The sequence below is a fragment of the Flavobacterium sp. YO64 genome, from assembly GCF_004119505.1.
Lineage (GTDB): Bacteria > Bacteroidota > Bacteroidia > Flavobacteriales > Flavobacteriaceae > Flavobacterium > Flavobacterium oncorhynchi.
On the sequence record NZ_NRQV01000008.1, the window covers coordinates 115,343 to 173,013 of the forward strand.

Genomic DNA, 57,671 nt, shown 5'->3' on the forward strand with positions numbered 1-57,671 from the left:
TTATTCATTAAACGGTCTAACCTGTTTGATGTAAAGATCTCTGTTTTCTCCCACAATTTTAAATTCGATATCAACTGGATGATAGGTGTTTTTTCGCCAGTAACGATACATTTTTTCTTCAATTTTGCTGCTCACAAGAAAAAGTCGGCTCATTTCTTTTCGGTTCAGTAAAGGCTCGTTATTGTTTAAATTTGAAATTGAAGTATAATCAATATCAAAATCGTCATCATTAGTTCCAGAATTAAAATGATAAGCGACAAATTGCTCGCAGATTTCGCCTTTTTCGGGTTTTACAACAGAGTTTTCGCCTTTCTGGATATTAACTGTAATACCTGGAAAGTTCTCTCTGAAGATGTTTTTTGTAATGATAACGCCATTGGCTAACTCATCGGGAAAAGAACGATGTACTAAAACCCCCATTGCTATATTGTGCTGATCGATTCCAAAAAGTTCTCTTTCGTTATACGAAGCTTCGTTCCAAACACTTGCCCATACTTGTTTTATGGCTTTTTCGAAAGTTTTAATGCTGTCGCCTAAAATTCCTGTTTTAGAATCGTATAATCCTGCACCATTAAAATCATCAAGATCTTCGGCATTAGTTGAGGAGCGAAATCTAAAGTTTTTGAATTGAGCATTTTTAAATGTTTTATTTAGTTTTGCTAATAATACAGGATCAACAGGCTCTTTTTTAATGGCATCCCGAATTTTTTTCAATTGTTTGTTGATCCAAATCGTTGAATCTTTCTTTGTGGAAGTTAAAAGTTCATTTATTAATGGCGAAATTGATTCTTTTTGAATGTGTTTCGTATAAAAATAAAACGGAATTGCATGTGCATTTTCTGGTGTTTTAAATGGAATTTCTTTTGAAACAGCTATCAAATATGCCATATTTTGAGCTTTTGATCCAATATAATTCACTCCCTTTTTTGGGACTTTAGATAAATCAACGAGATCAGTTACCGTGTTGTCAATAGTAAGTTTCTTCTTTTTAGAATTTACCTTTTCGACTATTTTTTTATCGGTTTCTTTGATGAAAAAAGTATCAACTTCAATTTTTAATTCCACTTTTTTAGAAAGCAGTTTTTTGATGTTTGCATCTTTAAAAACCTTAGTATAAGCCATAATAGGAATCTTTCGGTTTTTGCCTAATAGAACTAAATGACTTAATGGCGTTTGCAGTTCATTTACAATAATTCCTCTTACATTAGGCAAAACATCTGGCGTACCGTCTAAAATTACAATTTCATTCGAATTGGGCTTGATCCGTTCTAAATCTTTGATTTTATATTGTTTTAGGATGCCAATATTACTTCCAGAAACCACTTCTTGGTAGGTAAGTTCATTAAAAATATAATCTGATTTTACGCAGGGAATTTTAAATTTATTCTGCTGAAACCATTCCATTTGCTCAGGATTATTCAAATAGAATTTTAGATTTTTTCCAATAAAAGTCGAATTTACCACAAGATTAAAGAAACGTTCTATAAGCGGGATCGGCATATGATCTGAAGCTGCGAGTTCAAAAATCCACTTATCCGTTCCTTTAATATGATTTAAATTTCCGAGTAAAAAGTCACGGTCTTTTTGAGTATTGCTGTAGTTCTCATTATTAAAAACTTCTAAATCTTGATTGTAATGCAGATAATTTAGTACGAAATCATAATGAAGCGGAATCAATGTACTGTTGAAATAATACATTTTCTGTTTTCGTAAATCATAAATTACTTTTACAGATTCTATATTCGAAAATTTATCAGACAAAGGTTTTCCTCTAAATGCCTTAAAAGCTTCATAATCTGATAGTGTTGACGAGTGCTTTTGAGCACTTAAAGACATCAAAACAAAATAGAATAACAGAGTGTAAATGTATTTTTGCATGACGATTTTATTGAATAATAAAAGTAATTAATTAAACAATAAGTTTTATCTACCGCAGGATTATATAAACCAATTAAAACTACTGTAATTATCTATAATTTGGCTTACCTTTGCACCCTTGTAAAATATAAACATTTTAAAATGAAACGTGTAGTTGTTGGTCTTTCAGGTGGAGTAGATTCTAGTGTTGCAGCTTATTTATTACAGCAGCAAGGATACGAAGTTATTGGGCTTTTTATGAAAAATTGGCACGATGATTCAGTTACTATTTCTAACGAATGTCCTTGGTTAGAAGATAGTAATGATGCTTTATTAGTTGCTGAAAAACTTGGCATACCGTTTCAAACTGTTGATTTAAGTGAACAATACAAAGAAAAAATCGTTGACTATATGTTCAATGAATATGAAAAAGGAAGAACTCCAAATCCTGATGTGCTTTGTAACCGCGAAATCAAATTTGATGTTTTTATGAAAATTGCATTAAGTCTGGGAGCAGATTATGTTGCAACTGGACATTATTGCCAAAAAAGTGAAATTGAAGTGGATGGAGAAACGGTATATCAATTAATTGCCGGAAATGATGTTAACAAAGATCAATCTTATTTTTTATGTCAATTGTCACAAGAACAATTATCAAAAGCTTTATTTCCAATTGGAGCTTTAACTAAGCCAGAAGTTCGTGAAATTGCTGCTGAAATGGAATTGGTTACAGCCGAAAAGAAAGATTCGCAAGGTTTATGTTTTATTGGAAAAGTGCGTCTGCCTGAGTTTTTACAACAAAAATTACAACCAAAAGAAGGTAAAATTGTTCAAATTGATAAAAATGATCCAATTTACAATATCGAGAAACCAGCTGGTTTATCACTTGAAGATGATTTGAAATTAGACGCACAAAAACCGCAATATCTTCCAACAATGGGAAAAATAATGGGCAATCATCAAGGGGCACATTATTTTACTAACGGACAACGAAAAGGCTTAAATGTTGGAGGTACCACAGATCCTTTGTTTGTTATTGCGACTGATGTTGATACCAATACTATTTATACAGGATTAACGAGCAATCATCCAGGTTTATTTAAAAAAGCCTTGTTTGTTGGGAAATCTGAAATACATTGGATTCGCACAGATTTGACTTTGAAAACTGGTGAAACAATGGAAGTAATGGCTAGAATTCGTTATCGTCAGCCTTTGCAAAAAGCCACTTTACATCAATTTGAAGATGGAATGTATGTTCGTTTTGAAGAGCCTCAATCTGCTATTACCGAAGGTCAATTTGTGGCTTGGTATTTAAAAAATGAATTAGTTGGTTCGGGAGTAATTTCTTAGCTTTATACTTTTTTACGGGGTTTTCCTTTTAAAAAAGTATTTATGCGACATTATTTTGTTTTTCTTTTAATATTCGTTTCCACTTTGGCATTTGCTCAGAGTGAAGATGCTTGGGTATATTTTACTGGAAAACCAAATGCTCAGGACTTTTTTAATAATCCATCACAAACATTATCACAACGATCTTTAGATCGTCGTACAAAGCAAAATATTGCCTTAAATATTTCAGATGCTCCCATTGAAATAACCTATGTAAATCAGGTTAAAGCAAGCATGGGGATTTCTATAATGGCTCAGTCAAAATGGCTCAATGCAATTCATATTAGAGGTACGCAAGCCAATATTACAACATTAAAATCCTTTGCTTTTATTGATAAAATAGTTTTTGCTAATAAAGCTTTAAACACAACAGCAAAACCAGCAGCTGTTCATGCTGCGGCAAAAACAAAAGAAAAGCTAAATACAACAATCGATTACTCTTACGGGAATTCTGCAAATCAAATTCAAATGTTGAATGGGCAAGTACTGCATCAACAAAACTATACAGGTTCAGGTAAAATAATTGCTGTTTTAGACGGAGGTTTTCCGGGAGTAAATACAACACAGCCTTTTAAGAGATTAAGAGATAATAATTTGATTTTAGGCGGTTACGACTATGTAAATCGAAGTGCTGATTTTTATTCTGGTAATAGTCACGGAACCTCAGTTTTATCTACAATGGGCGGCTATACGGAAAATTCTTTGGTGGGAACTGCACCAGATGCTTCTTATTATTTGTTTATTACAGAAGATAATAGTGGTGAAAATCCTGTTGAAGAATCGTATTGGGTTGAAGCGGCAGAACAGGCAGATGCTTTTGGAGTTGATATTATAACAACCTCATTAGGATATTTTGGATATGACGAGCCAAGTTATAGTCATACCTACAGCGATATGAATGGCACAACAAATTTTATTTCAAGAGGTGCTGAAATAGCTTTTAGTAAGGGAATGATTGTAGTGGCTGCAGCTGGAAATGAAGGAACAACTGCAGAACCACATATTGGCGGGCCCGCAGATGCGGTTTCGGTTATTACCGTTGGTTCTGTTAATGCTTCAAAAGTGAAAGCTGGTTCAAGTTCTATCGGACCAAGTTTTGATAATCGAATTAAGCCGGATGTTATGGCTCAAGGTGTTGCAGCAGTTGTTTCTAATGCAGCAGGAAATATTGGAACAACAAACGGAACTTCTTTTGCTTGTCCAATAATGGCAGGAATGGCAGCTTGTTTATGGCAGGCTTTTCCATCAAAAAATAACAAAGAAATTAGACAAATGATACTGCAGTCTGCAGATCGCTATACTAGTCCTGATAATAATTATGGGTACGGAATTCCAAATTTTGGTTCAACCTTAGGTGTAGAAACGTTTCAATCTGCTGCCGATTTTTTGGTTTATCCAAATCCAGTTCAAACTAATATTTCTTTTTCATTTACTAATCCTAAAGCATCAGTTTCAATTTACTCTATTTTAGGGCAGAAATTAATAGAAAAAGAAATCACAAATCAAAATCCATTACTTTCTGTTGAAATTCTAACCAGCGGACTTTACTTTTATACTTTTGATAGTGAAGGTCTGCATAAAACAGGAAAAATAATCAAACAATAACAGCCCAATCTGCATGAACAAAATTACCAAACTCTTCAATATAAAATATCCAATAATACAAGGCGGTATGATCTGGAACAGTGGTTACAAACTGGCTTCGGCTGTTAGTAACTCTGGCGGTTTAGGTCTAATAGGCGCTGGATCAATGTATCCTGAAGTTTTAAGAGAACATATTCAAAAATGTAAAAAGGCGACAGACAAACCTTTTGGCGTTAATATTCCGATGTTATATCCTAATATTGAAGATATAATGAATATTGTGGTCGAAGAAGGCGTTAAAATCGTTTTTACTTCTGCTGGAAATCCTAAAACATGGACTTCATTTTTAAAAGAAAAAGGAATTACGGTAGTTCATGTAGTGAGCAGCAGTGTTTTTGCTTTAAAAGCCCAAGAAGCCGGGGTTGATGCTATTGTTGCTGAGGGTTTTGAAGCTGGAGGTCATAATGGACGTGAAGAAACGACAACTTTGACTTTGATTCCGATGGTGAAAGAAAAAGTACAGATTCCAATTATTGCGGCCGGCGGAATTGCAACGGGAAGAGGAATGCTTGCAACAATGATTTTGGGTGCTGATGGCGTTCAGGTAGGAAGTCGTTTTGCTGCTTCAATAGAATCTTCTGCTCACAATAATTTTAAGCAAACAATAGTTAATATAAAAGAGGGAGGAACTCAATTGACATTGAAGGAATTAGCACCTGTTCGACTAGTGAAAAATAAATTCTATCAAGATGTTCAGGACTTGTATGAAAAATGTCCATCTAAAGAAGAATTAGTTCAGTTATTAGGAAGAGCCAGAGCAAAAAGAGGAATGTTTGAAGGAGATCTTGAAGAAGGCGAATTAGAGATTGGACAGGTTGCGGGATTAATTCACGAAATTTTGCCTGTAGAGCAAATTGTTCAAGAAATGATAGTCGATTTTGAATCTGCCTGCAAAGAAAAAGCTACATTTGAGTTTTAATTACCCGCAAGAAATTTATATGAATTCTATACGCACTTATTTAGTATTATTATTGTTTTTAGGTTTTGGAATGCATTATGCTCTAGGTCAATCTTATCATTTTAAAACCTCGGGTTTTAGTGTCTTAGAAAAAACAGAAAAAGGAAAATGGGGCGAGTGGTCCAATCTTGACTTAGTAAATCTTTCGGTTGTTTTAGATACAGATAAGCATAGAATTGTTGTGTACTCACAAGAAATACAGCTTTTTAAAATATTAGATTATATCGAACGCGAAGAAAATGATACTGACATTGTGTATTCCTTTATGTGCAAAGACAATGACGGAAAAGAATGTAAACTTTCAATTATAACTCGTAAAAAGCAAGATTATCGTAAACAGCTTTATATCAATTACGACGATCATATTATTGTTTATAATATTTTTAATGTCTAGGTTGATTGTAATTATATGATGAAGCTTGAAACTAATGTTGTAAATCAATTACTAGCAGCAATGGATGCTTTTAAAGCCATTGCTGAAGAATTGATTAATAAACTTATAAATGAGACCGATCAGCCGGAGAAAGACAAAATATTAGCAGGCCATTATTATGAAATTGAAAATGCTGATATATTAAACGGTAACGAAACCCTTAGTGATAACTGGTATTTTGATGTTCATGGCGAACATTGTATGTTTAGAAATTTGACAACAAAGCAAACTCTTGAGGTTTCGTTAGGGAATAGAGAAAGTGTTGGAAATATTGATCCTTATTTTTTTTACGAGTTTCTTAAAACAACAAAAGACTTTTACCACTTAACAAGATATTTTGAAAAACCATTTCAGGATGTTTTATTCTTTCTTGAAGAGCTTGAAAAACAAAAAGTAATGATTTCTGTTTACGGTGTGGAGTTCAGAAAAATCTTAGAACCTTAGCATCTCAAAACCTTAGTCCCTCTTTTAAGCATCAATATCCTTAATAAATTCATCATATTCTAGATAAAACATTTCCAGAGCATGCATGTTTTCGTTGAAGAAATCAAAAATAGCATCCCAATTATTACGATTACTGAAACCGACTCCGGTTTTCTCGACCCAGATTCTACTGATGGTTTTACCGCTTTCTAAAGTGTGATTTTTTTCAAAAACTAAATCTTTGATGAATTCTTCATCAAGAATATTTTTTAATGCTTCTAATTTTTCAAAATAAGCATTTCGTTTTTCGTCGCTTCGTTGTTCGATGTCAATTAAAACCTGAGCTTTTTTATTGTCTACATAAAACTTGAAAGAGAAATCTTTTATCTTGGTATCATAAAGAACCCATTTTCTCGGGTATTTTTCGGCAAAAGCCACCCAAAATTCTCTTTTTATTCTTTGTGATTCTTCTTTACTGTACATTTTATTTTTATGGCTTTGCTTTAGAAAACTTGTAGAACCGCATTTTCTAGAGTATATTTATATTTTAATTTGAGATTCTGTTTAGATTTTATATATCAGAATTTTTATGAGATTATTTCTTGATAGATGAGGCAAATTTAGAAAGAATAATGAATTTATTTTTTATTAATTTAACGAAATATAGCGAGAAATAATCAGTAAAAAAATGAGATATAAAATCTAAACAGAATCTAATAATACAAAAATAAACTTTGAATATGGATTTTCAAGACTTTTTGAAATTTGTTCCTAATTTAATTCCGATTGAACTGCCGGCAGAATTAGCACACATGAAAATGGCTCCAAAAGAACGTCTTGAAGCTTTAAAAAATATCAATCTAGAGACAAAGAATCCTAGAATAGCAGCCGTTATGATGCTGTTGTATCCAAAGAAGGATAAAACGCATTTGGTTTTGATCGTTAGAAATGCCTATAATGGTGTTCATTCATCGCAAATTGCTTTTCCCGGCGGGAAATATGAAAATACAGATTTAGATTTTAGAGAAACCGCATTAAGAGAAACGCATGAAGAAATTGGTGTTTCTCCTGATAAAATAGAAGTTATCAAGGATTTTACACCAATGTACATTCCGCCAAGTAATTTTTTGGTGCATCCGTTTTTAGGAATTTCACATGAAGAATTATCATTTTACCCAGATATTCGCGAAGTTGCTGCAATTATAGAATTGCCGTTATCCGTTTTTTTAAGCGACGAAATTATAATCGAAGCCACATTATCAACTTCTTATGCAAATGATGTTTTAGTTCCCGCATTTAATATTCAAAATCATATTGTCTGGGGAGCAACAGCAATGATTTTAAGTGAATTGAGAGATGTTTTAAAAACTGGTTTTGAAAATAAATTTTGAAATATTTAATTTAACAATTTGATATTCATATTTATAGTAGTTTATTTTTGAAATTGCCTAAAAGTACTGCTAAACGATTTATTTTTGTATGTTTGCGTCCTAACCTCAAAAACAGAAAATAAAGTTATGGGATTGTTTAAACGAAATCCTTTCGGACATATATTATTTATCAAGAAATGGTTAATCCGAATCTTGGGAGCTATGACGCACCGAAGATACAGAGGTTTTAATGAATTGCAGATTGAAGGATCTGAGATCATTAAAACATTGCCAGATAATAATGTATTGTTTATTTCCAATCACCAAACTTATTTTGCTGATGTTGTAGCAATGTTTCATGTGTTTAACGCAAGTTTAAGCGGACGTCAAGACACTATTAAGAACATTGGTTATTTATGGCAGCCTAAAATGAATTTGTATTATGTCGCTGCCAAAGAGACAATGCAGGCTGGTTTACTGCCAAGAATTTTAGCTTATGTTGGAGCAATTACTGTTGAAAGAACTTGGCGCTCAAAAGGTGTCGATGTTACTGAAAAACGTGATGTTAATCCAAATGATACCGAAAATATTCGTATTGCACTCGAGGATGGATGGGTTATTACATTTCCGCAAGGAACAACTAAGTCATTTAAGCCGGTTCGCAAAGGAACAGCGCATATTATAAAACAGCATAAACCTATTGTAGTTCCTATTGTTATCGATGGATTTCGCCGTTCATTTGATAAAAAAGGACTTCGTTTAAAAAAGAAAAATATTCTGCAGTCTTTTATAATAAAAGAACCACTTGAGATTGATTATGAAAACGATACAATCGAACAAATTGTAGAAAAAGTTGAATATGCAATCGAGCAGCATCCATCATTTTTAAAAGTAATTCCTGCTGAAGAGATCAAAGTTGAGGAAGAACTTAATGAAATGAGAAGATGGAGTTATAAGGCTCCAGAAAATGGATATTAGATTTTAGTTTTTTTTTTTTTTTCTAAGTTTCAGGTTTCAAGTTTAAAAAATAGCTTAATAACTTAATTCAGTTATTTAAATAAAAACCTTTGAGCCTTTGCTTCTCTGTTCCTTTGCCACTGAACTAAAGATCAATTTTCTTCAACTCCTTGTAGTTTGAGTACAATCTTCGTAAAAGAGTTCCGTACAGTAATCTGTAGAAACACCAGAATAACCCAAAGAAGCCAAGTATTACAAAAACTAAAATTCCAACCGTAAAAAGCATCGCTTTGCCATCTTGGGCAAGTTTTTGTTGGAAAAAAGCCATATCTGGATTGTAGACATATCCTATAAAAAAGCTGAAAATAGAAGAAACTACAATCATTCCTAAATTGTACCAAACGTAATATTGAACTGTTTTTCTGGTTCTTAAAATGGTACTCATTAAAGATTTGGTAGCGACTGTGGTCGAAATGGTTGTATAGTTTTTATAGAAAATGTATACAAAAATTAATCCCACTAAATAATTCATGTAAGTCAAGTATTCAAGTGCAACCACAATTTCTGGATGATTTATTTTTTGTAAAACATCATCGGTATTGATAAATAAATTGGAGAAAGTCCAAAAAGAAATTTCCAAAATACTTATAATTAAAATCCACTTCACAATAGAAGATGATTTTTTATGAATCATTTTGTAGATTTCTTTTTCAGAAATTTGCTCAAAAGAATCCGAGTTCTTTTTCCAGTCTTTTTTTAGTAAATCCAGTTCTTTCATAATAATTTTTAAGGATTTAATATTTTTTTAAGTTTCCCTTTAATTCTGTTCATTTTCACGCGCGCATTCACTTCGCTGATTCCTAGAGTTTCAGCTATTTCTTGATAGTCTTTATCTTCTAAATACATAAAGACCAATGCTTTTTCGATATCGTTTAGCTGATAAACAGCTTTGTACATTAATTTAATCTGCTCTTCTTCTTCATAGTTGTAGTCAACATCTTTTACAAAATGCTGATGACTTTCGTAATCTACGGTAGATATAGTCCTTTTGGTTTTGCGATAGAGAGTAATTGCTGTATTTAAAGCAACGCGATAAGTCCAAGTCGAAAATTTACTGTCGCCTCTAAATTTTGGATACGCTTTCCAGAGCTGAATGGTGATTTCCTGAAACAAATCTTTGTGTGCATCTTCGCCGGCAGTATATAATCGACAAATTTTGTGGATTATATTCTGATTTGCCTGCAATTGCGCAACAAATGATTGTTCTAGGTTTTCGGTCATATAAGTATTAGTAGTGTTGAAATCTATTTTGTTACAAGACTTGACTATTTTTTGCCACGAATTTCACAAATTTATCGAATTACATATCAAAATGATAAAGATAAAGTTGAGTTTTAGTTTTTAAAAATTCGTGCAATTCTTGGCAGCTTCCTACAGTTGTCGTGTTTTGTAATAATTAATTGTCAAATCTATAAACTTGCTGTAGCTTTCCATTCCGTCTTTCTGATTGTTTGATTTTAAAAAACTATCATAAATAAAATGGAAACCTTCATCAATAAATGTATCATATTGTTTCCAGAAATCCTGACTTTCCTGATAGTTTTTTAGAATTCCAGGATTTACTTGTTTCTTCAGAATATTAAAGATTTTTTCGTTTTTATACTTCCAAATACTTAAGCAGTAATGCAATGTAAAGCTGTAACCAGCATATTTGTAATAAGGATTGTTGTTTTTAACAGATGCTAAAACACCAATAAAATTACATTCATTTTCACTAGCAAAACCAATCTGGTGTGCCATTTCGTGAGCTGTGGTTTGCGGAAAATTATACATTGGCAGTAAATCATTAATTTGAGCTTCGTTAGTAAAAGGATTTAAATAACCGCCAAAACCCATATAAGTTAATGGTGTACTGAAAAGTGATTTTTTAACGCTTAGAATTTCGTATTTAAAGTAAGGATGTTCTTGTGCTAGATTGTTATAGCCGTTTAAAATCATTTTAAAGGATTCTTTTTGCGAATACGGAAAAACAATTTTTTCACTTTTGTTTTTAGTGATTTCATACTGAACTTCATTAGTTTTAGCTATTAGCCGTTTTGTAAAAGCTAAAAGATCGGCATCGGTATATTCTCTTTTGATTTCCATTTTTACGAAAAGAGGCTCGCGATAGTAATTGAAGGCCCATAAAAGATGAAAGAAAAAATAAAAAATAGAGATTTTACCCAAAATCGTTAAAATATGATCTTTCCAATCTGCTCTCCATGTTTTTCTTATTTTCCAAAACCAAACTATTGCAGAAAGTATAAGAACTGCATAAATGCAATCGCCTACAGAAAAGGGAATTTTTCCTAAAAGTGTTCTTGAGAAGTGCGAAATTCTAACAAATAAATTGTTGCTGTAAAAACCTTCGACATAATCTGAAAAATAGGGCAGAATTTTTAAAACAATAATTTGCAAGAGTAAAAATAACGGCAGAATGTATTTTGATTTCACAGTTTAAATTTTGAATACGTAAATATAAATACAATATTGATTGATAAAAAAAAGTAAAATACGAATTCCTATAATTTTCATTAATTAATGTTTTTCTAATTATGCAAGAATCTTAAGTGTTGTTGAAGTTGTATTTTAATTCACTATAATTAATGCTAATTCGTGAAATTCGTGGCGGAAAAAAGTATAAACTTTGTAACTTTGACAATCTTAATTGTTAAACATCAAACAAAATATAATGAGTCAGGAAATAAGAAATCTGGAACCAAAAGAACTTTGGAACAAATTTGCAGATTTAAATGCAGTTCCACGTCCATCAAAAAAAGAAGAGCGTGTAATCGAGTTCATGAAAAACTTTGGAAACAGCTTAGGTTTAGAAACTTTTGAAGACGAAATTAGAAACGTAATCATCAGAAAACCAGCAACTCCTGGAATGGAGAATCGAAAAGCAATCGTAATGCAGGGGCATCTTGATATGGTGCACCAAAAAAATGCAGATAAAGTTTTTGATTTCGACAAGCAGGGAATTGATATGTATGTAGATGGCGACTGGGTTCGTGCTCGCGGTACAACGCTTGGTGCAGATAATGGACTTGGAGTTGCTACAATTATGGCGGTTTTAGAGAGTAAAACAATTGCGCATCCTGCAATTGAAGCTTTGTTTACAATCGATGAAGAAACAGGTATGACCGGAGCATTAAACCTAAAAGGAGGAATTCTTCAAGGGCAGATTTTATTGAATCTGGATACTGAAGAAGACGACGAAATTGATATAGGATGTGCTGGAGGAATTGATGTTACGGCTATAAGAACTTACCATGATGAAGAAGTTCCAGAAGGTTCTGTTGGGTACTCAATAACTGTAAAAGGTTTAAACGGAGGTCATTCAGGAATGGATATTCATAAAGGATTAGGGAATGCTAATAAAATTATGAATCGTTTGTTATTTGATGCTTTTGAAAATTTTGGTTTACAGATTGCGGAAATTAACGGAGGAAGCCTTCGAAATGCAATTCCAAGAGAAAGTGTTGCAAAAGTGATTATTTCTGAAATGTTTGATGAAGCGTATCTTTTTGATATGCAGGAAATCATTAATGATATTAAAGCTGAATATAAAACTACTGAACCAAACTTATCGATAGAAATCGTTAAGACAGATCTGCCTGAAAAAGTAATGGATTTAGGTGTTCAGGAAGGAATTATTAGAGCAATTTATGCGGCTCATAACGGCGTTTATAGAATGAGCGCTGATATGGCTGATTTGGTTGAAACATCAAATAATATTGCTCGCGTTATTATAAAAGACGGCGAAATATTGGTAGGATGTTTAACGCGTTCTTCTGTTGAATCTTCTAAATTTGATTTGGCTAATTCTTTGCGTTCTGCTTTTGAGTTAGTAGGATGTGAGGTAGAACTTTCAGGATCTTATCCTGGATGGACGCCAAACGTTAATTCGGAAATTTTGGAAGTTTTAAAAGAAATTTACGAAAAACAAAATGGTGAAGAGCCTAAAGTTGTAGCTTGTCACGCTGGTCTAGAATGTGGAATTTTAGGGACAAATTACCCAGAAATGGATATGATTTCTTTTGGACCAACAATTCATGGGGCACACTCGCCAGATGAAAGAGCTAGTATTTCATCTGCTCAAAAATATTGGAAATTTGTATTAGAAATTCTTTCTAATATTCCAGTTAAATAAGAGTAATTTAGTGTTCAGTTTTTTAGTGTTCAGTTTTCTGATCTAAAAAGCTGAACACTTTTTAAATTCTATACATTATAAGAATTGCTCACTGAACACTTCTTTTTAATCTCTTTTAGGAGCATTTTTCTTTTCTCTTTTTTCCTCTTTCTTTTCTTTAGCCGTTTTTAGCGGTTCTTTTTTTGCTGTTTTTTTAGCATCTTGACCTTTTGCCATTAGATATTTATTTTAGTTGTTTTTAATTGATTAATAGGTAAATATAACTTTTTAAAATCCTAATGAGCATAAAAAAATCCCCAATTTAAAATTGAGGATTTCTGTATTTATGGTAAGAGTAAAATTTTAATTCCTTTTAAGTACTTTATATTGTTCATAACAGCCGCTGATGGCATCTAAAATTTGAAGGTCATTTGCTGTTTGTATAAAAGCATCCGAATAGTTACAACGGTGCATAATTTCAGGGATTTCATCCTTGCTTATTCCTAAAAGTACAGCAATAGTTTCGCGATCGTATTTTGTTTCTAACAAATTTCTAATAGTATCGTCTTTTTTCATATCCTTTAGCTTCTTAAGTTCTTTTCCGTTTTTTCCAAAGAAATTATAGAGCATATCAGCCGGATTGAAAATAGAGCCTAATACTTTTCCAAATGCATTAGGAGAATATTCGCCTGCTTCATAACCTTGCGTAAGACCAGAAATACTATAACGGTAGTTTTCTTTTGTAGGAATTAATTTTGAGTCGACTTCAAGATATCCTGTTAAAGTAAAAGGAGCAATAATAACTTCTTCAAGCGCAATCGCTTTTTCGGTAAGTTGAATGCGGGTAACTTTATTTTTTATCCAGTCATTTGTTACTCTAATTCTAAGAGATTGAAATCCTAGCAGCGAAAAGTGAATAGTGTCATTAGGCTGTACATCAATTTCAAAATACCCTTTTGCGTCAGATTTTGCGCCGCGTACTTTGTTGGTGTTGATGATGTTTACGTTTGGAAGAGGTTGTTTACTATCGTCGTTTATAATATAACCCGAAACTCTTTGCGGGGTTGTAGGCTCGATGTCCTGCGCAAAACTAACGGTAGAGAATAGCATAAAAAAGAAAACTGCGAAATATTTCATATCCTGATTTAAAGCACTAAAAGTAGTAAATAGAGATTAAATATTTCGCAGTCTTCGAATATAATTATAAGAAAATTAACAAAGACAGCAGCGTTGCTTTTAGTATTTAAATAAAAAAGGATAATAAGATTAAATTACATTGTTTTGGATTACAAATTCACTTGTAGAGAATAAGATTCTGAACATAAAAAAATCCCAAATTCCAATTATGTCTGGAATTTGGGATTTTATATTTTAAGATATTAAAGAATTAATCTCTTCTTGGTCTTCTTGGTCTTGGTGAATCACCAAAGCTTTCAGAACGTCTTGGAGCTCTATCAGAACCACCTTCGTTTCTTTTGAAACCACCTTCTCTACGAGGAGCAGATGAGTTTCTGTCGCTTCTAAAACCACCTTCTCTAGGAGCAGAGTTTCTGTCGCTTCTAAATCCTCCGCCAGAACCTTCACGTCTTGGAGCAAAGTTTCCTTCTCTTCTTGGTCCAGAACTTCTTCCACCGCCACGGTTATTGTGGTCGCGTCTTCCGCCTCCGTCATTTTTAGAGATTTCAACATTAATACGACGTCCTTCTAATTGAACGTTGTTTAATACTTCCATAACTTTATCGGTGTGCTCAGGATCAGTGTTAAAGAAAGAGAAACCTTCTTTTACATCTACCTTGAAAACGTCATCACGACCTAAATCTAATGTTTCTTTCAAGTAATCTTTAAGCGACATCCAATCGAAATTGTCTCTTGAGCCGATGTTTACAAAATAACGAACTGCTCCATTATTATTGAATTCTCTTGGCTCAGAATCGTTTCTTTCACGTCTTTCTCCTGAAGATTGAGATGAAATATCTCTGTTCTTTTTGTAGTAAGCAATAAAACGATTAAATTCTACTGAAACCATTTTCTTGATCAATTCTTCTTTAGATAAATCTTCAAGAACATTGTTGATTGCTGGTAAATAGTTGTCAATTTCGTGATCAACCTCAGTATCTTTAATTTTATTAGCTAAGTGTAATAATTGAATTTCGCAGATTTCAATTCCAGATGGAATTGTTTTTTCTTCGAATTTTTGTTTGATGATTCTTTCGATAGAAGAAATTTTACGTAACTCACTTTTTGTAACGATTACAATAGAAGTTCCTAATTTTCCAGCTCTACCAGTACGTCCTGAACGGTGGTTGTACGTTTCGATCTCATCAGGTAATTGGTAGTTTACTACGTGAGTTACGTTATCAACATCAATACCACGTGCAGCAACGTCAGTAGCAACAAGCATCTGAATTTGTCTTCCACGGAAAGATTTCATTACACCATCACGCTGTGCTTGAGATAAATCTCCGTGCAATGCAGCCGCGCTGTATCCATCTTCGATAAGTTTTTCGGCAATAGCCTGAGTATCTCTTTTTGTACGACAGAAAACCACAGAAAAAATATCTGGGTTAGCATCTGCTAAACGTTTTAGAGCTTCGTAACGATCACGAGCATTAACTAAGTAAAATTCGTGAGAAACTGTAGATGAACCAGAGTTTTTAGCTCCAACAGTAATTTCTACAGGTTCGCTCATGAATTGTTTTGCAATTCTAGCAACCTCTTGCGGCATTGTTGCAGAGAACAACCATGTGCTTTTTTCGTCTGGAGTATCTGATAAAATAGATACGATATCTTCGTAGAATCCCATGTTTAACATTTCGTCAGCCTCATCAAGAACACAGTAATCTATGTTTTTAATGTTAACTAAACCTCTGTTAATCATGTCTTGCATTCTTCCTGGAGTAGCCACAATAATTTGTGCTCCTCTTTTTATTTCTCTTGCCTGCTCTGTAATACTAGCTCCTCCGTAAACTGCTACCACATTAATACCTTTTTCGTATTTAGAGTAGTTTTTAAGTTCGTTAGTAATCTGTAAACAAAGCTCGCGTGTTGGCGATAAAACTAATGCTTGTGTATTTCTGTTGTCGGCATCAATTTTTTGAATTAGCGGAAAACCGAAAGCTGCCGTTTTCCCTGTCCCTGTTTGAGCCAACGCAACCATATCCGTGTCTTTTTCCAATAATAGGGGAATCGCCTTTTCCTGTACCTCTGACGGATTTTCAAATCCTAGATCTAAAATCGCCTTCAGTAACGATTCATTCAATCCTAATTGTTCAAATTTATTCATATGTGTTTTTAAAATAGGGTGCAAAATTACTGTTAATTATTCAGATAAACTAATGCAATTTTAAGAATTATGTATTTGTTATGATTTGATTATCAAAAAGTTATGTTTATTGTAAAATGATTTTTTGAAAGAAATCGAAAAAAAAACGTCTTGAAATATCAATTTTGTTCCTTAAAATGTTGTATTTTAAACAATTATTTTGTTCTATTCAGGTAATCAATAAGTTGCTCAGTTGCCTTTGCACGATGGCTGATTTTATTTTTAATTTCAGATGATAGTTCAGCAAAAGTTTCATTATAATTTTCGGGCTGAAAAATAGGATCGTATCCAAAACCATGATTTCCAGTTTTATTCAAAGTAATTGTTCCTTTAGCCAAGCCGGTAAAAAGATGTTGAGCGCCATTTAAATTTAATGCAATAACGGTCTTGAACTGTGCACTGCGATCTTCTTCGTTTTTCAGAGCATCTAAAAGTTTATTCATGTTATCATCAGCATTTTTCTGTTCACCAGCATATCTTGCCGAATAAACACCCGGTTCTCCGTTTAAAGCTTTTACTTCTAAGCCCGTATCATCTGCAAAACAGTCGTAACCGTATTTTTCAGTTACATAATCAGCCTTTAAAATGGCATTGCCTTCAATCGTATCTGCTGTTTCTGGAATTTCTTCATGGCAGCCAATATCTTCTAGACTTAAAAGCTGAATAGATCCGTTAAGAATACTTTGAATTTCTTTGATTTTATTTAAATTATTTGAAGCGAAAACGAGTTTCATGAGTGTTATATTTTAAAGTGAATTTTTCGATTAAAAAGACAAAAGCAATTCCAAATGTATAAGCAAGAATATCACTCCAAAGAAAACCTTGTCCTAAAACGTATCTTCCAAAAAGTGTTTTTCTGAGTGATATGATCCAGTCGCTTTGATAAAGCTGCAAGAACTCAATGCTGTAACATATTAGGAGAGAATAGATTATTATACAAATAGCTTTTTTATGGGTAAACAAGATTCGAACCAGAAAATAAATCATAATTGCATATAGAAAATCACCAATCCATAACGGAATAAATGAGATTTTCCTTGAAAGAATTCCTAAAAGAATAATGGTCAGAAGTAAAACGGAATATTGTATTCGGGTTTTGTTCAAGTTTACTTTTTTGTTTGAAACAAAATTACAATTAATCTTTATAAGTTATTTCTCTTTGTAAAATTTTAAATTATAATGAAAAGGAGTTAAAAATTAATAAAATAATAAGCAGGTCTGCTTTATCTTATGAATTTAGAAATTCAATAAATTATGCAGATTATTATTATCTTGAAGCACTTTTAAGACTTCAAAAAATTAAATAAATTGTTTATGTTAAAGAAAATCACTCAAATCTCGCTTGCAGTTATAATGGTATTAATGGTTGTAAGCTGTAAAAATGCGAAACAAAAACTTCAAGAGTTTGTAACTTCTTATAATGCTGCAGCTCCAGCTTTTAAAGCTGAAAATGTTACACTGACAACAGCTCGAGGATATATCAATGATGATAAAATTGAACTGCGATTTGAAACTAATTTAGAACAAAACGCTCCTAATAAATTAGCTGCAGGCATTGCGTTTGATAAATTATTGAAGGAAATGATAAAGAAAAATCAAATTCCTAAAGATCTGGTAGAAGAAGGAATTCAGTTTGATGCCTATTTTTTGGCAGATGATAATACCGTTTTTGTAAAACAGATTATAAATAAAGAAACGTTGCCAGAATTACTGAATTAAACAAAAATGCCTCTTTAATAATAAAGAGGCATTTTTGTTTAATTTATTTTGGTAACATTTGTCAGGTTATCTGGGAAATACAACTCTGATAAATTGGTAAATTCATCACCACGCATAAATATATTAATATCTACATCGGCAAAAGAGGTTTTTCCTGCTGCGGCCAGCAGTTCGTTTGCAGAATGAAGTGTGTTTTTATGAAAATGATAAACACGATCTGATTTATCTGTAACGACCAAACCTTTCATCAGCATTTTGTTTTGTGTAGCAACTCCAGTCGGGCATTCGTTATTATGACAACGTAAAGCTTGTATACAGCCTAATGAAAACATAAAACCACGTGCACTGTTACACATATCTGCGCCTAAAGCAATGGCGTGCAGAATAGAATATCCGGAAATAATTTTCCCGCTTCCTATAATGCGTATTTTGTCACGAATATTTAATCCAATCAAAGTTTTGTTTACGAATATTAAGGCTGGCTCAAATGGCATTCCAACGCCATCAGCAAATTCTAAAGGAGCCGCGCCGGTTCCTCCTTCGGCACCATCAATAGTTATAAAATCAGGATAAGTGTCTTCAGTAATCATTTCGTGGCAGATTGCTTCAAATTCAGCTGTATTACCAATACACAATTTAAAGCCGATTGGTTTTCCATTAGATAACTCTCGTAACTGTGCAATAAATCGAATCAAACCTTTAGAATCAGAAAAAGCATGATGACCCGGAGGTGAAAGAATCATTGTATGCGGTTGAACTCCTCTAATTTTTGCAATTTGTTCTGTATTTTTTTTTGCTGGAAGTACGCCTCCATGTCCAGGTTTTGCGCCTTGAGAAAGTTTAATTTCGATCATTTTTACATTTGGAAGATTTGCCTTTTCAGAGAAATTTTCCGGGCTGAAGTTTCCTTCGGCATCACGACAGCCAAAATAGCCTGTACCAATTTGCCAAGTAATATCGCCTCCACCGGCAAGATGAAATTCAGTTAATCCGCCTTCTCCAGTATTTTGATAAAAATTTCCTTTTTGAGCGCCAATATTTATAGCACGAACGGCGTTTTCGCTAAGCGAACCAAAACTCATTGCAGAAACATTAAATAAAGAAGCTGAGTATGGTTGTTTACAGTCTTTTCCACCTACTAAAACACGAGGTAATTCTTCGTTCACTTTAGCTGGAAAAATAGAATGTTTTATTCCTTCATAACTTTCAGTGTTTAAATTTTGCTGCGTTCCAAAAGGTGTACTCGAATCAATATTTTTGGCTCTTTGATAAACTAATGAGCGTTGGTTTCTGGAGAAAGGTTTTCCGTCTGTAGATCTTTCAATAAAATATTGCTGAATTTCGGGTGCGATCATTTCAAATAAATATCTGAAATATCCCAAAACAGGAAAGTTTCTTAAAATGGCATGTTTTTCTTGAGACGCATTGTAAGCACCAACAAGTAATAATATTGGAAGAACTATTACTAATAAAAAACCACGTCCAGTATAATAGTAAATTGCTGCAACAATTAGAAACAATAAGAATCCGTAGATAAAGAATTTTTTTCTCATGTTTTTAAAGTATTAAATAAGGTAAAATTTTAATTAATTGAATCGTAATCTAACATAGACATGTTTAATGCCTTTTTTGTCAGATTCTCTTTCGTCGATTTCTAGAATATCAGTAAGTGATTTCAGCATTGGCGTAAGCTTAGAAAATCCATAATTTCTAGGGTCGAATTCGGGTTTTTTCTTTACAATCAAATTTCCAACATCACCTAAAAATGCCCAGCCATCATCATCTTCAATGTCCTCGATAGTAGCTTCGATAAGTTCTATGGTTTGTTTATCAATTTTATGCAATGCTTTTTCCGCAGGTTTTTCGACCAGTTTTTTAGTATCTGCAGCAACAACGGTTTTAGGCTTCTTTTTCTGAATTGCACCGTCTAGAACTTCAATATAGATAAATCTGTCGCAGGCAGCAATAAAAGAACTGGGTGTTTTCTTTTCGCCTATACCGATTACTTTCATGCCTGATTCTCGAAGTCGCACCGCTAAACGGGTAAAGTCACTGTCGCTTGATACGATACAAAAACCATCAAGTTTCCCTGAATAAAGTAAGTCCATTGCATCAATAATCAAGGCTGAATCTGATGAGTTTTTTCCAACCGTATAACTATATTGTTGAATAGGAGTAATGGCGTGCTCCAATAATACGGATTTCCATCCGTTTGCATTTGGCTTTGTCCAATCAGCATAAATACGTTTTGTAGTTGGTGTGCCAAACTTTGCGATCTCTTCCATCATACCTTTTACATTGCTGTAGGGTACATTATCTGCATCAATAAGAACAGCTAATTTTAGATCTTTTGAGTTGCTTAAAGCCATTATTTCAATATTAGAAAAATTAGTATTCTCAAAGTTAAAATTAAAATTGGGTTTTATGTGAATTTTAAGTCAAATAAGTGTTTTAGCACTTCTAAATTATTCTGGTTATAAATAAGTTTTTGTTTTAGAAAATTAATTAAAGATAAATTTGTCTTTTATAATAAAATTAGATAATTTTGTATGGAATTAATTAATGAGATATGTTTTCAAAAGCGTGTGAGTACGGAATTAGGGCTTCTATTTTTATTGCAACGAAATCTTCTAAAGGAATAAGGGTTGGAATAAAAGATGTAGCAAAAGAAATTGATTCTCCGGAACCATTTACGGCTAAAATTATGCAAATTTTGACTAAAAGCGGAATAATTCATTCGGCTAAAGGAGTTGGGGGAGGATTCGAAGTTTCGAATGAGGCATTGAAAACTATAAAATTAATTCAGATTGTAGATGCCATTGATGGAGATAAAATTTATAAGGGCTGTGGTATTGGTTTAAAAGAATGTTCTGAAGAGCATCCGTGTCCAGTTCATCATGAATTTAAAAAGATTAGAGGTTTACTTTTAGAGATGCTTACCAAAACTACTCTTGAACAGCTGGCATTAGGAGTAAAATCAGGAGACTTTTTTTTAAAAACATTGAATATAAACGATTAATATTAAATAAATACCTAAAAAAAATGAATACAAAAACCAAAATTTCACTATTAATCCTAATGGGATTTTTAACAATAACTTCTTGCGGTAAAAAAGAAACTGCACCAGTTGAAGAGCAAACAGAAACTTCAACAGAAGGAGAAGCTGCTCCTGTAACTTCAACCGCAGAAAATGTATTAGTTATTGAAGGAAATGACCAAATGCAGTTTAGCACCAATGAATTGAAAGCAGTTGCAGGAAAACCAATTACGCTTACCTTAAAACATGTTGGTAAAATCCCAAAAGAAGCGATGGGACATAATCTAGTTATTCTTCAAGAAGGTACAGATCAAGCGGCTTTTGCTTTGAAAGCTAATGATGCAAAAGCAACTGATTTTATTCCAGAATCTGAAAAAGCTTCAATTATTGCTCATACTAAATTATTAGGAGGAGGAGAGGAAGATACAATTGAGTTTACAATTGATAAAAAAGGGTCATATCCATTTATCTGTTCTTTCCCTGGTCACGTGGCTATGATGAAAGGTGTATTGATTGTTGAGTAAATAACCAAAACTCCGAATCCTTTAAATAAGGTTTGGAGTTTTTTTAAAAACAAATAAAAGATAAAAATGTCTTTTATTGAATTAATTAGAAATGAAAAGAGAAAAAAAATTGTGGATAGTCTTTATTTTAGTAATGGCTATATCATTTTCTGTATTAGGTTATTATGGTTACGAAATCTATCAGCAGGCTCCGCCAGTTCCAAAAGAAATTGTTTCTGATAGCGGAAAAGTTATTTTTTCTGAAGAAGAAATTAAGGACGGACAAAATATTTGGCAGAGTATAGGCGGACAGGAAGTTGGCTCAATTTGGGGTCACGGTGCTTATGTTGCACCAGATTGGACGGCAGATTGGCTTCATCGTGAGGCAGTTTTTATACTGGATAAATTTGCCCAAAAGGACTTCAATAAAAAGTTTGATGAACTTGATGAGGAAAAACAATCGGCCTTAAAAGTTCGTTTGCAAAAAGATGTGCGAACCAATCGATATGATCCAAATACAGGAGTTCTTACTATATCTGAAAATCGTGTTGCTGCGATTGAAGGTTTGAGTGAATATTATAAAGGTCTTTTTACCAATGATCCAAAATTTGATAAGCTGAGAGAGGAATACGCGATTCCTAAAAACTCTATTAAAGATGAAGAGAAAATGCATAAAATGAATGCGTTTTTCTTTTGGGCAACATGGGCAACAGTTACAAATCGTCCTGATTCAGATATTTCGTATACGCACAATTGGCCGGCAGATGAATTAGTGGGTAATAAAGCTACCAAAGAACTTTTAGCTTGGTCTGGTGTCAGTATTATTTTGTTGATTTTAAGTGTTGGTATTTTAGTGTTTTATCATGCAAAATCGGGTGAAGAAGAAGAATTTCCACTTCCAAAAGAAGATCCAATCATTAAACAAGGTAAAACTCCATCGATGGGATTGGTTACAAAATACTTTTGGATCGTTAGTTTATTAATGGTTTTACAAATGGTGTTCGGGATAATAACGGCTCATTATGGCGTTGAAGGAAATGGTTTGTACGGTATTCCAATAGATCAAATTTTACCTTATGCAGTAACAAGAACATGGCATACACAATTGGCTATTTTCTGGATTGCGACAGCTTGGCTTGCAACTGGACTGTATATTGCACCTGCAGTTTCAGGTAAAGATCCTAAATTTCAATGTTTTGGAGTGAACTTCTTATTCATTGCTTTATTGATAATTGTTTTAGGTTCAATGGCTGGACAATGGTTTGGCGTAATGCAGAAATTGAATTTAGTACAAAACTTTTGGTTTGGTCACCAAGGTTATGAATATGTTGATTTAGGTCGTTTTTGGCAGATTTTCCTTTTGATTGGATTGTTTTTATGGCTTGCTTTAATGATTCGTCCATTAATACCAGTTTTAAAGAAAAAAACAGAAGAAAAAAATCTAATCATTTTATTCCTAGTTTCTTGTACTGCAATTGCCATGTTTTATGGAGCTGGTTTAATGTGGGGGAGACAAACGAATCTGGCTATTGCAGAATATTGGAGATGGTGGGTTGTTCATCTTTGGGTTGAAGGATTCTTTGAAGTATTTGCAACGGTTGTTATTGCTTTCTTGTTTGTTCGATTAGGACTATTGAAAACTAAAACAGCAACATTGAATGTTTTGTTTGCAACGATTATTTTCATGTCAGGAGGTATTTTGGGAACTTTTCACCATTTGTATTTCTCAGGAACTCCAACTGCAATTATGGCATTAGGAGCTACTTTTAGTGCACTAGAAGTTGTGCCTTTAACTTTAATTGGATTTGAAGCGTATCAAAACTATAAAATTTCAAAATCAACACAATGGATTGCTGATTACAAATGGCCGATTTATTTTATGATTTCTGTGGCATTTTGGAATTTTCTCGGAGCTGGAATTTTCGGATTTATTATTAATCCTCCAATAGCACTTTATTATGTACAAGGTTTAAATACTACGCCATTGCACGGACATACTGCTTTGTTTGGGGTTTATGGAATGCTGGGAATAGGTTTAGTATTATTTGTATTGAGAAGTTTATACAGAAATGTAAACTGGAATACTAAACTGCTTAAAATTACTTTTTGGAGCTTAAATATTGGTTTGTTCTTGATGGCGATATTGAGTTTACTTCCAATAGGAGTTTGGCAGGCAATCGAAAGTATCGATCACGGTATGTGGTATGCTCGTTCTTCTGAGTTAATGCAACAGCCGGCAATGATTACATTAAAATGGCTTCGTGCAATAGGAGATTCTATATTCGGAATCGGATTTATAACAATGGCTTGGTTTGTATTTGACCTGACCTTAAAAAATAAAAACAAATAAAAATTAAAAATTGATTATCATGGAAAATTTAAAAAATAAAACAATAGGATCTTTTGTAGCTCAGGATTTTAGAACAGCTGCAGTGTTTTCAAAATATAGAATTGATTTTTGCTGTAAAGGAAACAGAACGGTAACTGAAGTATGCGAAAAACAAAAAATAGATTCTGATGCTTTGCTGCAAAGTGTTTATGAGGTTTTACAATCAGAAAATAATGGTTCAATAGATTTTAATTCTTGGCCTTTAGATTTATTGGCAGATTATATTGAGAAAACACATCATCGTTATGTAGAGGAAAAATCGCAGACTCTTCTGGCATTTTTAGATAAATTATGCAAAGTACACGGAGCAAACCATCCAGAATTATTTAGAATAAATGAGTTGTTTATAGGTTGTGCAGGAGAATTGTCGCAGCATATGAAAAAAGAGGAATTAGTTTTATTTCCTTTTGTAAAGAGAATGGTGAAAACAAAAGAATCTGACGGGATTTTGTCACAGCCTTCGTTTGGAACGGTATCCAACCCAATTGCAATGATGATGCATGAACATGACAATGAGGGAGAACGTTTTAGAGAAATTGCGAGTCTGACAAATAATTATACACCTCCTGCAGATGCTTGTACAACGTACAGAGTAACTTTTGCAATGCTTAAAGAGTTTGAAGAAGATTTACATAAACATATTCATTTAGAGAATAATATCTTGTTTCCCAAAGCTGTTGCTCTAGAGAAAGAATTTATTGAAGTCGAATAACGATTAAATTTTAATAGTCGAAAACACCGATAAATGTCAAAGTATTGAGTATTATCGGTGTTTTTTATGGCAACTATTTACTACTTTTAATATTCTTAAAATGGAATTATTTAAAATGTATTCTCAAAAAAACTGGATTATCTGCTGTTTTTTTAATTTCTTGATTGCTTGTGTTTTCGGGTTGTTAATGCGGTATGTGTATCTTTTTCCTTTAGACTTTGTAAATTATAGTTTTCTGTTGCATGCACATTCTCATGTGGCGATGCTGGGCTGGGTTTATATGATGGTTTATGTTTTAATTGTATACTTTTTTATTCCGAAAGAAAAAAATGAGAAGCCTATTTATGGTCGTTTATTTTGGTGTACCGAAATTGCGGTTATCGGAATGATGGTTACTTTTCCGGTTCAGGGTTATGCATTGCTTTCGATCATTTTTTCAACCATGCATATTGTATTGAGTTATCTTTTTTGCAGATTGGTTTGGAAAGATAGTTTTAAAGACAAAACTCCTGCAGTCAGATTTTTAAAAGCATCTGTTTTATTTATGGTTTTGTCCACTTTTGGAGTTTGGTGTTTAGGTCCTGCGGTTAGTACGCTTGGCAAGCAAAGTGCATTTTATCAAATTGCCATTCAGTTTTTTCTCCATTTTCAATTTAACGGCTGGTTTTTGTTTGCCGTTTTAGCTCTGTTTTTAAAACAGTTTCAGCATGCAATTGAGGAACGAAAGTTTAAGATGTTTTACTCTCTTTTGGTCGTTTCGATCTTTTTAACAGTTGCATTTCCTATTCGATGGTTTCTGGAAAATAACATTTTGAATTGGATTAATACTCTTGGAGTCGTATTCCAATTGCTTGCTTTTATTTACTTCTGCAAAATGTTGAAGCCTCAAATAGTCGAATTTAAAGCTAATTTGAATCAAACTGCAAAGTTGTTTTATAGTTTAGCATTGTGTTCTTTATTTTTAAAAATCGGGATTCAATTATTGACAATTTTCCCGAATATAGCCGAAGTTTCACATCAAATTAGAAATTTTGTAATTGGCTTTATTCACTTAACAACTTTAGGAATTATAACCGGTTTTTTGTTTGGAATATTAGTCCAAAATAAGATGCTTTCAGGTAATTCTTCTTTAATGAAAAATGGAGCAAAGTGCTTTATTTTAGGATATATTGCTACCGAAGTTTTGTTGTTTTTTCAAGGAGGGCTTTTCTTTTTTGGAAAAGGCACGATGGAGTTTTATTATCAAAGTATTTTGATATTTAGCTTGCTTCTTGTTTTGGGATTAGTTTTAATGATGATGTCAATAAGAAAAGGTCATTCGTAAAACAAAAAAGCCCCAGCGGGACGATATATTTATAGAATGTTTGTTTGCGATAGATAAAAGCATCAGTGTGGCGACACATTTTAAATTATATTGAACAGTATATATCGCTCCGCTGGAGCTTTAAAACGGGACTATAATATTGTCTATAAATATGCAGCTTCTCCGAAGTTATTGATGTAATGATGATCTCAATAAGAAAAGAGTATTAGTAAAACAAAAAAGTCCCATAGGTACCATATATTCATAGAATGTTTGTTTGTGATAGGTAAAAGCCCCAGCGAGGCGACATTTATCAAAAGGCTTTATAAACAAAAAACAAGAGCCGATCCATTCCTAAAATCTACTCTTGTTTTTCTACTAATCAACCTATTTATTATTTCTAAATTTTTTCTGCTTCTTGATTTATTGTTGTTATGGTTTTATCATTGTTTACGCCCAAACCTTCTTGCTGAAATATCAATTCTCCATCCGGATTAAAAACGCTTATAATATTAGAATGCGAAAAATCTATTGGAGAGATCTGTTTGTAATTAACAGCCAAAACTGCTGCAAACTCACGAGTGTTTTCTTCTGATGAACGTAAAAACAGCCAGGGATCTTGATTCATTTTATTGGCAATTGCAAAATCTTTTAGTTTTTCGGGGGTATCAGTTTTGGGATCAATACTCACCAAGATAAGTTTTACATGCTGTTTTGTGTTTTTATCAAGTTTTGATTCAATATCTCTCATATCTGCTACTAATCTTGGACAGGCAGCTTTACAACTAGTGTAAATCATTACCATAACAAGAACGTTTCCTTTTAGACTTTTCAATTCAATATCTTTCCCGTCCTGAGTTGTCCATTTTGATGGCAAATTGTAAATTGATAAATCACTAATCTCTTTGTTTACAGGTGCTGAATCTTTTTTCTTGTCAGACTCTTTGCAGCTTTGCAAAGAGAATAAGAGAATAAATACAGCAATTATTGTTTTTTTCATTTGAAAGTAATTTAAGTTATCGTTTTGGGTTTGTATCGCTGGCACATCTAAAACCTAGATTTCGAGTTGAATACTGTGCTTTAAGACTTCCTCTAAAAGCGTAACGCATAAATGCCGCATAATCCATCAAATCTGTTGCATTTACAGAACCGCTTCCGCAGAATAAATTCTTGTCGCTGCTTTTGTCTTTTCTCGATTCTCCAGATAAAAAAATGCTGTTAAAATCTGACGTCCACTCCCAAACTAAACCATGCATATCGTAAACCCCCCAATAATTTTTGAAAGTTTTCCCAATTTGATTTTCGTAAGTTCTTGATTTCTCATACCAAGATAAGATGTATTCGTTGAATTGTTTTTTAGTTCTGGCGTCGACTTTTTTTTCATCGGCCATAGCCACATATTCCCATTCATCCATTGTAGGTAATCGTTTTCCTTGGCATTCACAGTATTTTTTGGCAGCAAACCAAGAAACACTTGTTACTGGTGATTTAGGATTTGCACTTCCAAAATCAAAATCATTAGTCCAATACGACAAATAACTTTTGTCAGCAAAAATCCCTTTTATTTTAGATTTTGAATATGAAGGATTTTTTTTGATGAAGTTTAAAAACTCACTATTTGTAACAGGATAAATATCCATGTAGAACGATTTTACAACTACAGGTTTTTTGGAGGTGGCTCCGTAAAGAGGGACAAACGAGCCCTCTTTTATCGGAACCATTCCAGATTCTTGAGCTTTTAATCCTGTAAGCATCAAGAAAAGAATAAGAATGAAAATGTTTTTTTTCATGCGAAAAATGTTGCTGTTATCTTAGCGCTTTTACCATTTCTGGCGTTACTTCGGTTTTATTATTACCCCAGCTGTTATAGATGTAAGTTAGAACATTTGCTATTTCATCATCAGATAAATTCTGAGCCGGCATTACATTGTTATATTTTTTACCATTAACAGTAACCTCTCCGGTTAAACCATGTAAAATAGTATTGATAGAACGTTTTGGATCGGCATTTAAATAATCTGATTTTGCTAGAGGAGGGAAAGTACCAGGGATTCCTTGTCCTTCAGATTGATGACAAGCAAAACAAGTCGTTCCAAAAATTTCTTTTCCAATATTAATTTTTTCAGCAACAGTACGTTTTGGAATTGCTGTTTTTGCAGCTGAGCTTCCCGGCATTTTCTGAATAGTTCCGCCTTCAGGTAAATAAATACCTTCTTGAATTGTTCCTGAGTAAATGTTTTTGTTTTCTTTTCCTTCCACTTTCAGCATTCCTAAAGCACCTTTGTTAAATGCTCTAAAAATAGAGTGGTCAACTAATATAAAAGTTCCCGGAGTTTCAACTTTAAAATCGACGATGGCAGCTCCGCCGGCAGGAATTAAGGTAGTTTGAACATTTTTGTTAATTACACTTCCGCCTTCAACATGAACACTATCGAATATTTCACCAATAACGTGGAAAGAAGAAACTAAGTTTGGACCTCCATTACCAACATATAAACGAACAGTTTCGCCTACTTTAGCAGTCAATTCGCCGCCATTTGTTAAAGCTCCTACTTTTCCATTAAATACTACATAATCTGGAGTTTCTTTTACAGCTTTGTTCATATCAAATGCTTGTAATCCTTTTGCGCCATATTCTCCCTGAGTATAAAAATCTCCCTGCATAACGTAGTATTCCTTATCAACAGGAGGAAGTCCGCCTTCTGGTTCTACTAGAATTAAACCATACATACCATTTGCAATATGCATTCCTACTGGAGCAGTAGCACAATGGTAAACATATAAGCCTGGATTAATTACTTTAAAACTAAAGACTTTTTCATGTCCTGGAGCCACAAGTGATGAGGTTGCGCCACCACCTGGACCAGTTACGGCATGTAAGTCTATATTGTGAGGCAGTTTGTTGTCTGGATGATTTTTTAAGTGAAATTCGACTTCATCTCCAACACGTGTTCTAATAAAGCTTCCCGGTACAGATCCTCCAAAAGTCCAATACGTATATTTTACGCCGTCGGTCATTGTACCTTCTTGTTCTTTAATTTCCATGTTAAGTTTTAACTTCATAGCAGTTCTGTTTCCAACTGGTTTTGGAACCATAGGAGGTGCAGTAAGTTCTGCATTCATTTCTCCTTCGGTCATGATATCTGCATAGTTTTTAGCTTCTTCTTTTTTACAGCTTCCTAAAAAAAGAGCAATAAAGAGTAAGCTTAAAAAGAGACTCATTTTAATCTGAATGGTATGTTTCTTTTCCATAAGTAATTGGTTTTGTTTTCATTTTAAATTTTAATCAAAAATAAAAGACTATTTTGTCTTTTATTATGATAAAAGTCATAGAATGGTTACTAATATTTCGCTTAATTAATTGTAGAATTATCATTTTTTGGTAAAATTATATTAACTCAAAATGTTTATACTATTCAAAAAAAAGGCAACTATTTGGGGATAAAAAAACAGAAATAAAAAACAGCACTAAAACTAAATCAGACTGTTAAAAAAATATATAAAAGAATACTTTGAATATCAAATATAAAAAAAATACTATAAACTACAATATTGATAACTTTGGTTCTTGAGTTTTTTTTCTTGATTTGTAGAATTCAAATGCGAATAAATTTATTTATGAATGATGGCTTTTTTTTAAAATAAAAATAAATGACTGTCTGAATTTTAGAATAATAATGATTATTTTTGCTCGCTGATTAAGTTAAAAATATTACTACACTATATTATGGTAAAAGATTTATTCGAAAGAATTCAAGAAAATAAAGGACCTTTAGGAAAATGGGCTTCTCAAGCAGAAGGTTATTATGTTTTCCCAAAGTTAGAAGGAGAGTTAGGTCCTAGAATGACATTTCACGGAAAAAATATCCTAAACTGGAGTTTAAATGATTATTTAGGTTTAGCAAATCACCCAGAAGTTCGTAAGGCAGATACTGATGCAGCAATTCAATTTGGAGCGGCTTATCCAATGGGAGCTCGTATGATGTCTGGACACACAACTTACCACGAGCAATTAGAAAATGAATTAGCTTCTTTCGTAATGAAAGAATCTGCTTATTTATTAAATTTTGGTTACCAAGGAATGGTTTCTATCATTGATGCATTGGTAACTAAAAATGACATCATTGTTTATGATGTTGATTCGCATGCTTGTATCATTGATGGAGTTCGTTTGCATATGGGTAAACGTTTTACTTACAAGCACAATGATCTTGAAAGTATGGAGAAAAACCTGCAGCGTGCTACAAAAATGGCCGAAGAAACTGGCGGTGGTATCTTGTTTATTACTGAAGGTGTTTTTGGAATGCGCGGACAACAAGGTAAATTGAAAGAAATTGTTGCAATGAAGCAAAAATACAATTTCCGTTTATTAGTTGATGATGCACACGGTTTTGGTACTCTTGGTAAAACAGGTGCTGGTGCAGGTGAGGAGCAAGGAGTTCAAGATGATATTGATGTTTACTTCTCGACTTTTGCAAAATCAATGGCTAATATTGGTGCTTTTGTTGCAGCAGATAAAAAAGTTATTGATTATTTAAAATACAACTTACGTTCGCAAATGTTTGCTAAAGCGCTTCCGATGATCCAAACAATTGGTTCATTGAAACGTTTAGAATTATTGCGTAATTCATCTTCAATCAAAGATAAACTTTGGGAAAATGTAAATGCATTGCAGAACGGACTTAAAGAAAAAGGATTTAATATTGGTGATACAAATACTTGTATTACACCAGTTTATTTGGAAGGAAGTATTCCTGAAGCAATGGTAATGGTAAACGATTTAAGAGAAAATTACGGTATTTTCCTTTCTATTGTTGTTTATCCAGTTATTCCAAAAGGAATTATTTTGTTAAGAATGATTCCAACAGCTTCACATACTTTAGCTGATATTGAAGAAACATTAACGGCATTTGAAGCGATTCGCGAAAAATTGGTTAACGGAACTTATAAAGAAATTGCAGAGCGTACAACTGTTGACGTTTCGTAGTTAATTTAAAAAATAATATTTCCTTAAATGGAAATTATGTAAAAAAATCCATTCTGTTATACGAATGGATTTTTTTTATTTGAAGTAACTTTAAATTTGTAATCAGAAAATAAAATTAATAATTATGAAAAAGCTACTTATACTAACGACTCTAGTTTTGACTGTTTTAGTTTCTTGCAAAAAAACAACAGATACAGAACCGATTCAAATTACTCCAAGCGCCCCAAAAGAGGCTCAAATAGAAGAACCTGCAGGTGATCAATGTTATGCTTTAAGAACAAATGGAAATGTGATTGAATTGAGTTTTAATGTAAACTCGCACCAAGAGGTAAACGGAAAATTAAATTATAATATAGCTGGAAAAGATAAAAATGAAGGAACTCTAATTGGAAACATGAAAGGCGATACGCTTATTGCTGATTATACTTTTACTTCTGAAGGAGTTTCATCTGTACGAGAAGTTGCATTTCTGCAAAAAGACGGAGCGTTAATAGAAGGATTTGGAGATGTTGTTCAAGCTAACGATAAAGTTACTTTTAAGGACAAAACCAAACTGAAGTTTGATCAAAAAAACACATTGACTAAGACAGATTGTAAAGTAGAATAGTAAAATGTTATCGATACAAAAAATCCATTCGTTTATTGCGAATGGATTTTTTTATATTTTCAAATCAGATATTGATTTTTACAACTAAATACTTTTAAAGGTATTTTAAATATGTTTTTCTTTGGCAGTGAATTTTTGGATCAAAGTTTTTCCATAGTAAATGAATTGCAGTATTCTCTGCTAATTCTGGAGTTCTGATGCAGTTTACAATTCCTTTTTCAGAAAAAGTTTTGAAATATTCATCAAAAATAATTGCGGTAACTCCTTTATTTTGGTAATCTGGGTGAACACCGATAAGGTAAAAAACTACATCTTTACTTTTCTTTCTTGCTTTTAAAAGATGAAGAAAACCAAATGGGAAAAGTTTTCCTTTAGCTTTTTGCAGTGCCTCGGTAAAACTTGGCATAACAATACTGAAAGCGACTAAGTTATCATCTTTATCAACTACAAATTTTATGTATTCAGGATTGATAAAACTGATGTATTTCTTTTTAAAATACTCCTTTTGAACATCTGAAATCGCAACAAACGAAGCTAATTTGGCATAACTTTCATTAAACAAATCAAACATTTTGTCGACATGCGGCATAATATCTTTTGTTTTAGTGAAATTAAGAGCTCTAAGTTCATAGCGTTTTTTAATTAAGGCTTGTGCTTTAAGAAAAAATTCTGGTTTTACATTCGAAAAGGGAAATATACTTTCGATGTATTCTTTTTCAACCTGAAAACCTAGTTTTTCAAAATGAGTTACATAGTATGGATTATTGTACCAAGTAATCATCGTTCCAACTTGATCAAAACCTTCTGTAAGAACACCAACTTTGTCTAAATTAGAAAAACCCATTGGGCCTTCGGCATGTTCAAGGTTATGTTTTCTTCCTAATTCAAATACTTTTTCGAGCAATGCTTTTGTAACCTCTATGTCATCAATTACATCAAACCATCCAAAACGAACTTTTCTTTTATGCTGATTATTTACTTCGGCCCAATTGATAATTGCAGTAATTCTTCCCACAATTTCATTGTTTTTATAAGCAAGATAAAAGTAAGCTTCGGCATTATCAAAAGCAGGGTTTTTTGTTTTATCAAAAGACTCTAATTCATCAGCAATTATTGGTGGAACCCAATATGGATTGTCTTTGTATAACGAAAACGGAAATTTGATATATTCGGTTAATTCTTTTTTAGTTTTAGCTTCTTTAATTGTAATCATTAAGGTGGTATTATAAAAATTCTCTTAGCTCAGAGAGTTTGGTTATTAAAATTTATTCGTACTTAGCCTTGCGTTTTCTTTCTCTTGCCTGATAATCTATTTCTTTTTCATTTTCAGGATTCTTTTTAGCCCTTTCATTATTTTTTAGCTCGATTTGTTTTTCTTTATACCATCCGTCGTAACGCCAAGAAAAACCAACACCGCCATATAAAACAGATGGAGTATTTTTAAAATTTGTACTTATCGAAGCGTCTATCTGCATATTTGGCGATAAAAGATAAGCTGCGCCGCCGCGAACGATTGCATCACTGTAGAAATCACTTTTATATCCTTGATTTTCAACAAACCCAGACCATTTTGCATTAAATCCGTGTGTTAAAGTTAATACGTAACCATAACTTGGATAATCAGTGCCAATATAATCAGCAATAATATTGGTTACAAAAACCCATCTTCCGCCTCCAAATAAGTTTTGTGTAACCAAGGCAACTTTTGGAGAAATCTCGCCATCACGAGAGAAATAATAAGGATTGTCGGCACCAACAAAATTTGCTCCTGCAAATATCGAAACTGCCGGAATTAGCTCACGCCATTTAAAACTGCGATTGGCTTTATAGCTGTAGATGTTTACTTCGTCTTTATAATTTTTGTAAGGGTCATAAATCAAATATTTGGCCCCTAAAACAGTTTGTCTGAAATTGCTTTTTTTGTAGCTGGTGTATGGAGTATCAAAGTTTTCCATTTGATATTGCAAATCAACAATAAATTCTAACTGTTCTAAAAAAGCACCATATCTTATTGTAAAATCCGTACCAAAACCACTCGCGTCGTAGTCTAGTAAATCATGTTTTTCTTTAATGCCATAAACGCCAATTTCTGCTTGAATAACAGATTTTCCAACAGCATAAGCAGACATAGTTTCCCCAGGTCTGTTTGAGTTTATTACATCAGTGTATTGAGCAAAGAAAAATTGTGGTATTAAAAGAAGAGATGTAGAAAGTAAGTTTTTAATTTTCAACATAAATGTATTTTTTGATTAAAAAGCTATAACGCATTTCAAATGTACTATATTTTATTATTTATTTAAGATTGATATTTTAATTTTAAACAATGGATTTATTAATTTTGACAAAAATTATACAATTATGCAAGAAGCATCTTTTTCAGGTTTAATAAAAGCTATATGTTATATAATAGCATTTTATTATATTTTTAAATTTTTAGCTAGAATCTTTTTGCCAGTATTGGTAAAAAAAGCAGTTGAAAAAGCAGGAGAAAATTTTCAGAGACAACAACAATATAGTCAAGATAATTCTTGGCAGCAAACTCGTAACACTACAAAAGATGAGATAATCATCGATACCGCTAATGCAAAAAAACCTCGCGAAACCAAAAAGGTTGGGGATTATGTTGATTACGAAGAAATAGATTAAGTTTGTATCCTAAAAAATAGGATTCATCATTTAACCAAACCTGCCAAAATTGAAAATAGTAAATAAGTTCTATCCGCATGCCCTTGTAATTCTGGGTTTTATTCTTGTATCATTAGTTTATTTTTATCCTGTTCTGCAAGGAAAACAGATTTTTCAGTCAGATATTGCTCAATATACCGGAATGGCAAAAGAGCAGAATGACTTCAGGGCTGCTGAACACACAGAACCTTATTGGACAAACTCTGCTTTTGGCGGAATGCCTACTTATCAGTTAGGAGCAAATTATCCGAATGATTTTATTGGTAAAATTGACGATCTTTTGCGTTTTTTACCACGCCCTGCAGATTATCTTTTTCTATATTTCATAGGGTTTTATGGTTTGTTATTGGTTTTAAAAACAGATCCATTAAAAGCCTTTATCGGCGCACTTGCCTTTGGTTTTTCGACCTATTTAATTATAATTCTTGGAGTTGGTCATAATGCAAAAGCGCATGCAATTGCATATATGCCTCTTGTTATTGCTGGATTTATACTCGTTTTTCAAAAAAAGTATATTTGGGGAGGTCTGCTCACCATGTTTGCGGTTGCATTAGAAGTTAATGCGAATCACTTTCAAATGACCTATTATTTATTGATTTTCTTATTGATACTTTCGGGTTATTTTGCTTTTACTTTTGTAAAGAATAAAGAATACAAACCGCTTTTAATTGCAATAGGTACGCTGGCTGTAGCGGGAATTTTTGCTATTGGTGCTAATGCAGCTAATTTAATGGCTACCAGCGAATATGCTAAATTTAGTACTCGTAGTAACAGCGAATTAACTTTTAATCCTGACGGAACTAAAAAGACAAACGAAAATGCTTTAAGCAGAGAATATATTACCGAATATAGTTACGGAATCGCAGAAAGTTTTAATTTAATTGCGCCGAGACTTTTTGGAGGTTCAAACCACGAAAATGTTGGTGTTGACAGTCGTATGTATTCGTTTATGATAGAGCAGGGTGTGCCGGCAAGTCAAGCCGAAGATTTTGTATCGGGAATGCCTACATATTGGGGCGACCAGCCTATTGTTGCCGCGCCAGCTTATATTGGAGTTGTTGTTTTTTTCTTGGCAGTTTTAGCATTGTTTATTGATGATAGAAAAATAAAATACGTATTTCTTTCAGGAGCATTGGTTTCATTAGTTCTTTCATGGGGAAAAAACGTTTCCTTTCTGACCGACTTTTTTATAGATTATGTTCCGATGTATGATAAGTTTAGAGCAGTATCTTCTATTCAAGTAATTTTAGAATTATGTTTCCCTGTACTTGCAGTAATGGGATTGCAATCGTTCTTTAAAGCTAAAGAAGAACCAAAACTACAGCAAAAAGCTTTGATTCAGACAGGTGTTTTTGGTTTGGGAATCATTGTTATTTTAGTAATTGCAAAAAGTTCTTTTCACTTTACAGGAATGAATGATCAGTACTTTTTAGAAAGTTATGGACCAGCTTTTGTTGATGCTTTGAAGGAAGATAGAATGTCATTGTACTCTGCAGATTTACTTCGATCTGGATTTTTTATAATTGTAACTTTTGGAGTTTTATGGTTATTTATTAAAAATAAATTTTCTCAGACTACAGCTTTAATAATTGTTGCTGTGCTGATGATTTTTGATTTGTTTTTTGTGGATAAAAAATATGTTTCGGCTAAAGATTTTGTGAGCCCTGTTCAAATTGCTGCTCCATTTCAAGAAACACCTTCAGATGTTGAAATATTAAAGGATACTACACATTATAGAGTTTTTGAAATGAGCGGAAATATGTCAAGTGCAAGAGCTTCTTATTTTCATCATTCTATTGGTGGTTATCATGCTGCAAAACCAAGAAGAATTCAACAGTTATTTGATTACCAAATTGCGAATAAAAATAAAAACATGAATTTGGAAATACTTAACATGTTAAATGTTAAGTATGTTATTCAAACCGATAAAGAGGGTAAAGATATTCCAACGCAAAACCCTGATGCAAATGGAAACGCTTGGTTTGTAAGTTCAGTAAAATTGGTTAACAAACCAGACGATGTAATGAAAGCTTTGAATTATATCGATACTAAAAAAGTTGCAGTATTCAATGTACGTGAACATGAAGGTAAATTTAGAAATGCCCGATTGAAAAAACAATGGGATACAACGGGAACAATTAAAGTGGTAAAATATAAACCAAATTATATTAAATACCAATCCGACAGTAAAGGCGATGCTTTGGCTGTTTTTTCTGAAATGTATTATAAAAATGGCTGGAATGCTTATGTTGACGGTCAATTAACAGATCATTTCCCTGTTGATTATGTTTTAAGAGCTATGGAAGTTCCTGGAGGAAAACATACTATTGAGTTTAAGTTTGAACCTCAGGTTGTAAAAACAGGAGGAATCATTAACTTGGCTAGTTCAGTAGGGATGATGTTGCTTTTAATTGGCGGGATTTATTTTGAAAGAAAAAGTAAGAAAACAGAAAACTAAAACTCTTGTTTGTTTTTAAATTAGGTTTTCATATGATTTAGAGTAAAATCAATTAAAATGATTGCCATGTCTTAAATAACTTCTAAATATTTACACTTTTAAACAATAAACAATTTTCCTTGGAACAAAAGAAGCTCTTAATTATCACGTACTATTTTCCACCAGCAGGAGGACCGGGAGTACAACGTTGGTTGAAATTTGTAAAATATCTTCCAGAATTTGATGTTCAACCTATTGTTTATGTTCCAGAGAATCCAACTTATCCAATTGTAGATGAAGGTTTGGTAAGTGAAATATCTGACAAAGTAATTGTACTAAAAAATAAAATTTGGGAGCCTTATCAATTGGCCTCTATTTTTTCAAAAAATAAAACGAAGAAGATAAGTTCGGGAATTTTTCCGCATAAAAAAAAGCAGACATTTTTAGATAAGACTTTTCTTTGGGTTCGTGGTAACCTTTTTATTCCAGACGCGCGTGTTTTTTGGGTAAAACCTTCGGTTTCTTATCTTGAAAAATATATTAAAGAAAATAATATTGATACGATCGTAACTTCTGGACCACCACATAGTTTGCATTTAATTGGTTTAGAATTAAAAGAAAAACTAAATGTAAAATGGTTTGCAGATTTTCGTGATCCTTGGACAACAATTGGCTATCACAAATCACTTCGTTTGTCAAATTATGCTGCAAAAAAGCATAAAAATTTAGAACATAAAGTTCTTAATACGGCTGACACTATTATTGTAACGAGTAAAACTACAAAAACAGAATTTCAGGCTATTACCAATAAACCAATATCGGTAATTACAAATGGTTATGATCTTGAAAAAGTAGAAAAAGAACCACTCGACACGAAGTTTACTTTAGCGCACATTGGTTCTTTTTTATCAGAAAGAAATCCAAGATTTTTATGGGAATGTCTTGTTGAACTGGTTAATGAAATTCCGGATTTTAAAAAGCATTTAGAAATTAAATTAATTGGTGCCGTAAGTCAGGAAGTTTTAGATTCTATCGAAGAATTTAAACTGAATGAGTATTTAAATCTTTTAGGATATGTTTCGCATAATGAAGCAATCGCGCATCAAAAAAAGTCACAGGTTTTACTTTTAATCGAAATAAATTCAGAGGATACTAAAAGTATTATACCAGGAAAATTGTTTGAATACATGGTCTCAAATCGACCAATAATTGCGATTGGTCCACAAGGTTCTGATTTTGCCGATATTATTACAGAAACTAATACAGGAGTATTTTTTGATTATTCTGAAAAAGTGAAACTAAAAAGTGTAATTTTGGACTTTTATAATCAGTTTTTGGAAGGGAAACTACAGTCTTATGGCGTTGGTTTACAGCAATATTCAAGAAAAAACCTTACCAAACAATTAGCACAGTTAATTAGTTAAAACAACAATTTCAAAATTAAAAGAGAGCAGAAAATCAAAAATCTAAACTCTACAATCTAAACTCTGCAATCAAAAAATGGGTATTGTCTTAAATCAGTCTTTCAAAAATACTATTATTACCTATATAGGTTTCGGAATTGGAGCCATTAATACCCTTTATTTATATCCTGTTTTTTTAGGAGCAACCTTTTATGGTTTAACTAATTATGTGACATCTTGCGCAAATGTTATCATGCCTTTGTTTGCGATTGGAATGCAAAATACATTAGTAAAATTTTATTCGCAGTATAAAACTGAAGAGGAAAAATCTCGTTTTTTATCCTTTACTGTTTTATTTCCTTTGCTGTTAATAATTCCAATTTTACTGATTGGTCTTGTTTTTTATGATGAGATTTTATTCTTCGTGTCAAAAAAGAACGCAATTGTAAAAAGTTATATCTGGTTAATACCATTTATAGGATTATGTATGGCGTATTTTGAAATTTTTTATGCTTGGCTGCGAGTAAATATGCATTCCGTTTTTGGAAACTTTGTAAAAGAAGTTGGATTGCGATTATTTTCATTATTCCTATTAATAGGTGTTTATTATGATTGGCTTAGCGTAGAAGGTTTTGTGTACGCAACAGCAGGTTTGTATTTTTTGGCATTCTTGATAACCATGCTATATGCATTCAGCATTCAGAAACCAACTTTTCAGTTTACAATACCAGCAAATACAAAAGAAATATTAATATATACCTTTTATATTATTTTATCGGGAAGTGTTGCTAATTTGCTTTTAGATGGCGATAAGATGATGCTAAACCAATATATGCAGATTGAGAATATTGCGTTCTATTCTGTGGCGACTTACATTGCTTTAGTAATTTCGGTACCAAGTCGTGCGATGCATCAAATCGTTTATCCGATAACGGCAAAATTAATGCATGAAAATAAGTATGACGAATTGAATATACTTTATAAAAAGACTTCTATCAATTTACAAATGGTAGGTGGATTTGTAATGCTGTGTATTTTTGTCAACATCAATCAGCTTTATGAATTGGTGCCTAAAGAATACAGCGGCGGAATTTCGGTTGTATTTATGATTGGTTTATCAAAATATTTTGACCTGATTTTAGGAAACAATAATGCCATTATTTTTAATACAAAATACTACCGTATGGTTTTGTATCTTGGTTTAATGTTAGTTGTTCTTACTGTCATTTTAAACATGATTTTTATTCCAATTTTCGGAATATTCGGTTCGGCTTTTGCAACTTTATTATCAATTACTCTATACAGTTTAGCAAAACTTCTTTTTGTGGTAAAAAAACTTCATTTGTACCCTTTTACAAAAGAGACAATTTCATCAATGGTATTAACTTTTGTTTTGTTTCTATTGTTTTATTTCTGGGAATTCCCATTTTATCAATTGATTAGTATTGCTTTGAAATCAATTTTGGTAACCATTTTATATGTTTATCTGAATTATAAATTTAATATTTCGCCAGATATTAATAAAGTAATAGATACCCTTTTAAATAAAATTGGGATTAAAATTTAATACGATTTTATTGCGAAACAGTAAAGTAATTTAAATTTGAATCTATTTTGTTTTTATATTTGTTAGAAAGGATCATTTACAGCTAACATTATATGAAAAAGAAATTACTTTGTTTTTTAGCGATTTTCATTGTTTTATTTTCATCTTTAACTTTTGCTCAAAAAGATAGTCTAGATGTATCAAAAAAAGCTGCTGTTGAACTAAAACAAGCAAAATTTCCTGTAAATCCTTTTAAGGATACTTTATTCTTTGTTTATAACAAAGTTGGGTCTTTTTCTGCCGAAAACAGGGCGAAAGCGATTACCGAGAAAATTAGAAAACTTTATGAGGATTCACTTTTTGATTCAGATTCACTTGTAATTATTCCTTCAGATATTTCTCAAGACATCGTTTATAAAGATGATTTTATTATTATGTCAATTCTTGACGTTGATGCAAAAGCTGAAAACCAGACCCCAGAATTTATTGCAAAACGCAATTTGTCTTTAATAAAGAAAGCAGTAATTTATCAAAATGAAAATTATTCGATGCTGCCAAAAAGACTTGGGTACACAGCCTTGTTGATTTTGATTATTGGCAGTATATTGTATTTTGTTGGTAAACTTTTTAACCGAGTAAAACTCTATATTTTAAAAAACAGCGATAAGTATTTTAAAGGTTTTAATTATAATAATATTAAAATTTTATCACCTCAAAAGCAACAGGCGCTCGGAATGCAGTTGTATGGTTTTGTAAAAGGTATTATTCTTGTTTTAATAGTTTATCTTTCACTTCCGCTGTTGTTTAGCATTTTTCCTGCTACAGAAGCTTACACAACAACATTGCTGCGTTGGATTCTTACGCCAGCAAAATCAGCCGTTATGGGGTTTGTTGACTTTCTGCCAAGTTTAGTCACCATTATAGTTATTGTTGTTATTTTTAGATATACCATAAAAGTGATTAAGTTCTTTTTTGAAGAAATTAAAAAAGAGAATATTAAAATTGACGGTTTCTACAACGATTGGGCAATGCCGACATTTAATATTGTTAGATTTCTATTGCTTGCCTTTATGGTAGTCATTATTTTTCCGTACTTGCCTGGTTCAGAATCGCCAATTTTTAAAGGAGTATCTGTATTTGTCGGGGTTTTATTTTCATTAGGTTCTTCAAACGCAATTGCAAATATGGTTGCAGGTTTAGTAATTACGTATATGCGTCCGTTTAAAATAGGTGATTTTATAAAAATTGGAGATGTAAGCGGTGAAGTAATCGAGAAAACAGCTTTAGTTACCAGAATTAGAACGCCTAAATTTGAAGATATAACAATCCCAAATTCAACAGTTTTATCAAGTACGTCAACCAATTATTCATCAAATACGAAACAAGTTAATAATGGTTTATTAATTCATACTACAGTTACCATTGGATATGACGTTCCGTGGAAAGATATCCATAAGGCTTTGATAGATGCTGCACTAAAAACACAAATGATCGAACAAACGCCGCCGCCTTTTGTTTTACAGACCAGTTTAGACGACTTTTATGTATCGTATCAAATAAACGTTTATACAAAAGAACCTACAAAACAGCCATTAATTTATTCTTCATTGCATCAAAATATTCAAGATGCTTTTAATGAAGCCGGAATCGAAATTATGTCGCCGCATTATAGTGCTTTAAGAGATGGTAACATGACCACTATACCAGAAAATTATTTAAAAAATGATTATAAACCTTCATCATTTAACATTAAAAATAAAGATTAAGTTATTGTTAATGTATTGATATACTGTTTTAAAGAATCAATTTTAACAGTTGTTTATTTTGTAGTTTTAATTTTAAAATATAATTTTAGGTTAAATTTTTAACGTTCCATTTTATTGAAAAAAAACTAAATGGTTTAATAGGATATGAAAAGGCTCTGCTGATGTTTGTTTTTGAATGCAGTACTTAATTGGGAATTGTTGAGAATTTAGAAAATTTCGCATACAGACTAAACCAAAATGAAGGATTATGAAAAACAATCATCTCAGTCCGGAACAAAGTGTACAGGTGTTTTCGAATATGATTTCAAACAAAGTTCATAACGGATTTGTATTAGAAGAGAGAAATGATGAATTACTTTTCGCAGTTCTTTCAAAGGGCGGAAAAGCAGTTAACCACGGTTTGAATTTTATTATTTTTTGTTTAACCCTTGGATTATGGTCATTTGCATGGCTGTATCTTACAATCGAGGCCTCAAAACAAAAAAAAGTACTAGTTGCCATCGATGAAGATGGTTTTCCTTTTGAAGAAAAATGTTTACTGGCGTAAACGTTCCTAATTTTAAAATAACAAAGCCATAAATTAATATCATAAGCTGATATAATTTATGGCTTTTTTTTTGAAGTATAGAAAACTACAATTTATCTTTCAAATAAATTCCAGTAACAGATTCTTTTACTTTAACAATCTCTTCAGGAGTTCCTGCTGCTAATAAGTGACCGCCGTTTTCTCCGCCTTCAGGTCCCAAATCGATAATCCAGTCCGCACATTTAATTAAATCAAGATTATGTTCAATCACAATTATTGAATGTCCTTTTTCGATTAAAGCATCAAATGAAGCCATCAGCTTTTTAATGTCATGAAAATGAAGCCCAGTTGTAGGTTCATCAAAAACAAATAGAGCTTTATCTTTTGTTGCTCCTTTTACTAAAAATGAGGCCAATTTGATACGCTGTGCTTCACCACCGGAAAGAGTAGAGGATGATTGACCTAATTGCACATATCCTAAACCAACATCTTGTAAAGGCTGTAATTTTTGCGTGATTTTTGTCTGTTTATTTTTTTCGAAAAAAGCAATAGCATCATCGATCGTCATAGTCAGAATATCGTTGATGTTTTTATCGTCAAAATTAATCTCTAAGATTTCTTTTTTGAATCGTTTTCCTCCGCAGGTTTCACAAGGCAGAGAAACATCAGCCATAAATACCATTTCAACATTTATAGAGCCTTCTCCTTTGCAAGTTTCACAACGTCCGCCGTCAACATTAAAAGAGAAATGTTTCGCCTGATAACCTCTTATTTTTGATAATTTTTCTTTAGCATACAAATCACGAATATCGTCATAAGCCTTTATGTACGTCACAGGGTTTGATCTGGAACTTCTTCCAATCGGGTTTTGATCTACATATTCAATATGTTTTATTTGCGAGAAAGAGCCTTTAATTTCACTAAATTGTCCTGCTTTTTCTGCAGCATTTTCCAGTTTTTTCTGCATGGCTGGAAATAAAATCTTCTTAATCAAAGTACTTTTTCCACTTCCTGAAACTCCTGTAACCACAGTTAGAATATCTAAAGGAAAAGTAACATTAATATTCTTTAAGTTATTTTCTCTTGCGCCAATAATATTAATATGATTTTTGAATTTTCTTCTTCTTTGAGGAACTGAAATCTCTAAATCTCCATTTAAATACTTAGAAGTAAGCGAATCTGATTTTAGGATTTCTTCATAAGTTCCTTGAGCAACCAGTTTTCCTCCAAAAGTTCCTGCTTCAGGACCAATATCAATAATCATATCAGCCGCTTTCATAATATCCTCATCGTGTTCTACCACAATTACAGTGTTGCCTAAATCACGCAGCGAAAGCAAAACCTTAATTAATCTTTCAGAATCTTTTGGATGAAGTCCAATACTAGGTTCGTCTAGAATATACATAGAGCCAACTAAGCTGCTTCCTAACGAAGTGGCTAGATTAATACGCTGTGATTCTCCTCCCGAAAGTGTTGAAGAGTTTCTATTTAAGGTAAGATAATCTAAACCAACTTCGGTTAAAAACGATAAACGATTATTAATTTCGACCATCAAACGTTTTGCAATTTGCTGCTCGTAAGTATTTAAATTGATGTTTTTGAAAAAAGTAACTAAATGTTTAATAGGTAAATCAACCAAATCTGAAACCGTTTTTCCGTTGATTTTTACATATGAAGCTTCTTCACGAAGACGTTTTCCACGACAAGCGTGGCATTTCGTTTTTCCGCGGTAACGCGACAGCATTACACGATTTTGTATCTTATAATTTTTCTCTTCAAGTTCTTTAAAAAAACTGTTTAGACCTTGAAAATATTGATTTCCTGTCCAAATTAAGTCTTTTTGACTATCAGAAAGTTCAAAATAAGGTTTGTGAATTGGGAAATCAAATTTATATGCATGTTTCACTAATTCATCTTTGTACCAGCTCATACTTTCGCCTCGCCAAGGATAAATAGCGCTTTCAAAAATAGAAAGCGAAGTATTAGGAACAACCAAATCGGCATCGATGCCAATTATATTTCCGTAACCTTCACAAACTGGACAAGCACCATACGGATTATTAAAGCTGAATAAGTGAACATTTGGTTCAAGAAAAGTAATACCGTCTAATTCGAAATTATTAGAATAAGAAAATCGTTTATCTGAACCCAATTCTTGCAGATAACAAATTCCTTTTCCTTCAAAAAAAGCAGTTTGAACAGCATCAGCAAGACGATTGTAAAACTCTTCCTCTTCCTTTACAACAATACGATCAATAATTAATAAAATATCTTTGTTATCTAATTGATGTAGGTTTTCTGCAGAAAATTCATCTAAACGCACCATTTCATTTTCGACCAGAATACGAGCAAAACCTTGTTGTAATAATACTTTAAGTTTATCTTCGAGCTGTCGTCCTTCTTCAAGATGAATAGGAGCAAGAAGTAGCCATTTACTATCGATTTCTAATGTTTTTACATCAGAAACAACATCAGAAACAGTGTTTTTTTTAACTTCCTGACCAGAAACAGGAGAATAAGTGCGTCCGATTCTGGCAAACAAAAGTTTAATATAATCGTAGATTTCTGTTGAAGTTCCTACTGTAGAACGAGCATTTGTAGTGTTTACTTTTTGCTCAATTGCAATTGCCGGGGCAATACCTTTAATATATTCTACTTTTGGTTTGTCTAAACGCCCCAAAAACTGACGTGCGTATGAAGATAAACTTTCTACATAACGACGTTGTCCTTCGGCATATAAAGTATCAAATGCTAAACTTGATTTTCCTGATCCTGAAAGACCTGTAATTACAACAAGTTTATTTCGCGGAATAGCAACATCTACATTTTTTAAATTATGTACTTGTGCTCCTTTTATTATAATATTTTGTTTTGGGTCGAGTGTAGAAAGATCGATTTGCATAAAAAATGTCAATTTTTACAAAAGTAATCAATTTTGAATTGAGTTTAGTTAAGGATATTGTTCCAAATTTTAACAGAATCACATTGTTAGTTCCGAATTCTTATCTCAAAGTTTTTCGATTATAAAGGTGCTATTGTTTATGAAATATTCTATTTTAGAACAGTTTTAATAATTCTTAAAGTGATAGTTATGAATAAAGTAGTTCTATTTATGCTCGTTTGCAGTTTTTCATATGCACAAGAAGTAAAAAGAAAGTTAGTATGGGAAGAAAACTTCAATAAGAAAGAAATAAATGAAAAGTTTTGGAATTTTGAACTTGGAGACGGCTGCCCAAATTCGTGTGGTTTTGGTAATAATGAAAGGCAGATTTATACCAAAATTAATCATGAAATAAAAAACGGTAATTTGGTAATCGAAGCCAGAAAAGAAGGAAATAAATATACTTCGACAAAAATTACAACTAAAGGTAAGAAAGAGTTTAAATACGGCAGGATAGAAGCAAGGGCAAAATTACCTGTCGGACAAGGTATATGGCCTGCTTTCTGGATGCTTGGCGCTAATATTGACGAGGTGCAATGGCCAAAAAGCGGTGAAATTGATATTCTGGAATATGTAGGCAAAGATCCTCACATGGTTTACACGACGCTTCATACGCAAGACAGTCACGGGAATACAATCAACACTAAAAGAACTAAATTTTTAAATATTGAAGAAGGTTATCATTTGTATGCTATTGAGTGGGATAAAGATAAAATTGAATTTTTTGTAGACAAAACTTTAGTATATACCTTTAATCCTTCTGTAAAAAACGAAGATACCTGGCCTTTTGATAAACCATTTTATATTATTTTGAATTTGGCAGTTGGAGGAAATTTTGGAGGACCAGAAGTAGACGATGCCATTTTTCCGCAAAAGTTTTATGTAGATTACGTAAGAGTATATCAATAAAAAAATCGTCGCAAAATTTAGAAATAATGCAGATTTGAATAGTGTAAATGTTTAAAAGTAAGTTATTTATGCTTGTTTTTGAAAAGTGTTATACTTACTAAAATTTCCGTTTTTTTTAATGATTTAAAACAAAACAGAACGATGTGTTAAAAAACTTAACGGTTAAATGTTAATTATTATTGCATTTGTTTGCTTTTTAAAATAATAATTTGTTAAATTTGGTCACAATATTAACATTATAAAAAAGATACGCCTATACAATAAAATTACTTTTTAGAAAATTTACTCCAAAATTATAGAACCTAAAAAAGTAAGTATTATGGCTGATCTGCATATTCCAGACGCTCTATTAGTGAAAAATTATGTCGAAGGCAGCGAAAGTGCCCTTGCGACATTGATAAAAAGACACGAATCTAAGATATATGGTTTTATATATTCAAAGATTGCTGATAGAGATATTTCAAACGATATTTTTCAAGACACATTTATTAAAGTTATCAAAACTTTAAAAAGCAATTCATATAATGAAGAAGGTAAGTTTTTGCCTTGGGTTATGCGTATATCACACAACCTAATTGTGGATCATTTTCGCAAAACCAAAAAAATGCCAATGTATAGAGAAACCGAAGAATTTTCGATTTTCTCAATCATGTCTGATGATTCGCTAAACATAGAAAGCAAAATGATTTTAGATCAAGTTGAAGTTGATTTAAAAAGATTAATCGAAGAGCTGCCAGACGATCAAAAAGAAGTTTTGGTAATGAGAATGTATCAGGATATGAGTTTTAAAGAAATCTCGGAGTTAACAGATGTAAGTATTAATACTGCATTAGGAAGAATGCGTTATGCATTGATGAATTTGAGAAAAATTATCGACAAACATCAAATTATTTTGACCAACTAATACTATTTTGAATATAAGCTCGTTATACTAGTATAAAACATTTTATTGGTATGGCGAAAATTTACTCAAAAAAAGCAGCAGCTGCTAAAGATTTAAAACCTAAAAAAGAAGTAGTTTCTTTTTTGTTGAATTATTCACAAGCTTTAACTGTTGTGAAAATTGAAAATAAAAGTTTTGAAATTATAGCAAATTAAACAGCCCGCTTGCCCAGTCGGATGTTTATTTCGAAAGAAAACCAAATGGTCGTTTTGGTTGAAAGCTCACTATTTGTATTTAAATACAGATAGTGAGTTTTTTATTTTATTTAACTCACAGGTAATTGATCTTATTAGTGTGATGATTTTAAATTTTAAATGGCAAAAAAGTAACCTAAGTGTTTTTTGCTTCACAAACAATATCAGATTTTTTGTATAGTTTTATTCTGTATTGTTAAATTTTCATATTTTAATCAGGTTTTCTTTATTTGTTCGGGATTTAATTTTAGTTTAGTTAAAAAGTATTATTTATTTCATTGATATTATTAAAACATGAAGTTTTTATTATTAAAGTATAAGAACTCATTTTTAGATAGAAATGTTAATATTTAAGAAAAACGTTTAACCCAAATCACCGATAATCTATGGAAAAAAATTACGCTTCGTTGTTTTGTTTGTTGTAAATCAGATAGATAATAGAAGAGATCATTACTGGTTTCTACTATTTTTTTGATGGAAAAAGAGTTTTTTGTTTTTTAATATACGAACCAGAGTATATTAAATAAAAGTTTTAGTGTCTTTTTTTGATGCTCATTCTTTTTATAAACAGCCATTAAGTCTATTTAACAACCAACCAAAACTAACCAAAAATGAAAAGAAAACTAATTCTGTTATCAACTCTGCTATTGGTAACAATTGGAGCATTTGCTCAAAAAGATAAAATTAAAGAAGCACAGTCCTTGTATGAAAAAGGAAAAAGTCAAGAAGCTTTGGCAATTTTAAATAAAACAGAATATCTTATACTCAATGCTTCTGATGAGGATAAATCTGATTATTACTTTTTAAAAGGAAATGTATTAAAAGATTTAGCTGGAAAAAACATTGATGCGGCCAATAATTTTACATTGGCATCACAAGCTTATCAGGATGTGTTTTTATACGAAAATGAATCAGGTAAATTTAAATTTACTATCAAAGCAAATTTGGCGCTAAAAGAGATGAAATCTAATTTGGTTAATGGAGCAATGACAGATTTTAATGCGGGTAAATTTAAAGAAAGCGCAGAGAAAAGTTATAAAGTTTATTTGTTTGATAAAAAAGATACACTGAACTTATTTAATGCCGCATCTTCATCTGTAAATGCCAGAGATTTTGATTCAGCGATACGATATTATGAGCAGCTGAAAAAAATCAATTTTTCAGGAAAAGGAGTTTTGTACTACGCAACAAACAAGAAAACAAAAGAAGAAGATATGTTTGTTTCGCCAAAAGCCCGAGAAGCTGCGATTCAGCAAGGAGTTTACGAAAAGCCAAGAACAGAATCAGTTCCTTCAAAAAAGATTGAGATTAATAATAATCTGGCTTATTCTTATCTAGAAAAGAAAGAGTATGCTAAAGCGGAAATGATTTATAATTATGTTCTAGAGTTGAATCCAAATTACATTGATGCTTATATAAATTTAGCTTACTTAAAATTACAGCAGAAAAAAGATTTAGCCGATGAAATTTCATCTTTAGGAACAACGCCTGCAGAAATGAAGAAATATGATAAATTGAGTGCTGTAAAAGATGATGTAACCCGAAGTGCGATTCCGTATTTAAAGAAAGTACTTGCTATTGAACCAAAAAATTCAGAAGCTACAAAAACACTTTTGGGAGTTTACAGATCACTTGATATGACAAAAGAATATAATGCCTTAAAAGGTGGTATGTAAATTTTAAGGATTAAAGAATAAAGATAAAAAAGGCACAAAGGTTTTAAACTTTGTGCCTTTTTCTATTTTGTCACTTTTGTCATTTCTTCAATAATAGATTTTTTTCCAACCGTTCTTGTGATAATATCTTTCTCTAAACTCCAGCCTCGTGCAGGTGAGTATTCACGTCCATACCAAATAATCTGCAGGTGTAAATCATTCCATATTTCTTTAGGAAACAATCGTTTAGCATCTTTTTCAGTTTGCGTAACATTTTTTCCATTCGAAAGATTCCACCTGTACATTAATCTATGTATATGTGTATCTACTGGAAAAGCGGGAACTCCAAACGCCTGAGACATTACAACACTTGCTGTTTTGTGACCAACAGCTGGTAATTCTTCTAATGCTTCAAAACTTTGCGGCACTTCGCCATTGTGTTTTTCAATTAAAATTTCAGACAAACCATGAATTCCTTTAGATTTCATTGGAGATAAACCGCATGGTCGAATAATTTCTTTAATTTCTTCTACAGACATTTTCACCATATCATATGGATTGTCAGCTTTTGCAAACAAAAGAGGAGTAATTTGATTAACGCGAACATCGGTACATTGTGCTGAAAGTAACACAGCAATTAGCAGTGTATAAGGATCTTTATGATCAAGCGGTACAGGTATAGTTGGGTAGAGTTCTTTTAAAGTGTTTATAACAAATTGCACGCGAGCTTCTTTATTCATTTCCTTATTTTTAAAGACGTAAAAATAATGAATTATAAGTTATGAGTTAAGACTTGTGATTATCTTTGTTTAATCAATAATCTGAAATCTAAAATTTTAAATAAAAAGATATGACAACACTAAAAGCCGGCGACAATGCACCAAATTTTTCAGGAATAGATCAAGACGGAAAATCGCATAAACTAGCAGATTATGCTGGAAAAAAATTAGTAGTTTTCTTTTATCCAAAAGCGAGCACGCCTGGTTGTACGGCTGAAGCTTGTGATTTGAGGGATAATTTTGAACGTTTTAAAGCGAATAATTATGAGCTTTTGGGAGTGAGTGCTGATAGTCAGAAAGCGCAATTGAAATTTAAAGATAAATACGAATTTCCTTTTCCGTTATTAGCAGATGAAGACAAATCAGTAATCAATGCATTTGGAGTTTGGGGACCCAAAAAGTTCATGGGAAGAGAATACGACGGAATTCACCGAACAACCTTCGTAATTAATGAAAAGGGAATTATTGAAGAAGTGATAGAAAAAGTAAAAACAAAAGAACACGCTGCACAGATATTGAAGTAGTTTTTGTTTCAAGTTTTATGTTTTTTCGAGCAGAAGAAAAATTTACCGCAAAGTACGCTAAGTTTTTCTAGGTGTGGTTTTGAAAAGCGCAAGGTTCGCAAAGCTGATTATTGACAAAGCTTTGCGAACCTTCCTTTTTTTTTAACCTTGCGTATAAAAACTTAGCGTACTTTGCGGTAAATTTTTATGCGGTCCAGAACCTGATGAAACAAAAAAAGTCCCAATCAGGGACTTTTTTAATTAAGCATTTTGTTCTAGTTCTGTTTGAGGATGATATCCAAACAAGTGGTGTTCTTTTATAATTTCTGCAATACCCGGCGGAAGCATATGTTCCCATCCTTTTTTGCCTTGATTGATCATTTTTAAAATCTCGCGAGAAAAAACCTCTAAGTTGTGCGGGTCGTAATCTGTAATATCAACCACTTTTCCATTGAACTTGAAGAACTTGTAAAGTTCTTTCATTCTTGGATGTACTTTTAAATTAGTTGAATTCATTAATTCTCCATTTTCATCCAGCATTGGATAAAGGAAAACTTTCATATCTCTGTAGAATAATTTTCCAAATGCCTCTAGAATTCCACCGCTTAAGTGTCTGTAATACTTCTCGTCAAAAATATCAACAAGGTTATTTACACCCATTGCTAATCCCATACGAGCTTTGGTATAATTAGCAAAATATTCAACCACTTTATAGTATTCTTGGAAATTCGAAATCATTACCGTTTGACCAAGAGAACAAAGTAATTCAGCTCTATCCATAAAGTCACGTTCGTCGATTTCACCGTCAGAACGTAAATTTGAAAGCGTAATTTCGAAAATAACTAATGTATTGTCTTTTTCAACCTTGTTTTCTTCAAGAAACATCTTCAACGATTTCTCGTACATGTCCATGTTTACCTTTGTAACTGGGCGAAAACTTCCTCTTAAAGCTAAAAGGTTCTTTTTGTACAAAATGGCAGCCGGCAATATGTTTTTCCCTTCAGGATTAAACATAACCGCATCAGTCATTCCGTTTTTCACCAATTGTAAACTCATCAAACGATTGTCAACATCAGCAAAACGAGGTCCAGAGAAATTGATAGTATCGATTTCTAATTGATCTTTATCTAAGTGATCGTATAGATATCTAAGTAAACGTTTTGGATCATTATATTTGTAAAAAGCACCGTAAATTAAGTTTACACCTAAAATTCCTAGTGTTTCTTGTTGTAATCTAGCGTCAGTCTCTCTAAAACGAATGTGAAGAATAATCTCGTTATAAGCTTCGTCTGGTTCAATTTGGTATCTAATTCCTACCCAGCCGTGTCCTTTAAATTGTTTGGCAAAATCTATAGTTGCAACTGTATTGGCATAACTAAAGAAGAGTTTTGTGGGATGTTTTTCTCTGCTTAAACGCTCTTCGATGATTTGTCCTTCGAGAGTTAGCATCTTTTTTAAACGTTCTTCGGTTACGTAACGGCCGTCAGTTTCAATTCCGTAAATAGCATCACTAAAATCTTTGTCATAGGCAGACATGGCTTTTGCAATAGTTCCTGAAGAACCTCCGGATCTGAAAAAATGTCTAACTGTCTCTTGTCCAGCGCCAATTTCTGCAAATGTTCCGTAAATGTTTTCGTTTAAATTAATGCGTAAAGCTTTGTCTTTTATAGAGGGAATCTGTTCGATGACCTTGTCACCTTTGAGTTTTATTTCTGTACCCATTTTATTTTAAATAGATTTGTTACAAAGTTAGTAAATTAGGCTTCTAATGAAAGAGAAATAATCCTATTTTTGTAAAAAAATTAAGTTCAATTGAAGGTCTATTTTTTAGGTACTGGTACTTCTCAAGGCATTCCGATTATCGGAGTGGATCATCCTGTTTGCAAAAGCACTGATGCTAAGGACAAAAGGCTCCGCGTATCCATTTGGATTACTTGGAACGAGCACTCATTTGTAATCGATTGCGGTCCTGATTTCAGGCAGCAAATGCTTTCCTGCGGATGTCGTAAACTTGACGCTATTTTATTTACGCACGAACATGCAGATCATACTGCAGGTTTAGACGACATTCGTCCGTTTAATTTTAGACAGGGCGAAATTCCTATTTACGGACATGAGCGTGTGTTAGGTAATTTAAGACGCCGTTTTGATTATGTTTTCGAAACTGTAAATAAATATCCTGGCGCACCAAGCGTAAAAACTATCGAAGTAGAAAATGATAAACCTTTTGCAGTTGGTGATAAAATGGCGATTCCGATAAATGTAATGCACGGAGATTTACAGGTTTTTGGGTATAGAATCGATGATTTTGCCTATCTAACAGATGTCAAAACAATTGAAACTGCCGAAGTCGAGAAACTTAAAGGATTGAAAGTTTTAGTTGTGAATGCTTTGCGTGTTGAACCTCATGATACACATTTTAACTTGCAGGAAGCGCTTGATTTTATTAATCTTGTAAAACCCGAAAAGGCTTATTTGACGCATATCAGCCATGTTTTAGGTTTTCACGAAGAAGTGCAGAAACGACTTCCAGAAAATGTTTTTCTGGCTTACGATAACTTAGAAATTACAATTTAATTATTCCATAAAAATGAAAAAATCCCTAATGCTTTATCTTTTTATCCTTGCGATATTAATGAATGTTTTTACGTATATGTTTTATAGCAGCGAAGTAAAATTCGGGCAGGAAAGATATGAGAAAACGACTAAAAAGCTAAGAGACAGTATTCAATTAGTAAAAACTCAATTGGCTGATGCAAATTATTTTTCTCTTGAACATAATGAAAATGCGCAAAATTACTTTGATAACAGCGCTTCTGGAGGAAAAGTAATTTTATTTGAAAAATTGATTCCAGTTGTAACTGAGAAATTATTGGATTTTAACGCAAACCCAAAAGGGAATCCATACACAGGACAAGATCAAATTGGACCAAACAAATTTATTATCAATAAAGTGAAGATTTTAAACCACCGTTGGATTATTGCTGATTACAGCAATGGTGAATTATGGGGAGAAGTCTTGTTAAAGTATTTTGTTGATAATGATGATAATATTACCTTTGAAGTAAACCAAACTTGGTTGTATCAAAAATAGGATTGTGTTATCCTGTTTTTTTATCAATTTAAATTTAATAGGATTATGAAAAAAATATTTTTGTTTTTGATTATTGCCGGAACATTTTCTTGTGCAAAAAAAGGTTTCTCAGGATAAAGTAACTTCTAAAGAGACAGAAAAAGAAGCAGTTGTAGGTGGAGATTCAGATTCGCACGGATGTAAAGCTTCTGCCGGCTACACTTGGTCAACATTAAAAAAAGAATGTATCCGAATATTTGAAGGTACAAGATTGAACCATGCAGAAGATGGAAAAACATACACCACAGCTGCATATGTTATTTTTGATGGAAACAAAGCAGAGCTTTTTCTGGATACTCAAAAAGAATCTATCATCTTAGAAAGAAAATCCGAAGGGGATTCTTGGAAAAAAGATGATCTAGAGTTAATTCCGTGGAAAGGTTATGTCTTGAAAAAAGCTGGAAATATTGTTTATACAGGACAATAAGTAAAAAAATAAAGAGTAAAAAAGTGAGATGTATTTTGGTATTACCATTTTACATCTCACTTTTTTCTTTTATACCGAAAGCCAATTCTTGAAATCGAAGAAATTTTGTGGCGCAACGCCGTGACCAACAGGATATTCTTTGTAAGTGACAGGAATATTTAGCTTTTCTAAAATCGCTGGAGTTTTTCTAGCCCATTCAATTGGAATAACTTGATCTACGGTTCCGTGTGAAGCGAATATTTTTAAGTTTTTAAAGTCGTTTTTCTCAAAACCTTCTTTGATGATTTCTTCATTAAAATAACCGCTCATCGCCACAACTCTCTGAATTTTTTCAGGATAAGAAAGTGCTGTTGCGTAACTTAAGATTGAACCTTGGCTAAAACCAATCAAAGTCACATTATTAGCATCAATAGGATAATTAGCAACTAATTCGTCAATAAAATTGGCGATGATATCTCTTGAAGTTTTTGCTTGTTCATTATCTGAAAATTTATTCTGGTCTGCATCAAAATTGATTGCGTACCAAGCGTAAGCACCATATTGTAAATCATAAGGCGCTCTTGCTGAAATGATATAATAATTATCAGGAAGTTCAGTTGCAAACGAAAATAAGTCGGCTTCGTTGCTGCCGTAACCGTGTAATAAAAGTAAAACAGGATTTTTGTCTAAAATAACTTTTGGTTCTCTTATTTTATATTCTAAAGATAGATTCATTTTTTTATTGTGAATTGTGAATTGTAAGTTGTGAAATGTGAGCTTCAGTCGCAGTTTCAAGTTTTCAACTTTGACAAAGTTTTTCAAGTTTGGAATTTAAAATATTGGAATTTTACTAACCGATAGATTTAAACCATTTTTGAAAAAGTTCTCCCACTAACGGAATTGGTTTTGTCTGCCCTTGAATAGCATTAAAAATACCAAAAGTCCAAAGAATTGAAATACAGATCCACATTGGAAAAGTGATAAAAAAGCTGTCAAAATTGCTGATAATTGCTCCGAAAGAAATAAAAGTAAGCGATAATCCTAAAGCTTGACGAATATGAAAAGAAGCAAAGCTGTTTTTGTTTTCAGAATTCATAGACATCGCTATCAAAACGCCAATAATTAAAATATAACTGGTAATAGCGATAGATTTTCCTTCTTCAATTGTATTGTTCATTGTATTATTTTGTAACAAGTTGATTTTGATTTAAAATTCCGTATACAGAACCTTTAATTTCAGTTCCTAAAAAGGCAGAATTTTTAGATTTTGAAAGAATATTTTCTTTTGTAAAAGTCGATTTTCCTTCTGGTGTGAAGAAAGTTAAGTTTGCTTTAGAACCTTCGGCAATTGTATTGTTTTCAAGTCCAAAAACAGTTCTTCCAGAAGTTAATTTTGAAACTACAGTTTCTAATGGTAAAACAGTCAATAAAGCTCCAAAAGCACTTTCTAAACCAATAGTTCCGTTTTTAGCCGTATCAAATTCCATTTTCTTGAATTCGATATCAATCGGATTGTGGTCAGAAGTAATCATATCGATAGTTCCGTCAGCAATTCCGTTAAGTAAAGCCTGTCTGTCAACTTCCGTGCGTAAAGGCGGAGTAACTTTAAAACGAGTGTCAAAACCATCTAGTTTTTCATCTGTTAAAACCAAATGATGCACAGATACACTTGCAGTTACGTTTAAGCCTTTTGCTTTAGCTTCTCTAATTAATTGAACTGATTTTGCTGTAGAAATGGTTGGAATGTGAAGTTTTCCGCCTGTATATTCCAGCAAAAATAAGTTTCGAGATATTTGAAGTTCTTCAGCTAAATCAGGAATTCCTTTTAATCCTAAACGAGTCGAAACAATTCCTTCGTTTGCAACGCCGTTTCCTTTTATGTTTGGGTCTTGCGAATAAGTAATTACCAAACCGTCAAAATCCTGAACGTATTGCAACGCAATTTTTAGCAAGTTGGCATTATCAATGCTTTTGTTGTAATCTCCAAAAGCAATAGCACCGGCTTTTTTCATGTCAAACAATTCTGCCATATCTTTTCCTTCACTGGCTTTTGTTAAAGCTCCAATTGGGAAAATTTCTGTTGCAAAAGCATTTGCTTTATTTTTTACAAAATTTACCTGAGACTGATTGTCGATAATAGGGAAGGAGTTTGGCTGAAGAGCAATTGCTGTAAAACCGCTTTTTGCCGCAACGTTTAATCCGTTTTCGATAGTTTCTCGGTCTTCATAACCTGGTTCTCCAAGTGAAACACTGCTGTCAAACCATCCTTGAGAAACATGAAGATTATCGAATTTTACCTCTGTTGCATTATCATTTGGAAGTGAAACGCCTATTTTTTCTATTAAACCATCTGCAATTAAAAGATCAACAGTCTGGTTATGAAACGGACTTTTTGAGTCGATAATTTTGGCGCTTTTGATGATTACTTTCATGTCTTTTGATTTTGTAATAAATGTTTTATTCTTTTTCTTATTTCCTCTGGAATTTCCTCTGATTCTATTGCAACATGGTATCCATGAAATTGATTTTGAGGTGTGTCATTTTCATATTTGAAAATAATTACCATATTCTTTGATTTGTCGTATCCAAAAAGTTCTTTTGAATTCAATCCAATTGCTGTTTTCAAGATTTCAGTAGCATTTTTTTCATCACAATATAAAGGACTTATTAACTCTCCTCTTCTTCTAATTGGCTTTGGAATATTATGTTTTGGTATAGCTTGGAAATTTCTTGTAGGAATTCGATTTTCACAAAAATAAACAATTAATTCATCGACGTTATCTAATATTCTGAAAATTCTATTTGTAGTATTTATGCGAATTTCTATTTCATTTCTAATTTTAATAGCTTGATGATTTAAGATTGCAAAATTTTGATCAACATTGTTATGTTTCCTCTGTGCAATTTCACAAAAAGTATGATCCTCTGTTAGAGTACTAAAAATAGAATAATTATTTTTAATGGAATGTGTGCACTCTTCTCTCCAGTCAAAAAAGTCAGAAAAGAGAAGTTGTAAAGTTCTTAATGTTGGTTTTGGATAAGAATCTTCTAGAATTTTAATTTGATTTGCTAATTCAAGCAATGTGTTTTTGTCATAGAAGCCATCATATTTTTCATGATTAATAGATTTTTTGTACATATCTAAATTTCGTAGATAATCTTGTATATGATTTTCTTCAATAAGGGTATCAATATTGTTGATCCAATTAAAAACAGGATTTTTTTCAGGGACTAATATGAATAAATTAACTTTACTCATTTTTAAAAGCCCATTAATTCATTCATATCCAAATCTAGTTGGTCAAAAAAACCTTTGGGCGGTCTCTGAATTTTTCCTCCTTTAAGAATAGGTAAATGTATAGCCTTTGTAGCATGTTTTTTTTCGTCTCTATCGAAATAATAAATAGAACTATCTTCCTCAGATATAATTTTATGTTTTGTTGCGACTAAAAGACCATTTATGATATGATCGCTATGAGTTTCTATAATAAATTGAACTCCATTTTTAGCAGATTTGCAAATTAACTCCATCAATTTAGCTTGTGCTCCAGGATGAATGTGAGCTTCTGGATTCTCAATTATAACTATACTTCCAGGGGCTGAATTTAATGCTGCAACAACTATTGGTAAAACATAAGAAATTCCAAAACCAATATTTTTAGCCTTGAAATCTAAAGTAGGGGTTTGACCTTCTCCTCTATCAAAACTATAATTTATTTTATAATTTAAACCTGAAGATTTTATATTTAAATTTATATTTGGGCTAATTTCTCTCATCCACTGTCTAACTTGATGTATAAGTGTAACACCATCTTCGGGGCTTCTTTTTAATGACGGATGCACATTTTTTTTTCCAAAAAAATCTAGGTAATGAACAACAAACTCGCATCTGCCTTCTATCTTTGAAATTTGATTTTCATGTTCGACGACAGATGTGTTTTTTATATAGTCATCTGTTGGTCCATTTCTAAATGCACTAATATATTGGAAGTTGTTATTAAATAAACTAACTGTTTCTAAATTATTTGGAAATTTTGATTCTTCCAATGTCTTTAGAAAAGTAT

Annotated in this window: 54 protein-coding genes (1 of these 54 cut by a window edge); 30 read left to right on the plus strand and 24 right to left on the minus strand. The window is 32.3% G+C overall.

The window, feature by feature from the left end; all coding sequences use genetic code 11:
• Nucleotides 1-1,878, minus strand: a complete 1,878-nt coding sequence (locus BOW57_RS07755) for a PEP/pyruvate-binding domain-containing protein (RefSeq protein WP_129053646.1) — start codon at nucleotides 1,876-1,878, stop codon at nucleotides 1-3.
• 141 nt (nucleotides 1,879-2,019) lie between these two features.
• Here BOW57_RS07755 and mnmA point away from each other — a divergent pair, with 141 nt between their 5' ends.
• The 5 genes from mnmA to BOW57_RS07780 are packed head-to-tail and all read left to right on the plus strand — an operon-like array spanning nucleotide 2,020 to nucleotide 6,725.
• Nucleotides 2,020-3,207 (plus strand): tRNA 2-thiouridine(34) synthase MnmA, encoded by a 1,188-nt coding sequence (gene mnmA, locus BOW57_RS07760; protein ID WP_129053647.1) that lies wholly within the window; start codon nucleotides 2,020-2,022, stop codon nucleotides 3,205-3,207.
• 42 nt (nucleotides 3,208-3,249) lie between these two features.
• Nucleotides 3,250-4,851 (plus strand): S8 family serine peptidase, encoded by a 1,602-nt coding sequence (locus BOW57_RS07765; protein WP_129053648.1) that lies wholly within the window; start codon nucleotides 3,250-3,252, stop codon nucleotides 4,849-4,851.
• Nucleotides 4,852-4,864: 13 nt separating this feature from the next.
• Nucleotides 4,865-5,809 carry a nitronate monooxygenase family protein gene (locus BOW57_RS07770; protein WP_129053649.1) on the plus strand — a complete coding sequence of 315 codons (945 nt, stop codon included), beginning with the start codon at nucleotides 4,865-4,867 and terminating at the stop codon, nucleotides 5,807-5,809.
• Nucleotides 5,810-5,828: 19 nt separating this feature from the next.
• Nucleotides 5,829-6,242, plus strand: a complete 414-nt coding sequence (locus BOW57_RS07775; protein WP_129053650.1) for a hypothetical protein — start codon at nucleotides 5,829-5,831, stop codon at nucleotides 6,240-6,242.
• A gap of 15 nt (nucleotides 6,243-6,257) precedes the next feature.
• Nucleotides 6,258-6,725 carry a hypothetical protein gene (locus tag BOW57_RS07780; RefSeq protein ID WP_129053651.1) on the plus strand — a complete coding sequence of 156 codons (468 nt, stop codon included), beginning with the start codon at nucleotides 6,258-6,260 and terminating at the stop codon, nucleotides 6,723-6,725.
• Nucleotides 6,726-6,749: 24 nt separating this feature from the next.
• On the opposite strand, the gene BOW57_RS07785 is transcribed toward BOW57_RS07780, so the two are convergent.
• Nucleotides 6,750-7,187, minus strand: a complete 438-nt coding sequence (locus BOW57_RS07785) for a DUF4268 domain-containing protein (RefSeq protein WP_089055111.1) — start codon at nucleotides 7,185-7,187, stop codon at nucleotides 6,750-6,752.
• Nucleotides 7,188-7,444: 257 nt separating this feature from the next.
• On the opposite strand from BOW57_RS07785, the gene BOW57_RS07790 reads away from it, so the two are divergent.
• Both BOW57_RS07790 and BOW57_RS07795 read left to right on the plus strand, forming a co-directional pair.
• Nucleotides 7,445-8,095, plus strand: coding sequence for a CoA pyrophosphatase (locus BOW57_RS07790; RefSeq protein ID WP_129053652.1), 651 nt, complete (start codon nucleotides 7,445-7,447; stop codon nucleotides 8,093-8,095).
• Nucleotides 8,096-8,221: 126 nt separating this feature from the next.
• The gene (locus BOW57_RS07795) at nucleotides 8,222-9,052 is read left to right on the plus strand and encodes a 1-acyl-sn-glycerol-3-phosphate acyltransferase (protein ID WP_089055109.1); all 831 of its coding nucleotides are present in this window, start codon (nucleotides 8,222-8,224) and stop codon (nucleotides 9,050-9,052) included.
• A 124-nt stretch (nucleotides 9,053-9,176) separates the two neighbouring features.
• Here the strand turns inward: BOW57_RS07795 and BOW57_RS07800 are convergent, their stop codons facing one another.
• The 3 genes from BOW57_RS07800 to BOW57_RS07810 form a co-directional block, all read right to left on the minus strand.
• Nucleotides 9,177-9,809, minus strand: a complete 633-nt coding sequence (locus BOW57_RS07800) for a hypothetical protein (RefSeq protein ID WP_129053653.1) — start codon at nucleotides 9,807-9,809, stop codon at nucleotides 9,177-9,179.
• 8 nt (nucleotides 9,810-9,817) lie between these two features.
• On the minus strand, nucleotides 9,818-10,312 hold the full coding sequence (locus BOW57_RS07805; protein WP_089055107.1) for an RNA polymerase sigma factor: 495 nt from the start codon (nucleotides 10,310-10,312) through the stop codon (nucleotides 9,818-9,820).
• A gap of 150 nt (nucleotides 10,313-10,462) precedes the next feature.
• Complete coding sequence (locus BOW57_RS07810) at nucleotides 10,463-11,524, minus strand: DUF3810 domain-containing protein (RefSeq protein WP_129053654.1); 1,062 nt, start codon at nucleotides 11,522-11,524, stop codon at nucleotides 10,463-10,465.
• Between the two features lie 238 nt (nucleotides 11,525-11,762).
• On the opposite strand from BOW57_RS07810, the gene BOW57_RS07815 reads away from it, so the two are divergent.
• Nucleotides 11,763-13,223, plus strand: coding sequence for an aminoacyl-histidine dipeptidase (locus BOW57_RS07815; RefSeq protein ID WP_129053655.1), 1,461 nt, complete (start codon nucleotides 11,763-11,765; stop codon nucleotides 13,221-13,223).
• 342 nt (nucleotides 13,224-13,565) lie between these two features.
• On the opposite strand, the gene BOW57_RS07825 is transcribed toward BOW57_RS07815, so the two are convergent.
• The 4 genes from BOW57_RS07825 to BOW57_RS07840 all read right to left on the minus strand — a co-directional run bounded on the left by BOW57_RS07825 (nucleotide 13,566) and on the right by BOW57_RS07840 (nucleotide 17,628).
• Complete coding sequence (locus tag BOW57_RS07825) at nucleotides 13,566-14,339, minus strand: carboxypeptidase-like regulatory domain-containing protein (protein WP_089055103.1); 774 nt, start codon at nucleotides 14,337-14,339, stop codon at nucleotides 13,566-13,568.
• A 250-nt stretch (nucleotides 14,340-14,589) separates the two neighbouring features.
• Nucleotides 14,590-16,485, minus strand: a complete 1,896-nt coding sequence (locus BOW57_RS07830) for a DEAD/DEAH box helicase (RefSeq protein ID WP_089055102.1) — start codon at nucleotides 16,483-16,485, stop codon at nucleotides 14,590-14,592.
• Nucleotides 16,486-16,679: 194 nt separating this feature from the next.
• Nucleotides 16,680-17,258, minus strand: coding sequence for a non-canonical purine NTP diphosphatase (locus tag BOW57_RS07835; RefSeq protein WP_129053656.1), 579 nt, complete (start codon nucleotides 17,256-17,258; stop codon nucleotides 16,680-16,682).
• Nucleotides 17,233-17,628 carry a DUF2809 domain-containing protein gene (locus tag BOW57_RS07840; protein ID WP_129053657.1) on the minus strand — a complete coding sequence of 132 codons (396 nt, stop codon included), beginning with the start codon at nucleotides 17,626-17,628 and terminating at the stop codon, nucleotides 17,233-17,235. Before BOW57_RS07840 ends, BOW57_RS07835 begins: the two co-directional genes overlap by 26 nt.
• Nucleotides 17,629-17,838: 210 nt before the next feature.
• Between BOW57_RS07840 and BOW57_RS07845 the strand changes: the two genes are divergently transcribed.
• Nucleotides 17,839-18,243: a hypothetical protein gene (locus BOW57_RS07845; protein WP_089056596.1), complete on the plus strand. Its 405-nt coding sequence runs from the start codon at nucleotides 17,839-17,841 to the stop codon at nucleotides 18,241-18,243.
• Between the two features lie 38 nt (nucleotides 18,244-18,281).
• Here the strand turns inward: BOW57_RS07845 and BOW57_RS07850 are convergent, their stop codons facing one another.
• Both BOW57_RS07850 and BOW57_RS07855 read right to left on the minus strand, forming a co-directional pair.
• Nucleotides 18,282-19,796 carry an FMN-binding glutamate synthase family protein gene (locus BOW57_RS07850; RefSeq protein ID WP_129053658.1) on the minus strand — a complete coding sequence of 505 codons (1,515 nt, stop codon included), beginning with the start codon at nucleotides 19,794-19,796 and terminating at the stop codon, nucleotides 18,282-18,284.
• Nucleotides 19,797-19,829: 33 nt separating this feature from the next.
• Nucleotides 19,830-20,612: an NYN domain-containing protein gene (locus BOW57_RS07855; protein WP_089055097.1), complete on the minus strand. Its 783-nt coding sequence runs from the start codon at nucleotides 20,610-20,612 to the stop codon at nucleotides 19,830-19,832.
• 200 nt (nucleotides 20,613-20,812) lie between these two features.
• On the opposite strand from BOW57_RS07855, the gene BOW57_RS07860 reads away from it, so the two are divergent.
• From BOW57_RS07860 to BOW57_RS07880, 5 genes are all read left to right on the plus strand, one after another.
• Nucleotides 20,813-21,262 (plus strand): Rrf2 family transcriptional regulator, encoded by a 450-nt coding sequence (locus BOW57_RS07860; protein ID WP_089055096.1) that lies wholly within the window; start codon nucleotides 20,813-20,815, stop codon nucleotides 21,260-21,262.
• 23 nt (nucleotides 21,263-21,285) lie between these two features.
• Nucleotides 21,286-21,804, plus strand: coding sequence for an azurin (azu, locus tag BOW57_RS07865; protein ID WP_089055095.1), 519 nt, complete (start codon nucleotides 21,286-21,288; stop codon nucleotides 21,802-21,804).
• 91 nt (nucleotides 21,805-21,895) lie between these two features.
• Nucleotides 21,896-24,133 carry a nitric-oxide reductase large subunit gene (locus BOW57_RS07870; RefSeq protein ID WP_129053659.1) on the plus strand — a complete coding sequence of 746 codons (2,238 nt, stop codon included), beginning with the start codon at nucleotides 21,896-21,898 and terminating at the stop codon, nucleotides 24,131-24,133.
• A gap of 19 nt (nucleotides 24,134-24,152) precedes the next feature.
• Nucleotides 24,153-24,884 carry an iron-sulfur cluster repair di-iron protein gene (gene ric / locus BOW57_RS07875; protein ID WP_129053660.1) on the plus strand — a complete coding sequence of 244 codons (732 nt, stop codon included), beginning with the start codon at nucleotides 24,153-24,155 and terminating at the stop codon, nucleotides 24,882-24,884.
• 100 nt (nucleotides 24,885-24,984) lie between these two features.
• Nucleotides 24,985-26,208 carry a hypothetical protein gene (locus tag BOW57_RS07880; protein WP_129053661.1) on the plus strand — a complete coding sequence of 408 codons (1,224 nt, stop codon included), beginning with the start codon at nucleotides 24,985-24,987 and terminating at the stop codon, nucleotides 26,206-26,208.
• A 379-nt stretch (nucleotides 26,209-26,587) separates the two neighbouring features.
• On the opposite strand, the gene BOW57_RS07885 is transcribed toward BOW57_RS07880, so the two are convergent.
• From BOW57_RS07885 to nirK, 3 genes are read right to left on the minus strand one after another with little or no spacing between them, the layout of a single operon-like run.
• Complete coding sequence (locus BOW57_RS07885; protein ID WP_129053662.1) at nucleotides 26,588-27,187, minus strand: SCO family protein; 600 nt, start codon at nucleotides 27,185-27,187, stop codon at nucleotides 26,588-26,590.
• A gap of 16 nt (nucleotides 27,188-27,203) precedes the next feature.
• Nucleotides 27,204-27,977, minus strand: coding sequence for a formylglycine-generating enzyme family protein (locus tag BOW57_RS07890; RefSeq protein ID WP_129053663.1), 774 nt, complete (start codon nucleotides 27,975-27,977; stop codon nucleotides 27,204-27,206).
• A 16-nt stretch (nucleotides 27,978-27,993) separates the two neighbouring features.
• Nucleotides 27,994-29,409 carry a copper-containing nitrite reductase gene (nirK, locus tag BOW57_RS07895; protein WP_370432028.1) on the minus strand — a complete coding sequence of 472 codons (1,416 nt, stop codon included), beginning with the start codon at nucleotides 29,407-29,409 and terminating at the stop codon, nucleotides 27,994-27,996.
• A 505-nt stretch (nucleotides 29,410-29,914) separates the two neighbouring features.
• On the opposite strand from nirK, the gene BOW57_RS07900 reads away from it, so the two are divergent.
• Both BOW57_RS07900 and BOW57_RS07905 read left to right on the plus strand, forming a co-directional pair.
• Nucleotides 29,915-31,174, plus strand: coding sequence for an aminotransferase class I/II-fold pyridoxal phosphate-dependent enzyme (locus BOW57_RS07900; protein ID WP_129053665.1), 1,260 nt, complete (start codon nucleotides 29,915-29,917; stop codon nucleotides 31,172-31,174).
• A gap of 124 nt (nucleotides 31,175-31,298) precedes the next feature.
• Nucleotides 31,299-31,781, plus strand: a complete 483-nt coding sequence (locus BOW57_RS07905) for a hypothetical protein (RefSeq protein ID WP_129053666.1) — start codon at nucleotides 31,299-31,301, stop codon at nucleotides 31,779-31,781.
• A gap of 94 nt (nucleotides 31,782-31,875) precedes the next feature.
• Here the strand turns inward: BOW57_RS07905 and BOW57_RS07910 are convergent, their stop codons facing one another.
• Nucleotides 31,876-32,994 (minus strand): GTP cyclohydrolase, encoded by a 1,119-nt coding sequence (locus tag BOW57_RS07910; RefSeq protein WP_129053667.1) that lies wholly within the window; start codon nucleotides 32,992-32,994, stop codon nucleotides 31,876-31,878.
• A gap of 52 nt (nucleotides 32,995-33,046) precedes the next feature.
• Nucleotides 33,047-34,015: a transporter gene (locus tag BOW57_RS07915; protein ID WP_129053668.1), complete on the minus strand. Its 969-nt coding sequence runs from the start codon at nucleotides 34,013-34,015 to the stop codon at nucleotides 33,047-33,049.
• Nucleotides 34,016-34,139: 124 nt separating this feature from the next.
• Between BOW57_RS07915 and BOW57_RS07920 the strand changes: the two genes are divergently transcribed.
• The 6 genes from BOW57_RS07920 to BOW57_RS07945 all read left to right on the plus strand — a co-directional run bounded on the left by BOW57_RS07920 (nucleotide 34,140) and on the right by BOW57_RS07945 (nucleotide 42,165).
• Nucleotides 34,140-34,427 (plus strand): DUF4834 family protein, encoded by a 288-nt coding sequence (locus tag BOW57_RS07920; protein ID WP_129053669.1) that lies wholly within the window; start codon nucleotides 34,140-34,142, stop codon nucleotides 34,425-34,427.
• Between the two features lie 49 nt (nucleotides 34,428-34,476).
• On the plus strand, nucleotides 34,477-36,924 hold the full coding sequence (locus BOW57_RS07925; RefSeq protein WP_129053670.1) for a YfhO family protein: 2,448 nt from the start codon (nucleotides 34,477-34,479) through the stop codon (nucleotides 36,922-36,924).
• Nucleotides 36,925-37,043: 119 nt separating this feature from the next.
• On the plus strand, nucleotides 37,044-38,327 hold the full coding sequence (locus BOW57_RS07930) for a glycosyltransferase family 4 protein (protein WP_129053671.1): 1,284 nt from the start codon (nucleotides 37,044-37,046) through the stop codon (nucleotides 38,325-38,327).
• A 76-nt stretch (nucleotides 38,328-38,403) separates the two neighbouring features.
• Nucleotides 38,404-39,873 carry an oligosaccharide flippase family protein gene (locus tag BOW57_RS07935; RefSeq protein ID WP_129053672.1) on the plus strand — a complete coding sequence of 490 codons (1,470 nt, stop codon included), beginning with the start codon at nucleotides 38,404-38,406 and terminating at the stop codon, nucleotides 39,871-39,873.
• A 92-nt stretch (nucleotides 39,874-39,965) separates the two neighbouring features.
• Complete coding sequence (locus tag BOW57_RS07940; RefSeq protein WP_129053673.1) at nucleotides 39,966-41,618, plus strand: mechanosensitive ion channel family protein; 1,653 nt, start codon at nucleotides 39,966-39,968, stop codon at nucleotides 41,616-41,618.
• A 247-nt stretch (nucleotides 41,619-41,865) separates the two neighbouring features.
• Nucleotides 41,866-42,165, plus strand: a complete 300-nt coding sequence (locus BOW57_RS07945) for a hypothetical protein (protein WP_129053674.1) — start codon at nucleotides 41,866-41,868, stop codon at nucleotides 42,163-42,165.
• An 85-nt stretch (nucleotides 42,166-42,250) separates the two neighbouring features.
• Here BOW57_RS07945 and uvrA read toward each other — a convergent pair whose 3' ends face one another.
• Nucleotides 42,251-45,046 carry an excinuclease ABC subunit UvrA gene (uvrA, locus tag BOW57_RS07950; protein WP_129053675.1) on the minus strand — a complete coding sequence of 932 codons (2,796 nt, stop codon included), beginning with the start codon at nucleotides 45,044-45,046 and terminating at the stop codon, nucleotides 42,251-42,253.
• 189 nt (nucleotides 45,047-45,235) lie between these two features.
• On the opposite strand from uvrA, the gene BOW57_RS07955 reads away from it, so the two are divergent.
• The 4 genes from BOW57_RS07955 (at nucleotide 45,236) to BOW57_RS07965 (ending at nucleotide 48,807) form a co-directional block, all read left to right on the plus strand.
• Nucleotides 45,236-45,994: a family 16 glycosylhydrolase gene (locus BOW57_RS07955; protein ID WP_129053676.1), complete on the plus strand. Its 759-nt coding sequence runs from the start codon at nucleotides 45,236-45,238 to the stop codon at nucleotides 45,992-45,994.
• 319 nt (nucleotides 45,995-46,313) lie between these two features.
• Nucleotides 46,314-46,898, plus strand: coding sequence for an RNA polymerase sigma factor (locus BOW57_RS07960; protein WP_129025320.1), 585 nt, complete (start codon nucleotides 46,314-46,316; stop codon nucleotides 46,896-46,898).
• Nucleotides 46,899-46,948: 50 nt separating this feature from the next.
• Nucleotides 46,949-47,092, plus strand: a complete 144-nt coding sequence (locus tag BOW57_RS20600; RefSeq protein ID WP_164973677.1) for a hypothetical protein — start codon at nucleotides 46,949-46,951, stop codon at nucleotides 47,090-47,092.
• Between the two features lie 650 nt (nucleotides 47,093-47,742).
• Nucleotides 47,743-48,807 carry a tetratricopeptide repeat protein gene (locus BOW57_RS07965; protein WP_129053677.1) on the plus strand — a complete coding sequence of 355 codons (1,065 nt, stop codon included), beginning with the start codon at nucleotides 47,743-47,745 and terminating at the stop codon, nucleotides 48,805-48,807.
• 62 nt (nucleotides 48,808-48,869) lie between these two features.
• Here the strand turns inward: BOW57_RS07965 and nth are convergent, their stop codons facing one another.
• The gene (gene nth / locus BOW57_RS07970; protein WP_089055073.1) at nucleotides 48,870-49,526 is read right to left on the minus strand and encodes an endonuclease III; all 657 of its coding nucleotides are present in this window, start codon (nucleotides 49,524-49,526) and stop codon (nucleotides 48,870-48,872) included.
• Nucleotides 49,527-49,636: 110 nt separating this feature from the next.
• Between nth and bcp the strand changes: the two genes are divergently transcribed.
• Nucleotides 49,637-50,089: a thioredoxin-dependent thiol peroxidase gene (bcp, locus tag BOW57_RS07975; RefSeq protein WP_129053678.1), complete on the plus strand. Its 453-nt coding sequence runs from the start codon at nucleotides 49,637-49,639 to the stop codon at nucleotides 50,087-50,089.
• 240 nt (nucleotides 50,090-50,329) lie between these two features.
• Here the strand turns inward: bcp and BOW57_RS07980 are convergent, their stop codons facing one another.
• Entirely contained in the window at nucleotides 50,330-51,790 is a 1,461-nt protein-coding gene (locus BOW57_RS07980) for a TonB-dependent receptor (protein WP_089052441.1), read from the minus strand.
• A gap of 90 nt (nucleotides 51,791-51,880) precedes the next feature.
• On the opposite strand from BOW57_RS07980, the gene BOW57_RS07985 reads away from it, so the two are divergent.
• The 3 genes from BOW57_RS07985 to BOW57_RS07995 all read left to right on the plus strand — a co-directional run bounded on the left by BOW57_RS07985 (nucleotide 51,881) and on the right by BOW57_RS07995 (nucleotide 53,628).
• On the plus strand, nucleotides 51,881-52,645 hold the full coding sequence (locus BOW57_RS07985; protein ID WP_129053679.1) for an MBL fold metallo-hydrolase: 765 nt from the start codon (nucleotides 51,881-51,883) through the stop codon (nucleotides 52,643-52,645).
• A gap of 13 nt (nucleotides 52,646-52,658) precedes the next feature.
• A complete protein-coding gene (locus tag BOW57_RS07990) occupies nucleotides 52,659-53,162 on the plus strand; it encodes a hypothetical protein (RefSeq protein ID WP_129053680.1) in 504 nt (167 codons plus the stop codon).
• A 91-nt stretch (nucleotides 53,163-53,253) separates the two neighbouring features.
• On the plus strand, nucleotides 53,254-53,628 hold the full coding sequence (locus BOW57_RS07995) for a hypothetical protein (RefSeq protein WP_164973678.1): 375 nt from the start codon (nucleotides 53,254-53,256) through the stop codon (nucleotides 53,626-53,628).
• A gap of 69 nt (nucleotides 53,629-53,697) precedes the next feature.
• Here BOW57_RS07995 and BOW57_RS08000 read toward each other — a convergent pair whose 3' ends face one another.
• From BOW57_RS08000 to BOW57_RS08020, 5 genes are all read right to left on the minus strand, one after another.
• On the minus strand, nucleotides 53,698-54,342 hold the full coding sequence (locus tag BOW57_RS08000; protein ID WP_129053681.1) for an alpha/beta hydrolase: 645 nt from the start codon (nucleotides 54,340-54,342) through the stop codon (nucleotides 53,698-53,700).
• A gap of 115 nt (nucleotides 54,343-54,457) precedes the next feature.
• Complete coding sequence (locus BOW57_RS08005) at nucleotides 54,458-54,784, minus strand: hypothetical protein (RefSeq protein WP_099720305.1); 327 nt, start codon at nucleotides 54,782-54,784, stop codon at nucleotides 54,458-54,460.
• Between the two features lie 4 nt (nucleotides 54,785-54,788).
• Nucleotides 54,789-56,039 (minus strand): dihydroorotase family protein, encoded by a 1,251-nt coding sequence (locus BOW57_RS08010; RefSeq protein ID WP_129053682.1) that lies wholly within the window; start codon nucleotides 56,037-56,039, stop codon nucleotides 54,789-54,791.
• Nucleotides 56,036-56,866: a hypothetical protein gene (locus BOW57_RS08015; RefSeq protein ID WP_129053683.1), complete on the minus strand. Its 831-nt coding sequence runs from the start codon at nucleotides 56,864-56,866 to the stop codon at nucleotides 56,036-56,038. Before BOW57_RS08015 ends, BOW57_RS08010 begins: the two co-directional genes overlap by 4 nt.
• Nucleotides 56,867-56,868: 2 nt before the next feature.
• A protein-coding gene (locus tag BOW57_RS08020) for a DUF3696 domain-containing protein (RefSeq protein ID WP_129053684.1) crosses the window boundary here: on the minus strand, nucleotides 56,869-57,671 show its 3' portion. The gene runs 313 nt beyond the window's last position; the window shows 803 of its 1,116 coding nt (coding positions 314-1,116); its start codon lies beyond the right edge, outside the window; it ends in the stop codon at nucleotides 56,869-56,871.

Coding starts and splice junctions, on each gene's coding strand:
- BOW57_RS07755 (WP_129053646.1), bottom strand. CDS start 1,878: ATGCAAAAATACATTTACACTCTGTTATTCTATTTTGTTTTGATGTCT.
- mnmA (WP_129053647.1), top strand. CDS start 2,020: ATGAAACGTGTAGTTGTTGGTCTTTCAGGTGGAGTAGATTCTAGTGTT.
- BOW57_RS07765 (WP_129053648.1), top strand. CDS start 3,250: ATGCGACATTATTTTGTTTTTCTTTTAATATTCGTTTCCACTTTGGCA.
- BOW57_RS07770 (WP_129053649.1), top strand. CDS start 4,865: ATGAACAAAATTACCAAACTCTTCAATATAAAATATCCAATAATACAA.
- BOW57_RS07775 (WP_129053650.1), top strand. CDS start 5,829: ATGAATTCTATACGCACTTATTTAGTATTATTATTGTTTTTAGGTTTT.
- BOW57_RS07780 (WP_129053651.1), top strand. CDS start 6,258: ATGATGAAGCTTGAAACTAATGTTGTAAATCAATTACTAGCAGCAATG.
- BOW57_RS07785 (WP_089055111.1), bottom strand. CDS start 7,187: ATGTACAGTAAAGAAGAATCACAAAGAATAAAAAGAGAATTTTGGGTG.
- BOW57_RS07790 (WP_129053652.1), top strand. CDS start 7,445: ATGGATTTTCAAGACTTTTTGAAATTTGTTCCTAATTTAATTCCGATT.
- BOW57_RS07795 (WP_089055109.1), top strand. CDS start 8,222: ATGGGATTGTTTAAACGAAATCCTTTCGGACATATATTATTTATCAAG.
- BOW57_RS07800 (WP_129053653.1), bottom strand. CDS start 9,809: ATGAAAGAACTGGATTTACTAAAAAAAGACTGGAAAAAGAACTCGGAT.
- BOW57_RS07805 (WP_089055107.1), bottom strand. CDS start 10,312: ATGACCGAAAACCTAGAACAATCATTTGTTGCGCAATTGCAGGCAAAT.
- BOW57_RS07815 (WP_129053655.1), top strand. CDS start 11,763: ATGAGTCAGGAAATAAGAAATCTGGAACCAAAAGAACTTTGGAACAAA.
- BOW57_RS07825 (WP_089055103.1), bottom strand. CDS start 14,339: ATGAAATATTTCGCAGTTTTCTTTTTTATGCTATTCTCTACCGTTAGT.
- BOW57_RS07830 (WP_089055102.1), bottom strand. CDS start 16,485: ATGAATAAATTTGAACAATTAGGATTGAATGAATCGTTACTGAAGGCG.
- BOW57_RS07835 (WP_129053656.1), bottom strand. CDS start 17,258: ATGAAACTCGTTTTCGCTTCAAATAATTTAAATAAAATCAAAGAAATT.
- BOW57_RS07845 (WP_089056596.1), top strand. CDS start 17,839: ATGTTAAAGAAAATCACTCAAATCTCGCTTGCAGTTATAATGGTATTA.
- BOW57_RS07850 (WP_129053658.1), bottom strand. CDS start 19,796: ATGAGAAAAAAATTCTTTATCTACGGATTCTTATTGTTTCTAATTGTT.
- BOW57_RS07855 (WP_089055097.1), bottom strand. CDS start 20,612: ATGGCTTTAAGCAACTCAAAAGATCTAAAATTAGCTGTTCTTATTGAT.
- BOW57_RS07860 (WP_089055096.1), top strand. CDS start 20,813: ATGTTTTCAAAAGCGTGTGAGTACGGAATTAGGGCTTCTATTTTTATT.
- azu (WP_089055095.1), top strand. CDS start 21,286: ATGAATACAAAAACCAAAATTTCACTATTAATCCTAATGGGATTTTTA.
- BOW57_RS07870 (WP_129053659.1), top strand. CDS start 21,896: ATGAAAAGAGAAAAAAAATTGTGGATAGTCTTTATTTTAGTAATGGCT.
- ric (WP_129053660.1), top strand. CDS start 24,153: ATGGAAAATTTAAAAAATAAAACAATAGGATCTTTTGTAGCTCAGGAT.
- BOW57_RS07880 (WP_129053661.1), top strand. CDS start 24,985: ATGGAATTATTTAAAATGTATTCTCAAAAAAACTGGATTATCTGCTGT.
- BOW57_RS07885 (WP_129053662.1), bottom strand. CDS start 27,187: ATGAAAAAAACAATAATTGCTGTATTTATTCTCTTATTCTCTTTGCAA.
- BOW57_RS07890 (WP_129053663.1), bottom strand. CDS start 27,977: ATGAAAAAAAACATTTTCATTCTTATTCTTTTCTTGATGCTTACAGGA.
- nirK (WP_370432028.1), bottom strand. CDS start 29,409: ATGAGTCTCTTTTTAAGCTTACTCTTTATTGCTCTTTTTTTAGGAAGC.
- BOW57_RS07900 (WP_129053665.1), top strand. CDS start 29,915: ATGGTAAAAGATTTATTCGAAAGAATTCAAGAAAATAAAGGACCTTTA.
- BOW57_RS07905 (WP_129053666.1), top strand. CDS start 31,299: ATGAAAAAGCTACTTATACTAACGACTCTAGTTTTGACTGTTTTAGTT.
- BOW57_RS07910 (WP_129053667.1), bottom strand. CDS start 32,994: ATGATTACAATTAAAGAAGCTAAAACTAAAAAAGAATTAACCGAATAT.
- BOW57_RS07915 (WP_129053668.1), bottom strand. CDS start 34,015: ATGTTGAAAATTAAAAACTTACTTTCTACATCTCTTCTTTTAATACCA.
- BOW57_RS07920 (WP_129053669.1), top strand. CDS start 34,140: ATGCAAGAAGCATCTTTTTCAGGTTTAATAAAAGCTATATGTTATATA.
- BOW57_RS07935 (WP_129053672.1), top strand. CDS start 38,404: ATGGGTATTGTCTTAAATCAGTCTTTCAAAAATACTATTATTACCTAT.
- BOW57_RS07940 (WP_129053673.1), top strand. CDS start 39,966: ATGAAAAAGAAATTACTTTGTTTTTTAGCGATTTTCATTGTTTTATTT.
- BOW57_RS07945 (WP_129053674.1), top strand. CDS start 41,866: ATGAAAAACAATCATCTCAGTCCGGAACAAAGTGTACAGGTGTTTTCG.
- uvrA (WP_129053675.1), bottom strand. CDS start 45,046: ATGCAAATCGATCTTTCTACACTCGACCCAAAACAAAATATTATAATA.
- BOW57_RS07955 (WP_129053676.1), top strand. CDS start 45,236: ATGAATAAAGTAGTTCTATTTATGCTCGTTTGCAGTTTTTCATATGCA.
- BOW57_RS07960 (WP_129025320.1), top strand. CDS start 46,314: ATGGCTGATCTGCATATTCCAGACGCTCTATTAGTGAAAAATTATGTC.
- BOW57_RS20600 (WP_164973677.1), top strand. CDS start 46,949: ATGGCGAAAATTTACTCAAAAAAAGCAGCAGCTGCTAAAGATTTAAAA.
- BOW57_RS07965 (WP_129053677.1), top strand. CDS start 47,743: ATGAAAAGAAAACTAATTCTGTTATCAACTCTGCTATTGGTAACAATT.
- nth (WP_089055073.1), bottom strand. CDS start 49,526: ATGAATAAAGAAGCTCGCGTGCAATTTGTTATAAACACTTTAAAAGAA.
- bcp (WP_129053678.1), top strand. CDS start 49,637: ATGACAACACTAAAAGCCGGCGACAATGCACCAAATTTTTCAGGAATA.
- BOW57_RS07980 (WP_089052441.1), bottom strand. CDS start 51,790: ATGGGTACAGAAATAAAACTCAAAGGTGACAAGGTCATCGAACAGATT.
- BOW57_RS07990 (WP_129053680.1), top strand. CDS start 52,659: ATGAAAAAATCCCTAATGCTTTATCTTTTTATCCTTGCGATATTAATG.
- BOW57_RS08000 (WP_129053681.1), bottom strand. CDS start 54,342: ATGAATCTATCTTTAGAATATAAAATAAGAGAACCAAAAGTTATTTTA.
- BOW57_RS08005 (WP_099720305.1), bottom strand. CDS start 54,784: ATGAACAATACAATTGAAGAAGGAAAATCTATCGCTATTACCAGTTAT.
- BOW57_RS08010 (WP_129053682.1), bottom strand. CDS start 56,039: ATGAAAGTAATCATCAAAAGCGCCAAAATTATCGACTCAAAAAGTCCG.
- BOW57_RS08015 (WP_129053683.1), bottom strand. CDS start 56,866: ATGAGTAAAGTTAATTTATTCATATTAGTCCCTGAAAAAAATCCTGTT.